The 55,739-nt window shown below is 67.5% G+C and carries 55 protein-coding genes and 3 tRNA genes; 33 read left to right on the forward strand and 25 right to left on the reverse strand.

Annotation, left to right across the window (positions count from 1 at the left end; genetic code table 11):
* The first annotated feature begins 368 nt into the window (after positions 1-368).
* The 3 genes from ABZ195_RS26570 to ABZ195_RS26580 all read left to right on the forward strand — a co-directional run bounded on the left by ABZ195_RS26570 (position 369) and on the right by ABZ195_RS26580 (position 3,477).
* Positions 369-1,391 (forward strand): hypothetical protein, encoded by a 1,023-nt coding sequence (locus ABZ195_RS26570; protein ID WP_355222889.1) that lies wholly within the window; start codon positions 369-371, stop codon positions 1,389-1,391.
* 209 nt (positions 1,392-1,600) lie between these two features.
* Entirely contained in the window at positions 1,601-2,584 is a 984-nt protein-coding gene (locus ABZ195_RS26575) for a TetR family transcriptional regulator C-terminal domain-containing protein (protein ID WP_355222890.1), read from the forward strand.
* A 215-nt stretch (positions 2,585-2,799) separates the two neighbouring features.
* The gene (locus tag ABZ195_RS26580; RefSeq protein WP_355222891.1) at positions 2,800-3,477 is read left to right on the forward strand and encodes a chitin-binding protein; all 678 of its coding nucleotides are present in this window, start codon (positions 2,800-2,802) and stop codon (positions 3,475-3,477) included.
* A gap of 110 nt (positions 3,478-3,587) precedes the next feature.
* Here the strand turns inward: ABZ195_RS26580 and ABZ195_RS26585 are convergent, their stop codons facing one another.
* The 4 genes from ABZ195_RS26585 to ABZ195_RS26600 all read right to left on the reverse strand — a co-directional run bounded on the left by ABZ195_RS26585 (position 3,588) and on the right by ABZ195_RS26600 (position 5,843).
* The gene (locus ABZ195_RS26585) at positions 3,588-4,016 is read right to left on the reverse strand and encodes a hypothetical protein (protein ID WP_355222892.1); all 429 of its coding nucleotides are present in this window, start codon (positions 4,014-4,016) and stop codon (positions 3,588-3,590) included.
* 101 nt (positions 4,017-4,117) lie between these two features.
* On the reverse strand, positions 4,118-5,113 hold the full coding sequence (locus ABZ195_RS26590) for a metallophosphoesterase (RefSeq protein WP_355222893.1): 996 nt from the start codon (positions 5,111-5,113) through the stop codon (positions 4,118-4,120).
* A gap of 157 nt (positions 5,114-5,270) precedes the next feature.
* Positions 5,271-5,561, reverse strand: coding sequence for a hypothetical protein (locus ABZ195_RS26595; RefSeq protein ID WP_355222894.1), 291 nt, complete (start codon positions 5,559-5,561; stop codon positions 5,271-5,273).
* A gap of 150 nt (positions 5,562-5,711) precedes the next feature.
* A complete protein-coding gene (locus tag ABZ195_RS26600; protein ID WP_355222895.1) occupies positions 5,712-5,843 on the reverse strand; it encodes a hypothetical protein in 132 nt (43 codons plus the stop codon).
* Between the two features lie 124 nt (positions 5,844-5,967).
* On the opposite strand from ABZ195_RS26600, the gene ABZ195_RS26605 reads away from it, so the two are divergent.
* On the forward strand, positions 5,968-7,005 hold the full coding sequence (locus ABZ195_RS26605) for an AraC family transcriptional regulator ligand-binding domain-containing protein (protein WP_355222896.1): 1,038 nt from the start codon (positions 5,968-5,970) through the stop codon (positions 7,003-7,005).
* Here ABZ195_RS26605 and ABZ195_RS26610 read toward each other — a convergent pair.
* Positions 6,998-7,993 carry a hypothetical protein gene (locus tag ABZ195_RS26610; RefSeq protein ID WP_355222897.1) on the reverse strand — a complete coding sequence of 332 codons (996 nt, stop codon included), beginning with the start codon at positions 7,991-7,993 and terminating at the stop codon, positions 6,998-7,000. The two genes, ABZ195_RS26605 and ABZ195_RS26610, sit on opposite strands and share 8 nt — an antisense overlap.
* A gap of 91 nt (positions 7,994-8,084) precedes the next feature.
* Between ABZ195_RS26610 and ABZ195_RS26615 the strand changes: the two genes are divergently transcribed.
* From ABZ195_RS26615 to ABZ195_RS26635, 5 genes are all read left to right on the forward strand, one after another.
* Positions 8,085-8,696: a dihydrofolate reductase family protein gene (locus ABZ195_RS26615; RefSeq protein WP_355222898.1), complete on the forward strand. Its 612-nt coding sequence runs from the start codon at positions 8,085-8,087 to the stop codon at positions 8,694-8,696.
* A gap of 58 nt (positions 8,697-8,754) precedes the next feature.
* A complete protein-coding gene (locus ABZ195_RS26620) occupies positions 8,755-9,000 on the forward strand; it encodes an antitoxin (protein ID WP_355222899.1) in 246 nt (81 codons plus the stop codon).
* On the forward strand, positions 8,987-9,388 hold the full coding sequence (locus ABZ195_RS26625; protein WP_355222900.1) for a type II toxin-antitoxin system VapC family toxin: 402 nt from the start codon (positions 8,987-8,989) through the stop codon (positions 9,386-9,388). The genes ABZ195_RS26620 and ABZ195_RS26625 overlap by 14 nt, the downstream gene beginning before the upstream one ends.
* A gap of 177 nt (positions 9,389-9,565) precedes the next feature.
* The gene (locus ABZ195_RS26630; RefSeq protein WP_355222939.1) at positions 9,566-10,147 is read left to right on the forward strand and encodes a helix-turn-helix domain-containing protein; all 582 of its coding nucleotides are present in this window, start codon (positions 9,566-9,568) and stop codon (positions 10,145-10,147) included.
* 128 nt (positions 10,148-10,275) lie between these two features.
* Positions 10,276-12,156 (forward strand): S9 family peptidase, encoded by a 1,881-nt coding sequence (locus ABZ195_RS26635; RefSeq protein ID WP_355222901.1) that lies wholly within the window; start codon positions 10,276-10,278, stop codon positions 12,154-12,156.
* A gap of 40 nt (positions 12,157-12,196) precedes the next feature.
* Here ABZ195_RS26635 and ABZ195_RS26640 read toward each other — a convergent pair whose 3' ends face one another.
* Positions 12,197-13,003 carry an MOSC N-terminal beta barrel domain-containing protein gene (locus tag ABZ195_RS26640; RefSeq protein ID WP_355222940.1) on the reverse strand — a complete coding sequence of 269 codons (807 nt, stop codon included), beginning with the start codon at positions 13,001-13,003 and terminating at the stop codon, positions 12,197-12,199.
* 23 nt (positions 13,004-13,026) lie between these two features.
* Positions 13,027-13,308 carry an ANTAR domain-containing protein gene (locus ABZ195_RS26645; RefSeq protein ID WP_355222902.1) on the reverse strand — a complete coding sequence of 94 codons (282 nt, stop codon included), beginning with the start codon at positions 13,306-13,308 and terminating at the stop codon, positions 13,027-13,029.
* A gap of 263 nt (positions 13,309-13,571) precedes the next feature.
* Here ABZ195_RS26645 and ABZ195_RS26650 point away from each other — a divergent pair, with 263 nt between their 5' ends.
* Positions 13,572-14,888: a TetR/AcrR family transcriptional regulator gene (locus tag ABZ195_RS26650; protein ID WP_355222903.1), complete on the forward strand. Its 1,317-nt coding sequence runs from the start codon at positions 13,572-13,574 to the stop codon at positions 14,886-14,888.
* Positions 14,889-14,953: 65 nt separating this feature from the next.
* On the opposite strand, the gene ABZ195_RS26655 is transcribed toward ABZ195_RS26650, so the two are convergent.
* The 4 genes from ABZ195_RS26655 to ABZ195_RS26670 all read right to left on the reverse strand — a co-directional run bounded on the left by ABZ195_RS26655 (position 14,954) and on the right by ABZ195_RS26670 (position 19,205).
* Complete coding sequence (locus ABZ195_RS26655) at positions 14,954-15,694, reverse strand: haloacid dehalogenase type II (protein ID WP_355222904.1); 741 nt, start codon at positions 15,692-15,694, stop codon at positions 14,954-14,956.
* Between the two features lie 5 nt (positions 15,695-15,699).
* Positions 15,700-17,286, reverse strand: a complete 1,587-nt coding sequence (locus ABZ195_RS26660; protein WP_355222905.1) for an MFS transporter — start codon at positions 17,284-17,286, stop codon at positions 15,700-15,702.
* An 8-nt stretch (positions 17,287-17,294) separates the two neighbouring features.
* Positions 17,295-18,191 (reverse strand): cyclopropane mycolic acid synthase family methyltransferase, encoded by an 897-nt coding sequence (locus ABZ195_RS26665; protein WP_355222906.1) that lies wholly within the window; start codon positions 18,189-18,191, stop codon positions 17,295-17,297.
* 81 nt (positions 18,192-18,272) lie between these two features.
* Positions 18,273-19,205 carry a cyclopropane mycolic acid synthase family methyltransferase gene (locus ABZ195_RS26670; protein ID WP_355222907.1) on the reverse strand — a complete coding sequence of 311 codons (933 nt, stop codon included), beginning with the start codon at positions 19,203-19,205 and terminating at the stop codon, positions 18,273-18,275.
* Between the two features lie 246 nt (positions 19,206-19,451).
* Between ABZ195_RS26670 and ABZ195_RS26675 the strand changes: the two genes are divergently transcribed.
* Positions 19,452-20,375: an NYN domain-containing protein gene (locus tag ABZ195_RS26675; RefSeq protein ID WP_355222908.1), complete on the forward strand. Its 924-nt coding sequence runs from the start codon at positions 19,452-19,454 to the stop codon at positions 20,373-20,375.
* An 87-nt stretch (positions 20,376-20,462) separates the two neighbouring features.
* Here ABZ195_RS26675 and ABZ195_RS26680 read toward each other — a convergent pair whose 3' ends face one another.
* Complete coding sequence (locus tag ABZ195_RS26680; RefSeq protein ID WP_355222909.1) at positions 20,463-21,425, reverse strand: alpha/beta hydrolase family protein; 963 nt, start codon at positions 21,423-21,425, stop codon at positions 20,463-20,465.
* Between the two features lie 101 nt (positions 21,426-21,526).
* Here ABZ195_RS26680 and ABZ195_RS26685 point away from each other — a divergent pair, with 101 nt between their 5' ends.
* The gene (locus ABZ195_RS26685; RefSeq protein WP_355222910.1) at positions 21,527-22,879 is read left to right on the forward strand and encodes an Ig-like domain-containing protein; all 1,353 of its coding nucleotides are present in this window, start codon (positions 21,527-21,529) and stop codon (positions 22,877-22,879) included.
* On the opposite strand, the gene dcm is transcribed toward ABZ195_RS26685, so the two are convergent.
* Together dcm and ABZ195_RS26695 are read right to left on the reverse strand one after the other, a co-directional pair.
* Positions 22,849-23,994, reverse strand: a complete 1,146-nt coding sequence (dcm, locus tag ABZ195_RS26690) for a DNA (cytosine-5-)-methyltransferase (RefSeq protein ID WP_355222911.1) — start codon at positions 23,992-23,994, stop codon at positions 22,849-22,851. The two genes, ABZ195_RS26685 and dcm, sit on opposite strands and share 31 nt — an antisense overlap.
* Positions 23,991-25,253, reverse strand: a complete 1,263-nt coding sequence (locus tag ABZ195_RS26695) for a DNA cytosine methyltransferase (RefSeq protein ID WP_355222912.1) — start codon at positions 25,251-25,253, stop codon at positions 23,991-23,993. The genes dcm and ABZ195_RS26695 overlap by 4 nt, the downstream gene beginning before the upstream one ends.
* Before the next feature lie 41 nt (positions 25,254-25,294).
* Here ABZ195_RS26695 and ABZ195_RS26700 point away from each other — a divergent pair, with 41 nt between their 5' ends.
* Entirely contained in the window at positions 25,295-25,711 is a 417-nt protein-coding gene (locus tag ABZ195_RS26700) for a very short patch repair endonuclease (protein WP_355222913.1), read from the forward strand.
* Between the two features lie 68 nt (positions 25,712-25,779).
* Positions 25,780-26,013, forward strand: a complete 234-nt coding sequence (locus ABZ195_RS26705) for a hypothetical protein (RefSeq protein ID WP_355222914.1) — start codon at positions 25,780-25,782, stop codon at positions 26,011-26,013.
* Here ABZ195_RS26705 and ABZ195_RS26710 read toward each other — a convergent pair.
* Complete coding sequence (locus tag ABZ195_RS26710) at positions 26,010-26,345, reverse strand: GNAT family N-acetyltransferase (RefSeq protein WP_355222915.1); 336 nt, start codon at positions 26,343-26,345, stop codon at positions 26,010-26,012. The two genes, ABZ195_RS26705 and ABZ195_RS26710, sit on opposite strands and share 4 nt — an antisense overlap.
* A gap of 59 nt (positions 26,346-26,404) precedes the next feature.
* On the opposite strand from ABZ195_RS26710, the gene ABZ195_RS26715 reads away from it, so the two are divergent.
* From ABZ195_RS26715 to ABZ195_RS26725, 3 genes are all read left to right on the forward strand, one after another.
* Positions 26,405-26,860, forward strand: a complete 456-nt coding sequence (locus ABZ195_RS26715; protein ID WP_355222916.1) for a carboxymuconolactone decarboxylase family protein — start codon at positions 26,405-26,407, stop codon at positions 26,858-26,860.
* A gap of 61 nt (positions 26,861-26,921) precedes the next feature.
* Positions 26,922-27,215, forward strand: coding sequence for a protein UsfY (usfY, locus tag ABZ195_RS26720; protein ID WP_355222917.1), 294 nt, complete (start codon positions 26,922-26,924; stop codon positions 27,213-27,215).
* Positions 27,216-27,330: 115 nt separating this feature from the next.
* On the forward strand, positions 27,331-29,025 hold the full coding sequence (locus tag ABZ195_RS26725) for a DUF222 domain-containing protein (RefSeq protein ID WP_355222918.1): 1,695 nt from the start codon (positions 27,331-27,333) through the stop codon (positions 29,023-29,025).
* Here the strand turns inward: ABZ195_RS26725 and recD are convergent.
* The 3 genes from recD to recC all read right to left on the reverse strand — a co-directional run bounded on the left by recD (position 29,022) and on the right by recC (position 37,347).
* On the reverse strand, positions 29,022-30,695 hold the full coding sequence (gene recD, locus ABZ195_RS26730; RefSeq protein WP_355222941.1) for an exodeoxyribonuclease V subunit alpha: 1,674 nt from the start codon (positions 30,693-30,695) through the stop codon (positions 29,022-29,024). The genes ABZ195_RS26725 and recD overlap by 4 nt on opposite strands.
* A gap of 62 nt (positions 30,696-30,757) precedes the next feature.
* Positions 30,758-34,057, reverse strand: a complete 3,300-nt coding sequence (gene recB / locus ABZ195_RS26735; protein WP_355222919.1) for an exodeoxyribonuclease V subunit beta — start codon at positions 34,055-34,057, stop codon at positions 30,758-30,760.
* A complete protein-coding gene (recC, locus tag ABZ195_RS26740; RefSeq protein ID WP_355222920.1) occupies positions 34,057-37,347 on the reverse strand; it encodes an exodeoxyribonuclease V subunit gamma in 3,291 nt (1,096 codons plus the stop codon). Before recC ends, recB begins: the two co-directional genes overlap by 1 nt.
* 199 nt (positions 37,348-37,546) lie before the next feature.
* Between recC and ABZ195_RS26745 the strand changes: the two genes are divergently transcribed.
* Positions 37,547-38,281: a hypothetical protein gene (locus tag ABZ195_RS26745; RefSeq protein WP_355222921.1), complete on the forward strand. Its 735-nt coding sequence runs from the start codon at positions 37,547-37,549 to the stop codon at positions 38,279-38,281.
* On the opposite strand, the gene ABZ195_RS26750 is transcribed toward ABZ195_RS26745, so the two are convergent.
* The 4 genes from ABZ195_RS26750 to ABZ195_RS26765 form a co-directional block, all read right to left on the reverse strand.
* Complete coding sequence (locus tag ABZ195_RS26750) at positions 38,278-38,991, reverse strand: crotonase/enoyl-CoA hydratase family protein (protein ID WP_355222922.1); 714 nt, start codon at positions 38,989-38,991, stop codon at positions 38,278-38,280. The genes ABZ195_RS26745 and ABZ195_RS26750 overlap by 4 nt on opposite strands.
* Positions 38,992-39,005: 14 nt before the next feature.
* The gene (locus tag ABZ195_RS26755; protein ID WP_355222923.1) at positions 39,006-39,833 is read right to left on the reverse strand and encodes a hypothetical protein; all 828 of its coding nucleotides are present in this window, start codon (positions 39,831-39,833) and stop codon (positions 39,006-39,008) included.
* Between the two features lie 640 nt (positions 39,834-40,473).
* Positions 40,474-41,475 carry a DUF2510 domain-containing protein gene (locus ABZ195_RS26760; protein ID WP_355222924.1) on the reverse strand — a complete coding sequence of 334 codons (1,002 nt, stop codon included), beginning with the start codon at positions 41,473-41,475 and terminating at the stop codon, positions 40,474-40,476.
* Positions 41,476-41,564: 89 nt separating this feature from the next.
* The gene (locus ABZ195_RS26765; protein ID WP_355222925.1) at positions 41,565-42,287 is read right to left on the reverse strand and encodes an MBL fold metallo-hydrolase; all 723 of its coding nucleotides are present in this window, start codon (positions 42,285-42,287) and stop codon (positions 41,565-41,567) included.
* 144 nt (positions 42,288-42,431) lie between these two features.
* On the opposite strand from ABZ195_RS26765, the gene ABZ195_RS26770 reads away from it, so the two are divergent.
* The 13 genes from ABZ195_RS26770 to ABZ195_RS26830 all read left to right on the forward strand — a co-directional run bounded on the left by ABZ195_RS26770 (position 42,432) and on the right by ABZ195_RS26830 (position 49,825).
* Positions 42,432-42,504 (forward strand) — tRNA-Thr (locus ABZ195_RS26770).
* Between the two features lie 14 nt (positions 42,505-42,518).
* Positions 42,519-42,592: transfer RNA gene (locus ABZ195_RS26775), tRNA-Met, on the forward strand.
* 36 nt (positions 42,593-42,628) lie between these two features.
* Positions 42,629-42,796, forward strand: a complete 168-nt coding sequence (gene rpmG / locus ABZ195_RS26780; protein ID WP_056550495.1) for a 50S ribosomal protein L33 — start codon at positions 42,629-42,631, stop codon at positions 42,794-42,796.
* Positions 42,797-42,847: 51 nt separating this feature from the next.
* Entirely contained in the window at positions 42,848-43,324 is a 477-nt protein-coding gene (gene hadA / locus ABZ195_RS26785; RefSeq protein ID WP_355222926.1) for a (3R)-hydroxyacyl-ACP dehydratase subunit HadA, read from the forward strand.
* Positions 43,311-43,739: a (3R)-hydroxyacyl-ACP dehydratase subunit HadB gene (gene hadB, locus ABZ195_RS26790; protein WP_263996247.1), complete on the forward strand. Its 429-nt coding sequence runs from the start codon at positions 43,311-43,313 to the stop codon at positions 43,737-43,739. The genes hadA and hadB overlap by 14 nt, the downstream gene beginning before the upstream one ends.
* Before the next feature lie 2 nt (positions 43,740-43,741).
* The gene (hadC, locus tag ABZ195_RS26795; RefSeq protein ID WP_355222927.1) at positions 43,742-44,251 is read left to right on the forward strand and encodes a (3R)-hydroxyacyl-ACP dehydratase subunit HadC; all 510 of its coding nucleotides are present in this window, start codon (positions 43,742-43,744) and stop codon (positions 44,249-44,251) included.
* 151 nt (positions 44,252-44,402) lie between these two features.
* Positions 44,403-44,475, forward strand: a tRNA-Trp gene (locus tag ABZ195_RS26800).
* A gap of 66 nt (positions 44,476-44,541) precedes the next feature.
* Positions 44,542-45,027: a preprotein translocase subunit SecE gene (secE, locus tag ABZ195_RS26805; protein ID WP_355222942.1), complete on the forward strand. Its 486-nt coding sequence runs from the start codon at positions 44,542-44,544 to the stop codon at positions 45,025-45,027.
* Between the two features lie 185 nt (positions 45,028-45,212).
* The gene (gene nusG, locus ABZ195_RS26810; protein ID WP_355222943.1) at positions 45,213-45,920 is read left to right on the forward strand and encodes a transcription termination/antitermination protein NusG; all 708 of its coding nucleotides are present in this window, start codon (positions 45,213-45,215) and stop codon (positions 45,918-45,920) included.
* A 27-nt stretch (positions 45,921-45,947) separates the two neighbouring features.
* Positions 45,948-46,379, forward strand: a complete 432-nt coding sequence (gene rplK, locus ABZ195_RS26815) for a 50S ribosomal protein L11 (protein ID WP_263996250.1) — start codon at positions 45,948-45,950, stop codon at positions 46,377-46,379.
* Positions 46,380-46,457: 78 nt separating this feature from the next.
* Positions 46,458-47,165, forward strand: a complete 708-nt coding sequence (gene rplA / locus ABZ195_RS26820) for a 50S ribosomal protein L1 (RefSeq protein ID WP_355222928.1) — start codon at positions 46,458-46,460, stop codon at positions 47,163-47,165.
* A gap of 159 nt (positions 47,166-47,324) precedes the next feature.
* Positions 47,325-48,632, forward strand: a complete 1,308-nt coding sequence (locus ABZ195_RS26825; RefSeq protein WP_355222929.1) for a DUF1800 domain-containing protein — start codon at positions 47,325-47,327, stop codon at positions 48,630-48,632.
* A gap of 11 nt (positions 48,633-48,643) precedes the next feature.
* Positions 48,644-49,825, forward strand: a complete 1,182-nt coding sequence (locus tag ABZ195_RS26830; protein WP_355222930.1) for a DUF1501 domain-containing protein — start codon at positions 48,644-48,646, stop codon at positions 49,823-49,825.
* A 9-nt stretch (positions 49,826-49,834) separates the two neighbouring features.
* On the opposite strand, the gene ABZ195_RS26835 is transcribed toward ABZ195_RS26830, so the two are convergent.
* The gene (locus ABZ195_RS26835; RefSeq protein WP_355222931.1) at positions 49,835-50,851 is read right to left on the reverse strand and encodes an endonuclease/exonuclease/phosphatase family protein; all 1,017 of its coding nucleotides are present in this window, start codon (positions 50,849-50,851) and stop codon (positions 49,835-49,837) included.
* A gap of 87 nt (positions 50,852-50,938) precedes the next feature.
* Here ABZ195_RS26835 and ABZ195_RS26840 point away from each other — a divergent pair, with 87 nt between their 5' ends.
* Both ABZ195_RS26840 and ABZ195_RS26845 read left to right on the forward strand, forming a co-directional pair.
* A complete protein-coding gene (locus ABZ195_RS26840) occupies positions 50,939-51,562 on the forward strand; it encodes a M15 family metallopeptidase (RefSeq protein ID WP_355222944.1) in 624 nt (207 codons plus the stop codon).
* A 245-nt stretch (positions 51,563-51,807) separates the two neighbouring features.
* Positions 51,808-53,610 (forward strand): PE-PPE domain-containing protein, encoded by a 1,803-nt coding sequence (locus ABZ195_RS26845; RefSeq protein WP_355222932.1) that lies wholly within the window; start codon positions 51,808-51,810, stop codon positions 53,608-53,610.
* Positions 53,611-53,671: 61 nt separating this feature from the next.
* On the opposite strand, the gene ABZ195_RS26850 is transcribed toward ABZ195_RS26845, so the two are convergent.
* The gene (locus ABZ195_RS26850) at positions 53,672-54,571 is read right to left on the reverse strand and encodes a cyclopropane mycolic acid synthase family methyltransferase (RefSeq protein ID WP_355222933.1); all 900 of its coding nucleotides are present in this window, start codon (positions 54,569-54,571) and stop codon (positions 53,672-53,674) included.
* Between the two features lie 177 nt (positions 54,572-54,748).
* On the reverse strand, positions 54,749-55,627 hold the full coding sequence (locus ABZ195_RS26855) for a cyclopropane mycolic acid synthase family methyltransferase (RefSeq protein WP_355222934.1): 879 nt from the start codon (positions 55,625-55,627) through the stop codon (positions 54,749-54,751).
* Between the last annotated feature and the right edge of the window lie 112 nt (positions 55,628-55,739).

Here is a 55,739-nt window from a genome sequence, read left to right on the forward strand (position 1 = left end):
CGATCGAATACGAGGCCATCTACTACGCTAGGAAACCAGCCCAGTCAGAGGCTGCACACCAGTAACCAGGAGTGCATCGAACCCGGGGCGGTTCAACTGAATAACGCATCATCGATAGACAGGGTGAGGAATGCCCGCGAGTGTCGTAGACGGCACGTGAAAACCCACTAAGGAATGGCATAACGGAAGGGGGCAATTCAGGTGCCGTAGACGCGTGTGCCTGACGGCGGATGAGACACAAGACGTGGGCGAGTCCTCATGCGTGAGAAGAAGGTTCTCATGACAACGTGGTGAGGCCAGCAGCGCGCCGCTCGGAGCCTTCTGGCCCCTACCCGTGCATGAGAGCCGCGTCCTGCCATTCTTAGCGAATGGAATACCTCCTGCTGGTGATCGCCCGCGCGCGCATCGAAGTTCCGCCCGACATCCTGCGGTGGTGCCTCGGTACCGCCACTCCGATGTTCCGATCGTGGACACAGCTTCTGGGCCGGTTGGATGTGACCGACGAGCAGGCATGGACGATGCTGTGGCGGGACGGGAAGCTGGAGAAGTCCGCCGAGAAGGTGCCCGTGGGCTCGCAAGGCTACTGGACGAGCAATGCATCGTCGGAGCGGCTGGCCGAGTATGTCGCGTCGTACCTGGCACGACCAAACGTCCCATCGGGGCGGGTAGAAGAGCTACGGGAACGCCTCGACGAGACTGTTCTGACCCGACTGGACCTCTTGCGTGAGGTGACTCAGCGTGGGGGCAGCGACGATGTCTGTCACGAATTGGCGGCGGAACCACCGGTCGGCTCCCACCGTGTCCGCCAGGTGGGCGGGCGAGAGCTGGCACTGGTCGAGCGGCACCGGAGCAACGCTCGGAACGAGGCGCGCGGAAGAGCCGAAATGATTGCGTCGCAGGTTTCCGCAATCCTCGAGGAAGGTGACCTGCTTGCCCGCGTGGGGTGCGCACGATCCCAGGGAGCATTCGGCATCGACGTTCTCAACGCATGCCTCTTCGGCCACGGATCCGTCGCCCCGCCACCCGAGTTCGCCGATGCAACGAGCGCTGAGTGGCTCGAGGAAATCGCCGCAAGTGAACTGGTCTACGCAGACGATTCGTTCCGCCTAGGTCCAATCATGTCTGGACTTCGCCCGATCGTTCGCATGCACAGAGATCCCACCGATCGGTCTGCACGAAAGTGGGGACCTCGCCGCATTCGTGATTTCGGTCCTGCCGGCATGGTTCCTCTGACGTTCTCCATCCCGGCCGAGGAAGGCGAATACATCCTCCGCAGCCTGGGCAGCGACGTGCGCCGCTACGAAACACTTGCCGGCTTGCTGGAGGAGCAGTCTTCCGCACCACTAGGTGAGTTGTGCCGTGCCACCGATCCGGTGCACCGCTTGTCTTAGGTCAGCTCCCATTCCTTGGCCAGCATGGCGGTGAGCTCCTGCTGACGCTTCTCGATGATCGAGGGGGTCCAAGAGGGCAGTTCCAGAACCTGGGTAGTCAATGCGAATACCCCTGATCCGGTCGATGTTTTGAAGTACTTGTCCCTCATCGCTGACGGCGGCTCAGGGCGATGAGTAAAAGGGCGGCGCTACATCGAAACCAAGACGTCTTGGCAACCGCATTACAGCTCTCGGGCCTGAAGGGGTATCACCTCACAAACCAAAGGATCGGGCGAGACCGCACAGGGCTGAACTACTCGGAGAACTACTGGGGCGAGTGGACAAACTACGTCGATCCGGATCACTCGACGTGGGAGTCGCTGACCAAAAACAAGGTCATGGCACTCCCGATCGACTTCACAACGATCGAACCCGGCATCGATCTGGTCCGCTTCAGAACCGTTCTGCAGTACTACAGCGACATCATCAGCGGGTTTTCGAACAAGGAGCACCTCGGCCCTCTGATCAAGCGACTTGAGTCACGCGTGCCCGACATCAAGAAGCTCATCGTCGCCGCGGACGACGATTACTTCGGCGAGCCACTGGTGGTCGTTTCACTCCGAGACGTGAACCTCGCGATGCGCAAAGTCATCCCTTTGCTGCTTTGCAAACATCTCTATGACCTTAGGAAGCAGACGGACCCGGAGAACGCGAAGTTTCTCAACCTCATCATTGACGAGGCCCACAACATCCTGTCAACCGAGTCGTCTCGTGAGACCGAGGCGTGGCGAGACTACCGACTGGAGACGTTCGAGGAACTGATCAAGGAGGGGCGTGTTTGGGGTCTTTCTGAGTATCGCGAGCCAGCGTCCGCACGACACGATCTCGTGGACTCGTACCTGCCCAGCAACGACCTCTCGGTGCGCGCGTGGAAGGTGTGGCTCGCACTTTGGGCGGAGGGCAGTCGCGATCCCGTTCTGCAGGAGATCAACGACCGGCTCTACGGCCAGTGGCGCGACGTCGTAGCCGGGGTGATCGCTGCCGCGCAAGCCGAGGGCACCGTCGGCGACGGCGATCCAGTGTTGTTGGCCAACATGCTGATTGGCATGCTCGACGGGTTGGCGGTGCAGGTGCTGCTGGGGTCGTCGAGCATGACCCTGGGGCAGATGCGTGAGACGTGCCAGGCGTTCGTGAGCGGTGTGATCGAGGGATAGCGGCCCCCGCGCCCCGGTCGGGCGGAGCGACGGCGTGTAACGAAACTCGCCCCAAGGCCGATGCCTATTCATGTGGTGCGTGCCCTCCCAGGGCCGCGTCGGCGCCCCGAGTCGACCCACAGCTGGCACAGGAATAAATCATAGATTGACTATGTAGTGTCTATTTGGGTCGGGGTGACTCGGAGCAACCACTCCGGACGAAGGAGCACATGACGATGAACCTCAAGAAAGCGGTCGCGGGAGCGGCCTTCGCAGGCGGGATCGGGCTGAGCCTCATCGCCGGCAGTTCAGGGGTCGCACTCGCGGCTCCAGGTGGCGGTGGCGGCGCTTGCCAGCCGCCGTTCTGCGCGGGTGGACCAGGCCCGGGTGGGCCAGGCGGACCGGGTGGACCGCAGGGCCGTGGACCCGGTGGACCGGGCGGACCCGGCGGACCAGCTGACTTCCGCGGGCCGGGTGGCCCAGGCGGCGATCGCGGCCCCGGTGGGCCCGGCGGGCCTGGCGGTCCCGGCGACTTCCGTGGCCCCGGTGGCGACCGTGGACCGGGTGGGCCTGGCGGTCCCGGTGACGATCGTGGCCCCGGTGGTCCAGGCGGGCCTGGCGGTCCAGGTGACAACCGTGGCCCCGGTGATTTCCGCGGGCCCGACGGTCATGACTGGGGGCCACCGCCGCCGGACGCGTTCCGCGGTTGGCGCGACGCGCCGTGGGGCGGCGGACCGGCGCCGTGGGGATGGGGCGCACCGCCGCGGGCCGGCTGGGACCGGCCGCTGCCGCCTCCCGGTGGGTTCTGGAACTACGGTCCCATCAACTACTGGGGTTACAACGAGACTCCGATCTGGGAGCCGAACTTCAACGCGTGGGGCTTCTACTTCTTCGGAATCTGGATCCCGCTGTAAATCGACGTGATTGAAGGGACGGCCGCCTCGCGACTCCGCGAGGCGGCCGTTTCGCGTTCGAATGCCTCGCCGGTGCGAGTCTCCCTCGACGTGAATCAACCTGGTCCGTCCTAGGGCTTTACGAGGAGCTGCCCCGCGTAGTCGGTATCGGGGAAGTGGACCGTGCCGCGGGTTGGCTGGCCGTCGAACGAGTATGTCCGACAGAGGAAGTGCGCCGTCGACGACGAACCAGACGCTCCCGGCGATTCGACCTCACCGCCGACCGCCCACACCTCCTTGACGCGCTTGGCGTCTGCGCCGAGACCGACGTTGTCGCCCTCCGACATGCGATCTTGCTTGGTGTCGACGTCTCGGAAGGATACGTTCGACGGAGCCAACAGGTCGTGCTTCACGGCATCTTCACAGATGGATTGTGCTGCAGCGGCATTCGTCACCGGACGGGTGAGGCCGAACCAGTACGTCATGCTGCCGCTCACGACGACGATCACCGCTGCCACCGACAATCCGACGACAGCGAATACGATGACCCGTCGACTCATGCTCCCTCTCCCGGCTGACGGCGATGATCAGTTCGCCATGCTGTCCGACCGTGTGATCACAGTCAGCGTCACGTCCCGCCGGGAGTGCGCCCGCTCTGCGGTCACCCCGACACGTTGACGTAATGATCCTCCCGAATCTCGTCCTCGCCGCTCCAGCGGTAGGCGACCAACGCACCGGACTTGACCGCGCTGAAGCCGACGCAGGCGGTGCGGTCGGTGAAGTCGAATCCGCGCCGCGGTCGACCCTCGCGCCAGTAGTGGCCGTAGAACACCGGCACGTCCCCGGCGTAGGCGAAGGACTGCTCGCCAGCCTTCACCACGTCGTCCGGAAGTGGCGGATATGGTTGTCCGTCATCGGTCGTGAAGTTCGTGCCCATGACGGCCAACGCACGCAGTGTCGTGGCGTCGTCGTCCCACCACGCCACCCGCGCCTTCCGTCGACCGTTGCCGTCCTTGTCGTAATAGGGCGGCTGCCCGTGGCCGACGAGGTCGATCTCCGGTCCCTTCAGCAGCACCTCGATGGCCTCGTAGAGGGGGTCGCCCTTCGTCGTTGCGTCGACGAACTGCTCGCGGGAGGAGAAGCGGTTCGACCCCAGCACGCCCTCGACGACGCGCATGGACGGTTCATGCCAGCAGGCATGCACCACCCGCAGACCGCCCAGATCAAGCCACAGCGGCAGCGTGAGGAACCAATCGAGGTACTCGGCGCGGTCGGCGCCCTCGACCTGCTCGAGGAACGCCTCGTGCTGACCCACGTTCTTGTCCGTGTGCTGGCGCAGGTGCCTGCCGTCAGTCGACGGGGTGTCGAACGCAATCGCGTTGAACTCGTGATTGCCCATCACGATCCGGGCGGTGCCGGCGTCGACCATGCCCTTGACGATCCGCAGGACTTCCAGCTGGCCCGGTCCTCGGTCGACGAGGTCGCCGACGAAGATCGCTTGCCGGGTCGGATGCTCGTACGCACCGCTCGACGGGTTCACCCGATAGCGCAGCCGATCCAGCAGCTCCGTCAGCTCGGCCGCGCAGCCGTGGACGTCGCCGATGACGTCATAGCCTCTCTCGTCAGTGTCGGCGGTTGACTTCGTGGACGCGGGCATGGCGTCTCCTTCTCTAGGGGTCTGCGTCTCCGTTCTCGGAGCGGTCGATTGGCAAGGGTGGCAACGGGATCAGGAGATCCCGAGGGGCAGAGACGAATCTCGAATGCCGCGGTGGCCAACCCTTCACCTCGAATGTAACGCAGCGGTCTGACACCCCTCAGTCGTGGGCCCCACTCGCGTCGCACGGTTGCCGGTCCTCCCCGGCGGCCGTGCGCTTGCGGTAACGCTGATAGGCGTTGCCGCTCGCGATTCCGAGGGTGTCACCGATCTTCGTCCAGCCGACCCCGACGTCTCGGGCGTCGTCGACCGCTGATCTGAGGTGCTGCTGGGAGGCGGCGGTGTCGGCCCGTTCGACCTCGCGTACGGCGTCTGCCAGTCGGCTCAGGGCGGTGTCGTGCTCGGCGGTCCATCCGCTGCGCGACGTGTTCTTTCGGCGTGGGGTAGTCATGTCTGCTCCTGCAAGGTCCCAGGCACGTGCCAGGGATGACGTGGGCACACCGCGTTGACGGTGTCCGCGAGTGGTGAGTGGGCGCCGCTCAGGACGAAGTCGACTGAGCGTGAGCGAGTTCCGCCGACGGCGGTGTACGCGTGGAAGGGGTTAGACGACCGGCCGGGTGAGCGCCGGAGGGTCCTGGATGTAGGGCCAGAAGCGGCGGCCGATGCGATTCGCCTGCGTCTCGAGGGTCACCGGACGAGCGGTGGCACGTGCATCGGGACGGAGTGCGGTCATGGCCTTCCTTGGATCAACCCTGCCGTGCAGCAGGAGTTCTACCTCAAGGATGGTCTGTCGGGCACTGGCGCGTCTTGACGTTCTGCGACACACTTTTACCATTTCCCGACAAGGAGCGACGGGCATGGGCAGTCTCATCCGGGCGACCGCGCTGTGGGGATATCGCGAGCTGGTCCACCAACTCGGGGGCGACGCCAACCAGTTCCTGTCGAGATTTGGCATTCCGCGCGGTGCCGACGCGGAGGAGGGCGCATTCATCGGCTTCGACGCCTACATCCACATGCTGGCGGCCAGTGCCGACGAACTGCAGTGCCCGGATTTCGGTTTGCGCCTGTCGAAGTGGCGCGGGTTGGACGTCCTCGGCCCGATTACCGTGATCGCCCGCAACGCGCGCACCGTGCTCGACGGCGCGGATGCGATTGCGCACTACCTCTACGTGCACTCACCTGCGCTCCGGTTGGCGAGGGCGCCGTGGTCCACGGAGGCCGGTGTCGCCTTTACCCTCGAGGCGACCGAATGCAGGCTGCCGGAGTTGGCGCAGGGCTATGAGGTGGGCATGGCCGTCGCCGTACGCATCATCGAGACGCTGGGCGGCCCGGGTGCCGTGCCCGCCGCGGTGTCCTTCCTGCACGAGCAGATGGGTTCCGACGCGGCGTATCGGGAAGCGCTGGGGTGTCCGGTGCGATTTGGTCAAACCCGGTGTGGTCTGGAGCTTTCCGCCGAGCTGGCCGCAACGAAGATCGAGGGTGCGGACGCGGCGACCCGGCGCATCGCCAGGAAGTACCTCGACTCTCGTTACCTGCCGCCGACGGCGCCGTTGTCCCAGCGAGTGGCGGATCTCGCCGGCAACCTACTTCCGACGGGGCAGTGCAACGTCGATGTGATCGCCGGCGAGCTGGCGATGCACCCGCGGACACTGCAGCGTCGCCTCGCCGAGGAGGGCACGTCGTGCCAAGAGGTGATCGACCGGGAGCGCCGCGCCAATGCGGGCCGGTATCTCGCCGAACCCGACCTTGCGCTGGGACAGGTCGCCGGCCTGCTTGGCTACACCGAGCAGAGCGCGCTGAACCGCTCCTGTCGACGGTGGTTCGCGATGACGCCGCGACAGTATCGGATGCAGTTGGGATCTCGACGGCTGCGAGAAGACCTGTTCCTCAGGTGAATTGCTCCTCGATCGCCCGGAACGAGTCGTGCACGCGGCCGTGACTGACCAGCCGAACGTCCAACCCGGCGTTGGCGACGATCTCCAGGGCCCGCATGATCGCGTCGTCGATCCAGGAGTCGGCGTTGCCGAACACCCCGCCGCCGATCCGCGTCAGCAGCACGACGTTCGACTCGGCGCCGACGGCGGCCAACAGCGTCGCCTCGTAGGCCGCCTCCAGCACGAGGCGGGCGAACGCCTCCCACTCGCCCGGCCGTCCGTCGCCGTAGGCGACCGGCAGGGCAGAGCAGAAGGCCTGCGACACGAGACGAGGTTCGGCCACGTCGGTCACCTGGACGTGACGGTGCAGACCGATCGCCAGACGACCGCGGAGGTCGTCGCGGTCCGCCTCGGTGCACTCCTGGAGAAGCCGGGTGATCGCCCGCAGTCCGTCGCGGGTGCACAGCGCGTATCCGTTGCGCATCGTCCACAGCTCCGACACCGGCCGGCCCAGCGCCGCCGAGAGGGCCTCACCCACGCCGGCCAGCGCGTCGAGCTGACGATCACGGGTCTGGCCGTGCTGATCGCCGACCGGTACGAAGTAGTTGCGGTAGATGGTGGCGGCACCCGCGGCGACGGCGCAGGCCGGTCCCTGCGTGCGGTCGGTGACGTAGCGGGTGACGCCGTCCTCGGGGGTGACGCTCGGGCTCGTCATCTCCAGCAGGTTGAATTGTGACGCCACCTGGAACAACGCGCCCTCGAATTCGGGATCGGCGTGCATCGCGCGGGCCTCACCCACCATGCTACGCACCGTAGACCTTTGTGCCGCAGGGAGATTGGTGTCAGCGCGTAGCTGGGCCAGTGTCGGCAGCTCCAGGGTTCCGATGCCGTAACGCGATCCGTTGACCGTCGACGTCAAGAAGTCGCCCTCGACCGTCAACGACGTGCGGGTCGTGTCGTAGGCGCCCTCGGGGAAGCCGGTGAGGGCCGCGAACCAATCCTCGCTCATGATCTCGATGGTGGCACGCGACCGACGATGAGTTTCGGCGACCGCGCGAGTCTGCTCCACGTCACCCCTTACGCTCGCCACCGGAGGACTCATGCCGCGCACCAATCTCTCGATGTCGATCTCGGCCGACGGGTACGTCGCAGGCCCCGCCCAGAGCCAGGAGCATCCGCTCGGTGTCGGTGGCCAGCTGCTGCACGGCTGGCACATGGGGCCCGAGGCAGATCACCCCGTCAACCGGCAGGTGGTCTCGGAGATGCTCGACGGCATGGGCGCGACCATCATGGGCCGCAACATGTTCGGGCCGGTGCGCGGTGCGTGGGGTGACTCGGACTGGACCGGCTGGTGGGGTGACGAGCCGCCCTATCACTGCCCGGTGTTCGTGCTGACCCACCACGCCCACGACCCGATCGCACTGACGGGGACGACGTTCCACTTCGTCACCGACGGCGTCGAGTCGGCCTACGAGCAGGCGCTCGAGGTGGCGGGGGACCGGCCCATCAGCATCGCGGGCGGCGCGTCGTGTGCCCGACAGGCGATCCGCGCGGGCATCGTCACCGAGATCGACCTTCAGGTCAGCCCCGTGATCCTCGGAGGCGGGGAGCGGCTGTTCGACGACTTCGACGCGGGCAGCCCGCAGTTGGAACTCGAACGCGTCCTCGAGGCGCCCGGGGTGGCACACCTGCGCTACCGGGTGCTGGGGTAGTAGGCAAGTGCCACTCGATCGCATCGCGTCATGCAAACTTGCATGTTATCGTGCATATATGCCCAAGACCGTGCAGATTCGTGACATCGATGATGATGTCTACGCCGGCTTGGTGCGACGTGCTGCTGAGGACGGGATCACGGTCCCGGAGTTGCTACGCCGCGAAGCCACACGCCTTGCCTCTCGGCCGTCCATTGGCGAGTGGCTTCGTCGTACGGGACGTCGGCCATCGCAGGTCACCACCGCGGATGTCTTGGCTGATCTGGACGATTGGCGCGGCGAGTGGCCCGATGCTCGTCGTTGATGCGTCGTGTCTCTTCGAGGTGGTGGCTGACACCCCACGGGCATCCGAGATTGCAGCTCGGCTTGCGGCCGAACCCGATCAAGCGGCGCCCGAGGTCGTCGATGTCGAAGTCCTCGGATTAATTCGAGCCCAGTACATGCGTGGCGGTCTCGACGGGACCGCAGCCGCACAGGCAGTGGCCGATCTACGCGAGTGGCCGGGCGAGCGGCATTCGCATCGGTGGATGCTTGACCGTGTGTGGCAGTTGCGGGACTCGGTCCGAGGCTGGGACGCCTTCTACGTCACACTCGCCGAGGCACTCGACGCCACGTTGGTGACGTTGGACGGCAGGCTGGCTCGCGCCCACGGACCCACGTGCCGTATCGAGGTGCTCGGCGGCACGAGCTAACCGTTGATGCGCAACGCTCTTCGTGCCAGAGCGACGCCACCGGTCTGACGTCCGCTTGACCGCAATGTCACTTAGTGACACAGTGGATGCTGTCATTAAGTGACAGGAGGTTTGGACATCGACACCGCCGCGGCACCGAGCACGGCCGAGGACAAGCAGTCCCAGGCGCGCCTGCGCGTGTCTCGACATGCCTGCGAGCTGTTCTGGGAGCGGGGCGTCGCCGCCACCACCGGTGACGACATCGCCGCTGCGGCAGGGCTTTCCACCCGAACGATCTGGCGCTACTTCCGCAGCAAGGAAAGTTGCGTCGAGCCGGTGCTCGCCCTGTCGGCGAAGCGCTTCATCGCGTTGGCGAGTCGCTGGCCCGACGACCTGTCCCTGGCCGACCACATGGCAGCGGACATGGTCGACAACCCCCTGACCGAGCAGGAACTCGCCGACGAGATCGCGTCACTGCGGATCGCCACCATGTCGGCGACGGAACCGGCCCTGCGCACCGCGTACCTGATGGTGCACGACGAGATGGAGCGCGGTTTCGCCCCCGTGATCGCCAGGCGGTTGCGGCTTCCAGAGGGCGACCTCACCGCACGCCTGTTCGCGGCGGCCGTCACGGCGGCGTTCCGCGTGGTCGACGAGGACGTGGGGCGCCGCGCCATCGTCGAGAAGGAACGGGTCAGCCAGCAGGAGGCCCTGGCCTTGGTCGACCGGGCCATCCGCGACGCCACCAACGGCCGACTGGGTGGGCCGGTGGAGCCGTGACGTAACCGAATTGGCCCTGCCCACAACCAGATAGCACTATCACCGCCATCGCCAGGAGATCGACACCTGGCGGCGCGTTCAACCCTGCCCTCTCAACCCTGCCCTCTCAACCCTTCGAAAGGACCGTCATGGCACTGCCCGATCCGATCTCCGTCGAGGACTTCTTCCGCCCGCCGACCCGTGCCGCCGCGACGATCTCGCCGGACGGCACCAAGATCGCCTTCCTCGCACCCTGGAAGGAACGCCTCAACGTCTGGGTTCAGGGTCTCGAACCCGACGCCGAGGACGCCCGGTGCGTGACCGCCGACGAGAACCGCAGTGTCCTGCACTTCGAGTGGACCGACGACCCACGATGGCTGATCTACCTCCAAGACACCAACGGCGACGAGAACTGGCACGTCCACCGCGTCGACCTCGACGACCCCGACGCCCCCGCCGTCGACCTCACACCGTTCCCCGGGGCGATGGCCTTACCGTTGCGCGAGGTCAGGAACGGCACGACGAACGTGATGCTGAACAACCGGGAGGCCACCCTGCTCGACGTGCATCAACTCGACGTCGCCACGGGCGATCTCACCCTGCGAGCCGTCAATCCCGGACACGTCAACGGCTGGTTGTGCGGCGAGGGTGGAGACCTGTTCGCCACTTCGCTCACCCCGAACGGGAACCTCGAGCTGTCGCGCTGGGACGACGTCACCGGCACCCTGCAGCTCATCGCGACGTTCGACGGCAGCGACTACCCGGTGGGCATTCACCCATTGGTCGTCACACCCGACGGCACCGGAGTGTGGATGGGGTCCAACCGTGGCACCGACCGCACCCGCATCGTGCGCGTCGACGTGACCACCGGCGAAGAGACCGACGTCGATGCCCACCCGGAGCTCGACGTCGACCCGCGTGCGGTCGTCAGCCCCATGCTACCGGCCCCACTCATTCAGGACCGCCGCACCGGAAAGTTGCTCGGCGTGCGCTATTTCGGCGAGCGTCAGGTCATTCGGGCCCTCGACCCCGAATTCGGCGACGTACTGGCCAACCTGGAGGGGCTGTCCGACGGCGACATCGGTCGCCTCTCCTCGGACGAGTCAGGTCGACGGTGGGTCGTCGGGTTCAACCACGACCGCGATCCCGGCGCCACCTACCTCTACGACCACCAGACCGGGGAGAGCCGACTGCTGTACCGGCCCCTACCGCATCTCGACCCCGAGACGTTGGCGCCCATGCGGCCGGTGACCATCACCTCGCGCGACGGGTTGAAGCTGCATTCCTATCTCACGCTGCCGGTCGGGGTCGAGCCGCGGAATCTGCCGTTGGTGCTCGTCGTCCACGGCGGGCCGTGGTACCGCGACGGCTGGGGTTTCGACGCCGGCGTGCAGCTGCTGGCCAATCGCGGACATGCGGTGCTGCAGGTCAACTTTCGCGGATCACTGGGCTACGGCAAGGCCTTCCTCAAGGCGGCGATCGGCGAGTTCGCCGGCAAGATGCATGACGACCTGATCGACGGCGTGAACTGGGCAGTGGAGCAGGGTTACGCCGACCCCGACCGCGTGGCGATCTTCGGCGGCTCCTACGGCGGATACGCCGCGCTGGTCGGCGTCACCTTCACTCCCGACGTCTTCGCCGCCGCCGTCGACTACGTCGGGATATCGGATCTGGCGAACTTCATGCGGACGCTGCCGCCGATCGCGCGGCCGCACCTGGCGAACAACTGGCACAGGTACGTCGGCGATCCCGAGGATCCCCGGCAGTTGGCGGACATGATGGCCCGTTCACCGATCACCAAGGTGGACCAGATTCGTACCCCGCTTCTGGTAATCCAGGGGGCCAACGACGTCCGCGTGGTGCAGGCCGAGTCCGACAACCTGGTCACCGCGCTGCGGGCGCGCGGCGTCGAGGTGGACTACCTCGTCCAAGCCGACGAGGGACACGGGGCGGTCAACTCGGAGAACGTGTTTCAGATGTGGCATGCCGTCGCGGGGTTCCTCGCCCGGCACCTGGGCAGTCGCTCGTGATGTCCGTGATGTCCGTGATGTCCTCGGTGGCCGACGCGGCCTACCGTGGCTCGAACTCGACGCGATCACCGCTGCGCATCGTGCCCGCGGCGACGACCTCCAAATACGCACCTGCGCAGGGCAATTCGCCCATGTCCAATGCGGCGACCCGGTTTTCGGCCGCGGGGGTACGAAGCGCCGCGGGATCCCTTGGCAGAGCGCCGTGTTCCAGGGTGGGGACGACGCATCGCGGCGTCGGGCCCATGACGCGGAGTCGTACCTCTCCGACGGAGATAATGCGTCCGGTCCAGTCGTTTTCGGCGTACGCCGGATAGCCCGGTGGGGTCTGAAGGACGAGGTTGGGCCGGTAGCGATCGGCCTCGGTGCCGATGTGCTCCAGGGTGGCGGTGGTGATGACGTGCACCGGGGCGTAGTCGACGAACGAGGTTCCCGGGGTGGCCTCCGCCAGTTCCAGTAGGGGTGCGTCGACGTCGGCGTCCAGGCCGAATTCGAGAACTTGCTCGGGGTCGGCCCGCTCGAGCGAGGCGCCTGCCGTTCGACTGTGCGCCAGCCGAACGGGTCGGTCGAGTAGCTCGGAGAGCCGTGCTTCGACCTCGTCGGCGTCGGCCGACAGTCGTGCTCCGTCGGGCAGCTGAATGCTCACCTGGCCGGATTCAACTGTTGCGCTGCATGTTAGGAGGTCACGCCACAGTCGCGCCTGTTTGGCACTGGCGACGCGGCCGGTCGCCGTGTCGATCAGGGCCAGGCTCCGGTCGTTCTCGACGCCTCCCTCGTCGACGTAGAGCGCGTCGACGGTTTCGCCGAGCATCGACTTCACCGGGTAGCGGTAGAGCATGCCCACCTGCATGTGCACGTCCACCGCGGGGGCTGTCACGGCGACACGGTGGTGGCGTCGAGCAACTCACCCCACTCCTCAGCCACCACGGCCGCCGCGGCGGTGTCGGCCGCGGGGGTGCGGCTCGCGATCGCCACCAGCGCCCGACCGAGGGCAAACGGCGACAGGCCCCGGTCGGTGCTCACCTGCACCAGTTCCGCGAACGCAGCTCCCGCGCCGCAGCGCCGCAGACCGACCAGCACGCCAAGGGCCAGGTCGAGGGTCCGAGTTCCAGAATGCTCGTCGGTCCACGGGTCGGCGATACGGCTGCCATTCACTTGCGGTCTCCTTCATGCGACGCCGGCCCGCGCTCCGCTCGCGAATGGGGCCGTTCCCCCAAACCATAGTCGCGGTCACCGGCGCGTCGAAGGATTTCCGCCTTGGAGATCGCTGTCCACTCGGTGCGGTCGGGGCGGGGACACGAGAGCCTGAGCGGCGTCAACGAAAGTTGACGATCGTCAACGAATGATGACGATCCCGGGCGCATGCCTACTCCGGACCTGCGACGCCTACGAGACCGACGAGTATCTTCAGGTGCACGATGACCACCGCAGATGCGTCGGAGAACCGGAGCTTCACCGCGAAGGGCCTCGCGACGCGTGAACGGATTCTGCGCGCGGCTGCCGAAGTTCTGCTCGCCGAGGGACTGACGGCATTCAACCTCGACAAGGTGCGGCAGGCGGCGTCGGTCAGCGGATCGCAGCTCAACCACTACTTCGTCGACCGGCAGGACCTCGTTCGTGCCGTCGTCGCGCGCCAGGTCGAGATCGTCCTGCAGTTTCACCGGCAACCACGGCTGGGTGGACTCGACACGTTCGAGGACTGGGAGCAGTGGGCGGCACTCAACCTGCGCTATCTGCGCAGGGTCGGCTATCGCGGCAACGCGACCTATCACGCGCTGGCCGCGCAGCTGGCGAAGTCGGACGCCGCCACCCGGGAGACGTTCGCAGACGGCTACTGGCGCTGGGTCACTCTGCTCGAGGACTCCTTCGCCCGCATGAAGAGCCACGGGCTGCTCACCCGCTCCGCTGACCCCCGCCAGATGGCCCTCGTGGTCGTCGGCCTGCACCAGGGCGCGGGACTGCTCGCCTTCACCTTTCGCCAAGAGTGGCCGCTGGCCGACGTAACCCGGTTCGTCGTGAATTACGTTCGCCTGCAGGCCAAGGACCCCGGTGAGCATTCGCCGCGGCCCCCGCGAAAGTCCCGACCCCGACGTCGTCCTCGACGTGACGAACCGGGCGAGGTGCCGCGCTTCACCGCCAAGGGCATGGCCACCCGCGAACGCATCATCGAGGGAGCGGGCGAGCTCGTGTTCGACCACGGCGTGAACGGCACCAGCCTGGACGACGTGCGTCGCGCCGTCGGTGTCAGTGGATCGCAGATCTCGCACTACTTCACGGACAAGCTGGATCTCGTGCGTCGCGTGATCGAAGCGCGCACCAACGTCGTCGTCGCGTTCCACACCCAGGATGCGCTGGGCGGGCTGGACACCTTCGACTCGATCAGGGCCTGGGCCGACCTGTGCTGCGCCCAGGCTGCTGGCCAATACCTGCGCGGGGGCTGCGTCTACGGTTCCCTGACCGGTGAACTGCTCGAGGCCGACGACGTCGTGCTCGACGATCTCGCCGACGGTTACGAACGGTGGTTGCGGATCTTCGAGGGTGGCTTGACGGCGATGTCCGAGCGCGGCGACGTGGGAACCGACGCCGATCCTCGCCACCTCGCTGTCGCGTTTGTCGCCGCCCACCAGGGTGGGGCATTGCTGACGCACGTCACCGGCAGCGTCGAACCGTTTCGCACGGCCGTGACCGCCGCCCTCGACTACGTGGCCAGCTTTCGCACTCGCCGCAGATCCTAGAATGGGTGAAGTGACCATAATGCCGGGCAGTCACCCAGTAGGTGGACGGCTCGTCTCTCCGACGATCAGCGAGGTGTGGCTACGGCCGCTGGAGGCCCACCGGGATTCGGCGCCAGCCGATCTGCCAGTTCGATGAGATCGCTTGCCATGACGGAGGGTTGAGGCACTCCCTCGGCCAACAACGGCGCGTTGCCGGGCCGGGTGATCAAGGCGCTGCGCATCCCCGCGCCCTGCGCCCCAATCGTGTCCCAGGTGTGCGCAGCCACCATCATGCACTCCGACACGTCGACGCGTAGCTGCGCAGCAACCCTGCGGTAGAGGTGAATCGACGGTTTGAACACGCCCAGGGTGTCCACGGTGAACTGCTGCTCGAAATAACCGCCGAGACCGGCTTCGTCGAGCGGTGAGGCGACATCGGGCTGATGGGGTGAGTTGGTCAGGGTGACCAGGCGATAGCCGTTCGACCGCAGCCGTGCCAGACCCGCGTCGACGTCGGGGTGCGCCGGCATCCTGCGCATCCCCTCGGCCAGAGCCCGAAGGTCGTCCTCGGTTGGCGTCACGTTCTGGATCGTCGCGACCATCTGAAGAACCGCTCGGCCCAGGGTGAAGAAGTCGGCGTAATAGCCGGCCAGCGTCAGGGTCATCGAGTAGGTGACGAGCTGTCCGAACCACGTGCGAAGGACGTCCGCGTCACCGAACATCCGCTCGAAGTGTGGTCCCAACGATTCGATGTCGAGCAAGGTTTCGTTGACGTCGAAGATCAACACCGACGGCGGGCCGGCAGGGGAGTTCGATTCGAGTGTCATAGTCTTCACCGCCCGCCACGCACCGCCAGGTAGTGCTCCGAGACGGGCACGCCGTCGGTGTAGCGCTCGACGGCCTCCTCGATGAGCCGGTCCTGCCCGGTGAGCCGGGTGTAGTGCTGGTGCATGTGCTCACCCCAGGAGCGCACCAGGAAGGTCTCCACGAACGTCGACTCGTGCTCGACGCTGCGGAAGACGCGCCACTGGGACGCTCCGGTGCGTTGGCGGGAGCGGCCGAGCACCGTCATCGCCGCCAGGAACGCGTCCTCGTCGGTCACGGCGACGCGGTAGGACGTCAGGACGAGTACCGGACCGTCGAGGGGTTCGGGCTCGAAGATCAGCGTCGGCTCGGGCCAGTGGGAGGACGGCGTGAGGTCGAGGCTGCTGGTCTTGGCATGCAACGGCCACCACAGCGACGACATCGCGCACACCACCAGCAGTCCCGAACTCACCAGCAGGCTGGTCGAACTCGACGCGGCACCGGCGACCAGACCCCACACCACCGAACCGAGCGCTTGGCCGCCCATGAAGATCAACTGGTACACCGACAGCCCCCGGGCGCGTACCCACGCGGGCAGGCTCAGCTGCATCGAGGCGTTCAGCGTCGACAGCGACAACAACCACGAGGCGCCGCCGACGATCAACGCCGCCAACACGATTCCGAACACCGGCACCAGCGCCAGCACGGCGGTGGCGACCGCGAATCCCGCGGCCCCCACCGTCAGCAACACGTTCTGCCCGAAGCGGGACCGCAACCGCCCCAGCAAGAACGCACCGATGACGGCACCGAGGCCGATCGCACCCAGCAGCAGGCCGTAGCCCGATGACGACAACCCCAGATTGTTGGCAGCCACCACCGGCAGCAGGCCCCACAGCGCACTGGCGGGAGCGATGAACAACCCCGCTCGCAACAGAATTCGCCGTACGATCGGCGAACTGCGGATGAACCGTCCGCCCGCGCTGAGCGCGGCCAGCGCGCGTTCCGGCGGATAGTCGCGTTCGACGGCCGGTCGGCGCCACCACACCAGCACGACGACGATGCCGACGAAGGACACCGCGTTCAGTGCGAACACCGACGTCGGCCCGGCGACCGAGACCAGCACCCCGGCGATGGCCGGACCGATCGCCCGCGCCCCGTTGAGGCTCATGCTGCCTAGTGCTGCCGCGGCCGGAATCTGTTGGGCGGGAACCAGATCGGGCTGAATGGCCTGCCACGCCGGAGCGGTCAGCGCCTGTCCGCAGCCGATTACGAACAACAGCGTCAGCAGCACTGCGGGCGTGGTCAACCCCGCACCGGTCAGCGTGGCGAGCAGACCCACCCCGGCGGCCATGGCCCCCTGCGTCGCGATGAGCAGGCGGCGCCGGTCGACCAGATCGGCCAGCACCCCGGATGGAAGTGCCAGCAGCACCACTGGGAGCGTGGTCGCGGTCTGCACCAGGGGCACCAGCACCGCCGCGCGGGGGTCGGCGACTAGCATCCACTGCGCCCCGACGGTCTGCATCCACGTGCCGAGGTTGGAGACCAACTGGGCGATCCACAGCGCGCGGTAGACCGGTGACCGCAGCGGCGCCCATGTCGAGACGGGCGCCGTCAAGGTCTGGCTCAGCCCTTCACCAGGGTGAACTGGCCCAGCTCGCTGATGCCGCGTTGGAAGAAGTCGCTGCAGCCCACCAGGTACTTCATGTACCGCTGGTAGACCTCCTCGGAGGTGGCGGCGACCGCTTCGTCGTGATGCGCCTCGAGCGCTGTGGCCCACAGATCCAGCGTGCGGACGTAGTGCTCGTCGAGCAGCTGCTTGTCCGCGACGGTGAAGCCGGCGGCCTGGGACAGGTTGACGATGTCCTCGTCGCACGGAACCGAACCGCCGGGGAAGATCTCCTTGGCGATGAACCGCATGAAGCGAAGGTCGGTCATGACGATGGGAATGCCCATCTCGGGCCATCGCTTGAGCGGGTGACCGAGGATCGCCTGCAACACCATTCGGCCGTCCGACGGGAGGAACCCGCTGCACGCCTCGAAGAACGGTGCGTACCGATCCGGCGGAAATGCCTCGATGGCCTCCAGGCTGATGATGCGGTCGACGGGCTCGTCGAACTGCTCCCAGCCGCGGAGCATCACCCGGCGGCTGCGGTCGGTGTCGAGGCCGTCGAGCAGCTGCTGGCCAAAGGCCCGCTGGTTCTTGCTCAAGGTCAGCCCGACGACGTTGACGTCGAACTTCTCTATCGCGCGCCGCATCACCGAACCCCAGCCGCAGCCGATGTCCAGCAACGTCATCCCCGGCTCGAGTCGCAGCTTGCCCAGCGCGAGGTCGATCTTGGCCATTTGCGCCTCTTCGAGCGTCATGCCGTCACGCTCGAAGTAGGCGCAGCTGTAGGTGCGCGACGGATCCTGGAACAGCCCGAAGAAGTCGTCGGACAGGTCGTAGTGCGCCTGCACCTCCTCGAAGTGTGGCTCCATCTCCGTGCGCGCCGCTGGCGGCTTCACCGTGCTCTCAACCATTTCCCCGACCAACCTCCGCGTCCGATCAATTCGGACTCTTCGTTTCCTGCGTCTTCGTGCAACCTGTTGTCCCGGAAGGGTTTAAGCCTTCTCGAGCGTGAACTGTGCGACGTCGGTGTAGCCCTCCCGGAACAGATCCGCGCACCCCTCGAGATACTTGACGAAGCGCTCGTAGATCTCCTCGCCTGCGATCTCGACCGCCTCGTCCTTCTTGGCCTTGAGGTTGTCGGCCCACGTGTCGAGGGTCTTGACGTAATGCGGCTGCAGGTGCTGCTCGCGGGTCACGGTGTAGCCGGCGTCGACCGCGTGCTGCCTGACCATCGACGCCAGCGGCAGGCGGCCACCGGGATAGATGTAATCCATGATGAACTTGATGAACCGCACCCGCGACATGGTCAGCGGCAAACCCTTGGCCTTGATCTCCTCATCCTCGGGGATGATGATCGTGTGCAGCATCTGCACACCGTCGTCGGGAAGCCATTCGTAGGTCTTCTTGAAGTAGTCGTCGTACTTGTTGAAGCCGAAGTGCTCGAAGGCGCCGATCGAGACGATCCGGTCGACCTTGCCGCTGAAGTCCTCCCACGGCTGCAGGCGCACATCCATCGTGCGGTCGCCCTTGTAATTGGCGACCCAGTGCTGCTCGATGTGCTGCTTCTGGTTCTCCGAGAGCGTCAGACCGATGACGTTGACGTCGTACTTCTCGACCGCGCGGTTGATCGTGGCGCCCCAGCCGCAGCCAATGTCGAGCAACGTCATGCCCGGTTCGAGGCCGAGCTTGCCGAGAGACAGGTCGATCTTCGCCAGCTGCGCCTGCTCGAGGGTGTAGTCGTCCTTCTCGAAGTACGCGCAGCTGTAGACCTGATTGGGGTCCTGCCACAGCTTGAAGAACTCGTTGCTGATGTCGTAGTGGAACTGGACTTCCTTCTTGTCCGACCCTCGCGTCTGCGACGCGGACTTGGACAGCCACTTCGACTGTGCAGGTGACGGGCTTCGTGTCTCACTCGAGGAATTCATGAACCAACCTGTCGGCTATCGATTGTGGCTTTCACGGCCGTGCCGCCGAGCGTCTTCTTCACCTTGCCGGCTCATCGACTCTATCCCCGCTCAGCGGTGAGTTCGGCGCCGACGCGGCGGTGCGGGTGACGTTTCCCACGGCCCGGCTCGGGTCGTCGTTTGCCGGCGCGCGGCTGGCGAGTTGCTGGAATCGGGTTCGTCGGACCCGGCGTGACAGGTCTCGCCGGTGCGGCTCAGACTGTGCCCATGACAGAACGTGAGGACACCCGCGTCGCGGTCTACCTGGACTTCGACAACATCGTGATCTCGCGATACGACCAGGTGAACGGTCGCAACTCGTTTCAGCGCGACAAGACCAAGGGGTTGGAGGTCGACCGGCTGGCCCGTGCGACCGTCGACGTCGGCGCGATCATCGACTTTGCCTCGTCATTCGGCACACTGGTGCTCACCAGGGCGTATGCCGATTGGTCGGCCGACGTCAACGCCGGATACCGAGGTCAGCTCGTCGGTCGCGCAGTCGACCTGGTCCAGCTCTTCCCGGCCGCCGCGTACGGCAAGAACGGTGCCGACATCCGGCTCGCGGTCGACGCGGTGGAGGACATGTTCCGGCTGCCCGACCTGACCCACGTGGTGATCGTCGCGGGGGACTCCGACTACATCGCGCTGGCCCAGCGGTGCAAGCGACTCGGCCGTTACGTCGTGGGCATCGGGGTGGCGGGTTCGTCGAGCCGGTCGCTTGCCGCGGCGTGCGACGACTTCGTCATCTACGACGCGCTGCCCGGCGTGCCGGTGTTCGAACCGGACGCGATACCGGCCAAGGAGGAGCCCGCCGACGAGGGCGAGCCTGCACCGGAACCCAAGAAGCGTGCGCCCCGACGCCGTGCCACCCGGCCGCAGGCCGTTGAGGAGGAGCCCGAGGCGTCGGACCCGCAGGCCGACGCGACGGGCCTGCTGCTGCGGGCCCTGCGGATCGGGCTGGAGAAGGACGACGTCGAGTGGTTGCACAACTCCGCGGTCAAGGCGCAGATGAAGCGGATGGACCCGTCGTTCAGCGAGAAGTCGCTGGGCTTTCGGTCCTTCAGCGACTTCCTGCGCTCACGATCCGACGTCGTGGAGCTCGACGAGAGCTCCACGACGCGGATGGTGACGCTGCGCGACAGTGACTCCTAGCCGCCGAGTGTGGAGTTGGTGCACGCCGAACCGGGCCGGCGCGTACCCCAACCCCACACTCGGCGGAGGGGAATCAGGCGAAGAGGGTCAGGCGATGGTCTTGATGATGTCGGGCTTCATGATGTCGAGCTGCTGGCTCCAGTAGGGCCACGCGTGGCTGCCGTTGGGCGGGAAGTTGAACGTCGCGTTGCCGCCACCGGCGCCGGTGTAGGCGTTCTGGAAGGCGATGTTGCTGTCGCGGGTCAGGCCCTCCAGCGTGGTGGCCGGCAGGTCGGCGCCGCCCAGCTCGTTGGGCGTGCCGTTGCCGGTATAGACGTAGATGCGCGTGCCGTTGGCCGCGATGCGCTGGGCCTGCAGGGTGGGGTCGTTGCGCACCCAGTCCGGACCGCCGCCGGGTCCCCACATGGCGCCCGCGTCGAAGCCACCCGCATCTCGCATGGCGAAGCCGACCAGGGTCGGCCAGATGCCCTGTGACAGGTTCAGGAAGCCCGACTCGGAGCCGGCGTAGCGGAACGTGCCGGGGTGGTAGGCCGCCAGGATGAGCGCGGCGCTGCCGGACATGGACAATCCGACGACGGCGTTGCCGCTCGGCGAGATGTTCTTGTTGGCCGACAGGTAGGCGGGGAGCTCCGAGGTCAGGAAGGTCTCCCACTGGTAGTTCTGGGTCTGGCCGTTGCCGACGGCCGGCTGCTCCCAGTTGGTGTAGAAGCTCGACATGCCACCGACGGGCATGACCACCGACACGCCCGAGTTGTGGAACTTCTCGAAGGCGTTGGTCTCGATGTCCCAGCCGCTGTTGTCGTCACGGGCGCGAAGGCCGTCGAGCAGGTACACCGCGTGCGAACCGCCGGGCTGGAATCGCACCAGCACGTCACGCCCCATGGCGGCCGACGGAACCATCAGGTCCTCGACGGGCAGTCCCGGGGGGGAGTACGCATTTGCGGTCGCCGAAACGCCGGTGAGGCCGATCAGGCCGGGCAGGGAGGCGCCGACGACCGCGGCGACCGCCGCGCGTCGGCCCCAGCCGCGAAGTCTCTGAACCATCTTCATCTGATGCTCATCCGTTCTCGTGTTGCCATCGTCACCTGTTTACTCGGCGTGTCTTCCCCGTTCGTTACTCGTTGACACGTGACCTGATCGTGCCGTCACACATGTTGCGAAGACTGGCTGTCGACCACCTACCATTGGGTCTCGTCTTCCAGTCAGCGCTGAAAATCAATGGAGTTTCGTTGACGTCTATTCGTCGTGCCCGTGGATCGTGGCTGGCCGCATCGTTCGCGGTGCTGGCCGTGCTCGGTGGTGTCGTGGTCAGCGGGTCCGAGCGGTGTGTGCACGGATGCCAGGTGCTGGCCGCGCCGAAGGATCTGGCCGAGGCGCAGCCCGCCGCCGTCCCCACTTCGACACCCGCCGAGCTGTCCGTCGTCCCCGCCCCGGCGGCCGACAAGGTCAACCCCGCGAGCCCGGTGATGGTCACCGCGACCTCGGGCACCATCACCGACGTCACGATGACCAGCGACAGCGGCAAGGTCATCCCCGGCGTCCTCACTCCGGACCACACCACGTGGAAGCCGACGATCCAGCTCGGTTACGGCCGCGCGTACACGATGACGGTGTCGGCCCGCGGCCCGAACGGGATGCCGTCGCGGCAGGAGTCGACCTTCAGCACGGTGTCCCCGAGCAATCAGACGCAGGTGTACTTCGAGACCACCGACGGCGGGCTGCTGCAGGACGGTGCGACGTACGGCATCGGCGAGGTCGTCGTCGCACACTTCGACGAGTCGATCGCCGACAAGGCCAACGCCGAACGGCATCTCGCCGTGACCACCAACCCGCCGGTCGCCGGCTCCTGGTACTGGGTCGACGATCAGACCGCCCACTGGCGGCCCGCGAAGTACTACGCACCGGGTACGACGGTCACGGTGGCCGGCAACGTCTACGGCACCACGCTCGGCAGCGGTCTGTACGGCCAGGAGGACGAGCACGTCTCGTTCAAGATCGGTGACGCCCACGTCTCGATCGCCGACGACAACACCCACATGGTCAGCGTGTACGACAACGGCAAGCTGGTTCGCACGATGCCCACGTCGATGGGGATGGGCGGCATTCAGACCATCGCGGGCACCACCTTCTCGTTCTTCACCCCGCCCGGGGTGTACACGGTGCTCAGCAAGGCCAACCCGGTGATCATGGACTCCTCGACGTTCGGGCTGCCCACCAATTCCCGGCTCGGCTACAAGGAGTCGATCTCGTATGCCACCAAGATCAGCACCGACGGCATCTACCTGCACCAGCTGAACTCGACGGTTTGGGCCCAGGGCAACACCGACACCTCCCACGGTTGCCTGAACCTCAACGGCGACAACGCCGCATGGTTCTTCGACTTCTCGGTGCCCGGCGACGTCGTCGAGGTCCGCAACACCGGCGGCAAGCCGCTGCAGATCTCGCAGAACGGCGACTGGACGGTGCCGTGGGATCAGTGGCTCAAGGGCAGCAAGCTCACGTAGGCCTGCAGCTCGTCGACTAACCCCTCAGGGAACCGCAGTGACCCCTTCTGCGTTCGACGGATGAATCCGGTTGCCGCCCTTGCCGACAACGGCTTGCCGGGGAACCGGAGGAAGTCCGCCAACGGCAATCGGGGCTGCCACACCGGCCACGGACCCGCGTCGGAGACGTGCACGACGCCGTCGACGTCAGCCCAGGCCGACCGCCGTGGCCACGTGGCGCCCTCCCACCTCTGGTCGGCCGACGCGTCGTAGCGGCCGGGGTCGGCGAGGCGGCCGCCGATCCATGTCGCCACGGGCACGCTCACCGAGTTGCCGACCATCCGCCACCGCTCACCGGTGCGGGCGACCTCCTCGGCAGGTGCGGTCCAGTCGACGGGAAAGCCTTGCAGCCGTTCGGTGTCCCGGAGATCGGGGGTGACGTAGGCGCCCGACGGCAGCCGGATGGCCGGGGGAGACGGCACCCCGATCGACGACCCGCACTTGATCGGCGGTACCGCGTCGACCGCCCAGCCGAAGGAGCGCATGCCCTCGGTCCAGTAGAAGCCGCACGCAACGTCCGGATACCCGCACGCGTCAGGCGGTTTCGCGCAGTCGTCGGCCAGCAGGACCTCACGGGGGTCGCCCACCCGGGAGCCCACCAGATACCAGCGGTTGCGGCGCTGGGGAAGGCCGAAGGCCTGGGTGTCGACGACCCGGTAGGCCCAGCGGTATCCCAGTTCGGTCAGCGCGGACGTCACCACCCGCAGCGCGGCGCCTCGGCTCAGCGATATGAGGAACGGCACGTTCTCCAACACCACCCAGGGCGCGTCCGCACCGTCGAGTAGGCGCAGCACCTCACCGACCAGACTGCTTCTGGCGCCCGCGATTCCGGCCTTGCGACCGACGCTGCTGAGGTCTTGGCACGGGAATCCCGCGACGACGACGTCGGTGCCCCTCGGCAGCGCGGTCACGCCGCGGACGTCACCCTCGAGTTTGGTGTCGGGGAACCGGCGGCGGAGCACGTGCATGGCGGGCGGGGAGTTCTCGACGAGCAGATGAGCGTGGTGCCCGGCGGCCGACATGCCGACCTCGAGGCCGCCGATGCCCGCGAACAGACCGGCAACCCGCAGGCTCACCGGAGCCATTCCAGCGCGACGGCATAGCTCAGCCGCGACGGCACCGCGTTGCCGATCATCCGTGCCAGCGCCGTGCGGCGGGTCACGCCGTCGAAGGAGAACCAATCCGGAATGTATTGCAGCCGAGCGGCTTCATGGGCGGTGATGGTGCGTCGGCGGCTCGGATGGACGTAGCGGCCCATGCACATGCTGTAGAAGCCGGTGGTGACGGTCTGCGAGGGCCGCTCCCACGCCAGGCGGCCGTAGATCGCCTTGTAGCTGTGACCGCCGGACGCGTGGCACGCCGGGCGCTGCCGGTCCGGCAGGTCGAAGTCGCCGTTGTCGAAGAGGTAGTCGATGCGCTGCCGGGTCGCCGGTGCTGAGCGGGCGGGTTCGTCGACCAGGCGGCCGGAGTCCGGCGCCGACTCCAGATCCTGGAACGCCCACGCCACCGAGCGGCCGTTGCGGCGGTGCCGATCGGTGACCTCGGTGACGGTGACGGAGTGCGTCAGGCTCGCCATCAAGACCAGACGTCGCCGGCGCTGCGGGACGCCGATCTGGCTGAGGTCGACCACCCCGACGGACACCCGGTACCCGAGTGCGTCGAGCGCGTCGGCGGTGCGTTGGACGACGGCCCTGCGGTCGTTGACTGCTCCCGGCACGTTCTCGATCAGGATGTGCTGGGGAGCAAGCACTTCGGCGGCCCTGACCATGGTGCGGTACAGCTCGTTCTTGTCGTCGTGGTGTCGCGTGCGGTTGTTGAAGTCGCTGTGTCCTTGGCAGGGCGGACCGCCGACCAACACGTCGACGTCGGCGTGCTGCTTGGCGAGTCGGCGCTCGTTCGAGTTCAGGCGGGTGCCGACCTGTCCCGGGAACACGTCCTCCACGTCCTGGGTGAGGGTGAGCGCGGACGGGAAGTTGTCGGCGTAGGTCTTGGCGGCGACCGCGTCGACGTCGACCGCGAGCACCGGGTCGAACGACCGGTTCAGGGCGCGCGCCGCCTCCGCCAGTCCGATGGACAGCCCACCGCACCCGCTGAACAGGTCGACCACCCGCAGAGCCGTGCCGGCGGCGCCGGTCGGGGGAGCCACCCGGCTCTGCAGCCAGGCGCGTTCGGCTTCGTCGGCGCACGTCGGTCTGGCGTCGGTGCCGCGGTAGCCGGCCATCGCGCTGGCGGTCTGCTTGCCGTCGCGTCGAGACAGGATTCGTTCGTAGCTGCCGGTGCGGGTGCGGAAGCGCTCGAGCGCGACGTCGCGGGCGACGTCGGCGATGGTGCTCACCTGCCGATGGTATGCAGCAGGTTCACCAATAGTGTGGAGGCATGGCCGAGTCCTGGGCGTCCTCACCCGAGGCGCGGACGCGCATGCAGTCCAACAAGAGCCGCGACACCAAGCCGGAGCTCGCGTTGCGTTCGGCGGTGCACGCGCGGGGGCTGCGCTACCGGGTGTCGGCGAAACCCCTCGCCGGGGTGCGGCGGACGGCCGATCTGGTGTTCCCACGGGCCAAGGTCGCGGTGTTCCTCGACGGGTGCTTCTGGCATGGCTGCCCTGCGCACCACACCGTCGCCACGGCCAACGCCAAGTTCTGGGCCGACAAGGTCGAGGCCAATCGCGACCGCGACCGCGACACCGACGGCAAGCTGGCCGACGCCGGCTGGGTGAGCGTGCGGGTGTGGGAGCACGAGGACGCCGCAGAGGCCGCGCGCCGCGTCGAGGAGGTCGTCCGCGGCCGGGTATGACGATCCGCGGAATGAATCCCGCACTCGTTTAGTTGTGCTCACTAGTTCTTCGAGCAACGGGGTGCAACATGATCGATCTCAAGGCCGTCGCAGCTGGTGTCGCCATTTCCGGTGCACTGACGCTCGGATCCCTCGGTGCCGGCGTGGCGAATGCCGCACCCGCCGACCCGAGCGCGCCGACGGTGCAGGGCACCAGCAGCCAGACCGACGACCACGCGGTCGTGCCGTCGCCGTATGCCGCCTACGGCGGGTCCGGCATGTGCGCCACCCCCGGGCTGTACTTCGTGAACATCTGCGCCTAACCGCGCAGCGAGTCGATGATCTCGCGCGTCGGGCGGTCGAGGATGTCGTCGAAGTCGTGGTGCTTCTTGACGTAGGCGGCGACCATCGGACACAGTGCGACGATGCGCCGGCCCTCGGCCCGGGTCGTGGCGAGCGCGTGGGCGATCACAGCGGTGGCAAGCCCTCTGCCGCCGAAGGCCGGTTCGACCTCGGTGTGCACGAACACCCGATGGTCGGCGCGGTCGACGAAACGCGCCAAGCCCACCGTCTGACCCTCGACCTGCACGGTGAACGCATCACCCTCGCGGGTCACCTGGATCGGTGCGCCGGTGTCGTCCGTCAGCTCGGTCATCGCGCTCCCTTGGCTCCGTACGATCGATCCGACACTAACTCCCGAGGACAGGGCGCGCGATGGACACTCCGCACGTACACATCGACAAGCAGACGCCTGACGCCTACCGCGCGATGGTGACGGTCGCGACCGCGGTGACCAAGTCGGCGCGGGAGGCCGGACTGTCCCGCAGCCTCACCGAATTGGTCAACGTCCGCGTCTCGCAGATCAACGGCTGCGCATCGTGTCTCGAGGTGCACCACGCCCGTGCCACGGCGGCCGGAGTCACCGACCGGCAACTCGCCTGCCTGTCGGTGTGGCGCGACACCGAGCTGTTCGACGACCGCGAGCAGGCCGCCCTTCGGCTGGCCGAGATCACCACGACCCTGCCCGACCACGACACCGCCGAGCGTGAATACGGCCGTGCGCGAGCAGTTCTCACCGACGACGAGATGTCGGCGGTGATCTGGGTGGCGACGGCGATCAACGCCTTCAACCGAGTGTCGATTCTGAGTCGGCACCCGGTGCGGCCCTAGCTCTGTGACATGGATCACAATCGGCGTACGATGGCGGCATCTCTCCTGAAAGGAGATGTTCGTGAAGGGTGCTCATCGAGATCCCGTCGACCACTGTCGCACGACCCAGCCGCACGCCGGTGAGTCGTTCATCGACACGCTGTGGCTCCCCGGGCTCATACTCATCATGCTCGGTACCGCCACCATCGCCGGGTTCTTGGCCGCGACCGCCTATCACCGCCCCGAATGGCAACTGCCCCTTGGCTTCATCGCCGGAGCGCTCGTCACCGCGGGCGCCGTCCTGATCACCCTGGAGCATCAACGCGTCAAACGCGTCGAACAGCGCTGGATGCTGGACCATCGGTTGCCCCGCTAGCACGCTGCTCTGACATTTCGGGTGCCCTGGGTGGGGTTGTCCACAGGCTCAGAGTTATCCACAGAACGCTTGTAGCAGAACGCTTTTCGTCACACCTGCGCCGTAGACTGAACTCATGTTCGATCAGTTGGTGGACGCGACGACCGGCACCCGCGGTGCCGGGGCGCTGTGGTCGTGGGCCCGGGTGGAGAACGCCGCGTGCGCCCGTCGGGTCGCTGCGATGGCCGCCATGCTCGACGAGGCCCATGCCTTGTCCGGATCGGCGGATCGGGACCAGTGGTGTCTGGACAATTTCGACGCCGTCGCCGCCCACATCGGCGCGGCGCAAAACATCACCCCCGGCGCGGCCTCCCACCAATTGCTGATTGCGGTCGCACTGCACGAACGCTTCCCCCGCGTGGCCGCGGTGTTCGCCGAGGGGCACATCACCTATGCATTGGTGAAGACCGTGGTGACGCGGGCCGCCCTGGTCATCGACCCCAACGCCCTGAGGACCCTGGATGCACTCCTGGCCGAGGCGTTCGGCGACTGGGAGCCGATGTCGGTGGACAAGACCGAGAAGACCATCGACGCCCATGTCGCCCAAGTCGACCCGCAAGCCGTGCGGCGGACCGAGACGAAGGCGCGGAGTCGATCGGTGGAGATCTCCATCGACGAGGACGGCAGCGGTATGGCCACCCTGTACGCCACCCTCTTCGCCCACGACGCCAAGACGCTGCAGACCCGACTGCGAGCCCTGGCCAACACCGTCTGCCCAGCCGACCCGCGAACCGCCGACCAACTCCGCGCCGACGCCTTCGGCGCTGGCGGGAACGACCGCATGGCCTGCCTCTGCGGCACCGACGACTGCCCCGCCGCCCAAAACCCACCCGCCACCGGAGTGGTGGTCTACATCATCGCCAGTGAAGAGACGCTAGATGGACCGAAGAGTCCACCGGAGTCGCCTGCGCCGAGGCCCGAGACGCCCGCTCAGCCACCGGCAGTCTCCACCGACAAGCGCGACGCCGCCGACGCCGCGGCTGAGGCCGAACCTGATGCCGCATTCGAGCCCGACCCCGCTGCGCGGCAACGCGAGTCACGGCCGACCATGCCCACTACCCCCACCAACGAGTGCGCCGCCCTCGACGGCGACCACCCACCGCTATTCGACAAGCCGCTTCGCGACCTCACCCTGACCGAAGCGATGACCCCCACCCCCGGGAAGCTGGCCAACCTGCGCCCCGCGGCGTTGATGGGTGGACAGTTCCTGCCCGGGGCGATCGCCTGCCGCGCCACCATCGGAGCCACCATCACCCCGATCGTGCACCCCGGCCAAGCGCCGCCGGAGAACCGGTACCGACCGTCGAAGAAGCTGGCCGACTTCGTCCGCTGCCGCGACATGACCTGCCGCTTCCCCGGCTGCCGTGCGCCCGCCACGAATTGCGATGTGGATCATACGATCCCGTGGCCGAACGGACCGACCGCGGCATCCAACCTCAAATGCCTATGCCGTCGACACCACCTGCTGAAAACCTTCTGGGGTGGTGAGAATGGTTGGCGCGACAAGCAACTCGACGACGGCACGATTTTGTGGACTGCTCCGGATGGCCAGGAATTCATCACCACACCCGGCAGCCGACTGCTCTTCCCGGAACTCAGCGCACCTACGGCGACGATTGCGACGACGGGAAGACCCACGCCGCACACCGACGGACTATCCATGCCGCGGCGCAGAATCACCCGCGCCCAAGACCACGCCGCGCGGATCGCAGCCGAACGACGTCTCAACGGCACCGATGGCCCGCGCGTCGAAGGGACGTCCGGACTCTAGCTTGAATTGCGTAGACGCAACGCCAGTCCCGTCGCCCTGACCGCACGCTTGTCGATCGCAGCCCGCACCTCGTCGGCCGACCCCACGACCCGCACCTTGGTCTTGGCCCGTGTGACGGCGGTGTAGAACAGCTCGCGGGTCAGCAAGCGTGAGTCGACCGGGGGCATCAACACCGTCACCTCCGCGGCCTGCGAGCCCTGGCTCTTGTGGATCGTCATGGCGTACATCGTGTCCAGATCGGGCAACCGGCTGGTGGCGAAGGCCTTCGGTTCGCCGCCGCCGGCGATCGCGGCGCGCAGGCCGTCCGGCCCGTTGACCGTCACCCCGGTGTCGCCGTTGTACAGGCTCAGCCCATAGTCGTTGGCCGTGACCAAGACCGGACGCCCCACGTACCAGTCCGACCAGATCGGCTCGCCCGTCGCCTCGGTCAGCCAACGCTCCACCTGCCGGTTCCAGTGCTGCACGCCATGGGGCCCGCGTCGGTGGGCGCACAGCAGGCGGTGCTCGTCGAGCGTGTGCAACGCCGCCCGGGCGTCACCCAGGATCGCGGCCTGCCGGAGTGAGAGTGCCTGTGGCAGAAGAACGTTGCGCAACGCGGCGGACGGGTCGTCGTCGACCATCCACTCGACGTGGTCACCACCTGCCTCGAGCACCGCGATCGCCGCGTCGGCGTCACCGTCGCGGATCGCGGCGGCCAGTGCGCCGATCGACTCCCCGAAGCGGTGCGACGTGCGGAGCGCGACCACCGGTGAACCGGTGTCCGGACCGAGGCCGTCGACCAGATCGGCCAGCACGGCCCCGGCGTCGACCGAGGCCAGCTGGTCGGGGTCGCCGACCAGCAGCAGCCGCGACTGAGGCCGCACGGCCTCGAGCAACCGCGCCATCATGGTCAGCGACACCATCGACGTCTCGTCGACCACGATCACGTCGTGCGGCAACCGGTTGCCACGGTGATGGCGAAAGCGCGACGAACTGTCGGGTCGGCTGCCCAGAAGGCGGTGCAACGTGGTGGCCTGCAACCCCGACAGGCGTCGCTGGTCGACCAGGTCGAGCTTCTCGATCTCTTGGCCGACCGCCTGCTGCAACCTGGCGGCGGCCTTGCCGGTGGGTGCGGCCAGGGCGATGCGCAGCCGCCGTCCTGACGCGGCCTGCCCGGCGAACAGCGCCAGCAATCGTGCGACAGTAGTCGTCTTGCCGGTGCCAGGGCCGCCGGTGAGGACGGTGACCCGTTGCGCGAGGGCGATTTCGGCGGCTTCGCGCTGCTCCTCGTAGCCCGTGGGGAAGAGTCGTTCGACGTCGGCCGTCGGCATGACCGCGCCGCGCGACACCATCGCCCGCAGGTCCTCGGCGACCTGCACCTCCTCGCGCCAGTACCGGTCGAGGTAGAGCAGGTGCTCCTGGCGCCGCAGAACATGGGGCGCCTCCAGCAGCGGGCTGGCCCACACCGCCGCGAGCCAGTCCTCGACCGCGGGCCAGGGCAGGTCGGAGACGTCCACCTGCGACTGCACCGACCGCAGATCCAGACACACCGAGCCGGCGCGCAACCCGCGCACCACCAGCGCCAGCGCCAGTGACACCCGCTCGTCGTCCTCCTTGGCCAGAGCGCACAGTCGTCGAGCGACCAGCACGTCCGCGGCGTCGAGGACCGCGGCGTCGTTGAACACCGCCAGCAGCCCGGTAGCCCCGACCGCTCGACGCCAGCTCGCGGCGTCCTCGGTCTGCTCGGCCGCGGTCACGAGCTCACCGTCCCCGCGTCGAGCAGCGCGGACATGGCCACCACGAGTGCCGCCGGTGGCTGCCAGTCGAAGACCCCCGCCGGATGCCCGTCGAGCACCGGGGTGTCGGCGCCGCACATGCCCCGGACGAACAGGTACAGCACCCCGCCGAGGTGTTCCTCCGGCACGTATCCCGGTAGCCGCCACCGCAGGAACCTGTGCAGCACCACGCTGTACAGCAGCGCCTGCAGCGGATAGTCCGAGTGCAGCATCGCCTCGACGAGGCGTTCGCGCTCGTAGTCCGCCGACGTCAGCGCACCGTCCCCGTCACCCAGCCAGTTCGACTTGTAGTCGACGACCACATAGCGGTGACCATTGCCCGAGGGGATGCGCAGCACCGCGTCCACCGATCCGTTGAGGTACCCGCGCAACGTCTGGCGGCCCAGAGCATCGCCGGTCAGCCGCTCGGCGTAACTCGCCAGCGGATCTCCCGGGGGCAGGTGCTCGGCGACCAGCCGCCCGACGTCGCAAAGCGTGATCCGCGGCGCCGTGGCACGCAGGTCACCACCGGCCAGTGGGAACTCGAAGTCCAACTCTCGCAGGCGGTCTGGCATACCAATCTGGCGCAGGGTGAGATCGCCGGCCAGTGGACCGAGCGGTGTGTCGTGCATGGGCACCAACGCAGCGGCGAGGTCGGCCGGGGGAACGTCGACCGGCCACCACACCGAGTGCTCCACGATCCGCGCCTCGAGTTCGGTGGCCAGGTCGGCGGCGAACGGGTCGGCGGTCTCGAGGACCGCGTGCACGAGGGTGCCGAACGTCGCGCCCTTCGGCAGGTCGGCCATCGGTGACGGCACCGCAGGCCCCGTCGGCGGCTTCAGCAGCGGAAGGTCGCCCACCTCGTCGTCGAGGGCGACGACCTCCGGTTCGCTGCTGACACCCGATGTCTCGGCTGCGCGGATCAAGCCCGAGTACGACGTGCGACGCCACGTGGTGTCGATGGAACGGTGAAAGTGCCTGGCGTTCAAACCCGTCGGCGGTGGATCGGTGGGCGGCCGCGGCGCCGGGGTGAGCACCGATTCCTCCAGCACCGGGCCGCCGACGGTCTCCCACTCGCGCAGCAGTGCGAGTGCGGCGTCGTCGGTGATCTTGCCGGGCACGCAGCGGTTGGGCACCACGGGCTGGCCGGGCTGGCGGCCGCGCAACAGTCGGGACAATCCACCGTTGGGCTCGTCGTTGGCCGGCGCCCACCACGCGACGACCTGGGACTGCGCCCGTGTCATCGCCACGTAGGTCAGGCGGCTGTCGTCACCGGCGGCCTCCTCGCGGCCGAGCCGTTCCACCTCGCGGTAGTCGGGGCTGTCCTTGCCGCCGACGTGCAGGCAACGAATGGGCCCGTCGTGGAACAGGATCAGGTCGCGCTCGGGCACCCAGCGGTTGAACGCGAACGGCAGGTACACGATGGGGTACTGCAACCCCTTGCTGACCCACACCGTCATGATCTGCACGGCGGCCGCGTCGCTGTCGAGCCGACGGTTGCGTTCGCCTGCCCCGCCGCGGTCGTCGCGCTCGGTGCGCAACCAGTCCCGCAGGGCCGGCAGCGAGTGGTGCTCGCGATGCGCCACGTCCTGCAGCAGTTGCGTCATGTGTGCCAGGTCGGTCATGTGTCGCTCGCCGTCGCGCCACCCCAGCACGCGCTCGAGCATGCCGTTGAGTTGGGCGGCCTCGAGGATCGCCGCGACGCCGCGTTCGCGGGCGTGACCGGCCCACTCCCGCAGCGTCTCCGCGATCTCGTCTGTCAGGTCGTCGCCGCCGCGCACCAGATCCTCGGCGGTCTTGCCGAAGAACATCGTCGCCGCGGCCGCGCGCACCAGGCCGGCGCGGTGTGGTTGGTCGAACGCCTCCAGCAGCGACAGCCAGTCGTCGGCGGCCTGCGAGGCGAAGATGTCCGAGTCGCCGGTGTAGACCGCCGGGATCCCGGCGCGGCCCAAGGCCTGCTGGCACACCCGGGCGTCCTTGTGGGTCTCGACGATGACGGCGACGTCGCCGGCCTGCACCGGTCGGCCGTCGAACGTCGCGCCGCTCGCAAGCAAGGCGCCGACGTCGTTGGCGAGGTCCCGGCCGATGTGCTGGCGCAGGTCGTTGATCGAGACGTTCTGAGTTCCGCGGCGCCCGAACGTCGTTCGGTTGACGACGCGGAGGCGGAACGGTTCGTCGTTCGGTGCGCCGAGCAGCCGGCACCCCCGGTTGGCGGCCTCGACGTCGTGGACCACGATCGCGGGGTCCCCGAGTTGGGCACCTCCGAGCACGGCCTGCAACCTCTTGACCAGGGCGCCGTCGCTACGCCAGTTGACGCCGAGGGTCTTCTTGGCACCCGCGGTCTCGGCGGCGCTGAGATAGGTGACGATGTCGCCACCGCGGAAGGCGTAGATGGCCTGCTTCGGGTCGCCGATGAGGATGACCGTCGACCGGCCGCTGAACGCGCGGTCGATCACCTGCCACTGCACGGGGTCGGTGTCCTGGAATTCGTCGACCATCACGATGGGCCACCGCCGGTGCATGCGAATCCTCGCGGGGGAGTCCTCCGCGTCCAGAGCCGCTGCCAGCCGGGTCAGCAGATCGTCGTAGCCGAGGATGCCCTGCCTGCGCTTGCGCGTCTCCAGTTCGGCCACGACGTGTGTGGCGAAGGTGACGCACACCGCGGCCCGCGATTCCGGTGCCGGGTCGAGCGGGCGAAGCTCGGTTGCCGGGTTGTTCACGACCTCGCGCGCCAGCTTGAGGGCATCGGGATAACTCAGGGCGGGGTCGTCACGCTGCTGACCGAAGTGCGCCAGGTAGAGGTCGTCGACGACCTCGGTGACGAGATCGGTCAGGCTCTCCACCAGCGTCACCCGGGAGTCCGAATCGCCGGCGACACCGAGCGACTTGAGTACCAGTTGGCAGAACTGGTGGGTGGTGGCGATCGTTGCGGCGTCGAAGTCGGCCAGCGCGTCCCGCAGCCGCTGCCTGCGGTCCTCGCGCTCGGCGTCGGTGCCCCTCAGCAGATGGGCGACCAGTTCGTTGTCGCCGACGGTCGACGGGTCGTCGAATGCCGTTGCGGACTCAGTGATTTGACGGCGAACCCGGTCGCGCAACTCCTGGCTGGCGGCCCGGCCGAAGGTGATCAGCAGCATCTGGTCGAGCGTGGCCACGCCCTCGGCGACGTAGCGCGTGACCAACCCGGCGAGGGCGAACGTCTTGCCGGTGCCGGCGCTGGCCTCCAGCACCGTGGTGGAGGCGGTGGCGGGCAGCTGCCCGGTGAGGTCGAAGCGGTCCATCAGATGCCAACTTCGGCGCGAAGCATCGGCAGCCACAGCCGCGCCGAGTAGGCACCGAGGCGATGGGTCTCCCCGTCGACCTCCTCACCCGGCCGCAGCGGTGCCATGAGCCGGGACAGCCAGGCGTTGGCTCCCCACGCCCGGACCTGTGCCGGGTCCTGGTCCTCGCCGGGGTAGTTGCCCGACCGCCACCGGAAGGACGCCTCACGTTCGGGGTCACCGCCCTCGTGCCGGGCGGCCGCCCACGCATAGGACGTCTTGACGGGCAGGGGTAGCGGCTCGAGACGCCCGGCGTCGTAGATCGCCACGAGATCGCCGAGGAGGTCGGTCGCCGGCTGGTCCGGTCGTGCGAGCGCACGCTCAATCGGTCGGCTCGAGCGGCGGGCCCGACCGATGCAGACCGCCGACCAGTCCCGCTCTGGATGCGCAGCGAACAACGCCAACAACGGAATCCAGGAGGCCAGCAGATGCTTGCCGTCGAGCTTGGAGTAGGTGACCGAGACCAGACGGTCGTCGAACACCGGCGACACCGTGCCCGTCAACCGTCGTCCCGCGCCCAGGTCGACGTCCACGTCGAAGGCCTCCCCGACGGTGTCGAGGCCGGCCTTCCGATGCCCCAGGGCCGTCGACGCGAGCATGGTCGCCTGCTCGCGCAGTTCTCCGGCCTTGCGCCACCCGAGTTGCCCCGGCGGCAGGGTGCCGCGGCGCCACTCGGCCTGACGCGCGTCGTCCGGGCTCATGCCGCGCATCATGTCGGTCAGCATGCGGTCGCCGACCGCCCACTGCTCCAGGGCGTCGATGTCGACCGAGATCTCGTCGGAGACGCCGTCGACGTCCCACGGCAGGGTGTATTCGAGGGCGCGGAAGAACCCCTTCACGGGATCCTTGAAGAAGGTGACCAGATCGGCCAGCGCGACGTCGTCGTGCGGCCGGGCGGGCAGCGGACCGGACACGAACGGCGGCTGCTCGGACCGCTCGCCGGTACTCGCCCGGGCGGCCTTGAGCACCGTCGCGTCGAAGGTGAACGGCACGTCGGGCACCAACCTGCCGGGCATGACGTTGCGAATATCGAAGGGCTGCAACGGATGATGGACCACGACCCGCTCGCGAACGGGATGCGGCGTGGTCGCGTCCACGGCGTCGAGCAGCTCGGCCAGCGGCACCGCCGGCGGCCGAGGTTGGCCGGAGTTGGCGTTGGCGCCGGTGTAGGTGACCACCAACTTCTCGGTGGCCGCGCCGATCGCGTCGAGCAACAGCTGCCGGTCCTCGGATCTGGTGTCGCGCTCACCGGTCAGCGGATTGCGGGCCAGCACGTCGTCCCCGTCGACGATTCCCTGCCGAGGGAACGTGCCGTCGTCGAGGCCGACCAGGCAGACCACCCGGTGCGGCACCGACCGCATGGGCACCATGGTGCACACCGTCAGGGTGCCGGTGCGGAAGTTGGCGCGAGTCGGACGTCCCGCGAGGTGACGCGCCAGCAGCGCCTTGACGTCGGGCAAGCGCAGCACCGTGGTCCGGCGGGCGCCGGAATCGCGTAGCACCTCACCGAATTCGCGTTGCATCTGACTGACCTGCCAGGCGTCGGCGTCGTCGACCCGCGTCATCATCTCGATGCCCGCGGCGAGTGCCCCCAGCCAATGCTCCAGCGGATGGTCGCCGGTGAGCGTCTCGACGGTGCGCTGCAACCGGTCGACGAACTCGGCGAGTCGACCGGCCAGTTCCACGCGGTTGCCGTCGACGTCGTCCAGCGGCAGGGTGGCGCCGACCCAGGCATGGGCGTCGTCGGACATGGCCACCCCTGCGAGCACCCTGTCGACGCCGAAACGCCATGTGTTGTGGACGAAGTCGACGCCGTAGGGCTGGCGGTGCTCCTGGTCGAACCCCCACCGGACGTTCGCCTGGCGGACCCAGCGGGTGACGTCCTCGAGAGCGTCGTCGGTGAAGCCGAAACGTGCCCGCACCGGCGCGGACTGGGCCAGGTCGAGCACCTCGCTGGCGGTGACCCGACTGCCGGCCAGCGCCAGCAGTTGCGATGCCACGCCCAGCAGCGGATTGGTCTGCACCAGTGAGCGGTCCGCGAGCCGCATCCGGAGTTGATGGGCCGGGTGCGCGCCGCGCAGGACGTCGCCGAGGCCGAAGTCGGCGTTGATCAAGGGGGCGTAGGCCTCGACGTCGGGGCACATCACCAGGATGTCGCGCGGCTCCAGGGTCGGATCATCGACGAGCAGACCCAGCAGCACCTCGCGCAGCACGTCGACCTGACGGGCCTGGCCGTGGCAGGCGTGCACCTGCACGGATCGGTCGTCGGCGGCGACCGTCCGGCCGGACGGTCGAACGGCATTGGCGGCGATGTCGGACTGCAGCCACCCCAGCAGCGTCGCGGGGTGGTCCCGGCCTTGCAGATACTCGTCGGTCGGCAACTCGGCGGGCAGCACGAGCTGCAGCTCACGCAGATCCCTGCCGAGGGTGGCGAGCAGAGGGTGGTGCACGGCGCGGTGGCTGGTGTCGTCGCGGCGGGGCACGGGGCCACGGGTACCGGCCAGCGCGCGCCACAGGTGGTCGCTGGGATGCGGCAACCACAGGTGTACGTCGTGGTGGGTGGACAACGCGGCGAGGAGTTCGATCTCGGTGACCGGCAGCCGGGTGTGGCCGAACAGCGACAGGCGCGGCGGCAGGTCGGACTGCGAGGCACGCAGGCGCGCAACGGTTTCGCGGTGGCGCACGTGGGGAGGGTCGGCGTCGACGCGGCTGACGAGGGCCTGCCACAGCGGAGGTTGCCACTCGAGGTCGGGGTCGAGGTCGACGATGCCGTCGCGCCACTCGGCGAGAAGCCGTGGCCGCTGCCTGGCGTAGGAGGCGAAGAGTCCCGCGAGCCGGCGGGCCACCGAGTAGCGCCGGCCCTGCCGCAGCTCCCGCTCCTCGCCGGTGGCGAAGTGGCCAAGGTGGGCGGCCAGCGGCCGGCACCACGGCTCGTCGAGGCTTTCGTCGATCACCTCGAGCAGCGGCCAGACCATGGCGTCCGGAGACCACGGATCCCGCTCGGCGGTGCCGGTGATCTCGGCGATCAGCGAATGCGGGTTCCTGAACTCGATCCCCGCGCAGACGCCGTCGGTGCCCGCGGCGCGGCCGAGGACGTGGGACAGGCGCTGGCTCAGCCACCGTTCGACCCCGCGGGCGGGCACCAGCACCAACTCCATCTTGAACGGGTCGTCGAGCGGGTGGCCCAGGAGAGCGCCCAGACCGTCGGCCAGGAGGTCGGTCCGCTCGGCACGGTGCAGGTGAAGCGACATTGGACGTCAGCCTAGGGGGCACCGCCGACAGGGAGGTCCGGAATTCCTACCGTGCTGGCCGCTCGCTCTCAGGGAACATCCAGGAAGGGCGCATACCGTTGTCGTCGAAGCTTCCCCCCAAGCTTCACCGATGACTCGGCCCCGTCACACCTCCCCCCCTGTGGTGACGGGGCCGAGATCGTCACTAGGGTCCAACACGATGGCCGACAACCAGCGCCGAGACCAGTGGGTCCAGATCCTGCGCCGTGCCGACGACGAACTCGACGACTCCGCGCGGCGGGCCATGGCCGCCGCGTGCCGCGACCTCCCGCCCGACGCACCGTCAGCCGAGGTGATTCGTCAGGTCGACCGCGCGGTGGAGGCGCTCGACGGACACCGCGTGGCCGCCGCGTCCGCACCCCGGACCGAGGACGTCGAAACTGCCTGCACGGCACTGCGTTCGGCGGCCGCCGCACAGGCCGAGGCGGAACGCGTCGCGGACAGCCTCGCCGCCGACCGCATCCAGTTCCTCGAAACCAGCCTGGAGTTCCACGACCGGCACGGAACGCAACCTTGCCCCGTGTGCGCCGCGAGCACCCTGGACGACGAATGGGTGGTGCGGGCGCGGGCGGCGCTGGCCGCGGAGAAGGACGCCGCCGCAGCACTGCGGGTCGCCCGGTCGGCGGCGCACCGAGCCCGCCAGGCGCTGACCGCACTGATTCGGACGGTGCAGGCGCCCCCGGATGACGACGCCGGACTGTCGGCGGTCCCCGAGGCGCGCGCGGCCCACCAGGGGTTCACCGCTGCGGCTGCCGACGACGACGTCGCCCAGGCCGAGCAGGTGGCCGCGGCATTGCCTCGGCTCCGGCAGGCCTATGCGACGCTCGGTCTTGCTGCCGAGGCCGAGCTGGTGACTGCTCGCCGGGCGCAGACGTGGCTGGCCGCCGGAGGCTAGCTGCGGGTGAATTCGTCGGGCAGTCCGTCGATGCCCGCCCGGATCGCGGTGATCGCGTCCATGCGGGCCTTGAGCTTGCTGGCTCGGTGCGCCTTGGCGTTGAGCCCCGCGGCGGCCTCGGCGGCGACGTCGTGGGCGCGCGCCAGCACGTTGCCGTCCTCGACCATCTCGTCGAGCCAGCCGGCACGGACGGCCTCGTCACCGACGAACACCGCTGCCATCGAGACTGCGCGCTGAAATGCCGAGCGGGTCAACCGGTTTCGCATGATCTCGATGGCCGAGATTGGCAGCACCATGCCGATCGCGACCTCGTTGGCCTGGCATCGCGAGCTGGGCGAACCAACCCGGTGATCGCCGCTGAGCATCAGGAACGACCCCATCGCGATGGCCGGACCGGTCGCGGCCATGATCACCGGCACCGGGAAGCTCAGCAACCGGATCGACAGCTCGAATCCGCCGGAGAGCATGCCTAGTGCCGCGGCGGCGTCCCCGGAGTTGAACACGCTGAGGTCGAACCCCGCGCTGAACACCCGCGAGTTGCCGGCGAGGACCAACGCCTTGACCTCGCCCTCGGCGGCGGCCGCCTCAGCGCGGTCGAGTGCTTCGTTCAGGTTCTGCTGCATCGTCGGGGACAGCACGTTGACCTTGCCGTCGTCGAGCGTGATCCTGGCGACGGACTCGGCCTGCGCGTAGGCAACGGTGCTTGTCATGCGCCCGATGGTACTTAGCGGGTCGGCGCGGAATGACGCCCAGCCGTCCCGTTCTGGATCCAGGGGAAGTCCAGTTCGGTGGTCTCGTCGAACTGACGCGTCCGCCAGCGGTCCTGAACCTCGGCCACCGCCTTGTTCATCCGGTCGATCTCTGCGCGGAACACGTCGGTCTGAGTTTCCTTGGACGCATAGTGGAAGTAGGACAGCACGCTGCGGAGCAGTTCGAGCTTCTGCTTCTCGCGCTTGGCCAGATCGTGGGTGGTCATCAACTCGATGCGCTGCACCGGTTGCAGCGTGCCCCAGTCCAAGCGGAACTTCGTCTCATAGGGCTGGCCCTTGGACTTCCTCGTTCGGGCGGCGGCCCGGGGCTTGTCGGAGTACGTCAGCGAGCCGTCGAACCGGTCCTGAATCGACCCCCCGAGTTCTGCGCGGCTGATCGCCGAATCCCACACCGTGCGCCATTCTTGCCCAGGCGCGAGGTACGGCAACTCGCCGGGCAGGTCCAGTTCGGCCACCTCGGGTGGGGCGTCGAGCTGGGCGTCCTCGTAGGCGGCGACGGTCGGATGGTGGACGAAGTCCAGCCGGATGTCGTGGGCGGCCGTCTGGCCGAAGTTGCGCACCACCAGTTCGATGACGTGCCAGTCCGAGGCGTGCGGTTCCATGTACATGGAGACCTGCGGACGCACCTGTTCGGTCTTGAGCTCCCGGCTACGCTTGAGCTGGCGGTTTGCCCAAAACAGCACCACGATCCCCAGGGCCAACGCCGCCCAGGCGGCAATCGCCAGCCAACCGCCGGATCCAAGGTTGCTCAGATGCTCGAGCCGTTCGTTGATCCAGTCCATACGCGCCTGCCTCGTCGACCTGCATTTGCCAGAGACCCTAGTGCGTCCTTGACGATGGCGTAAACCTCAGCAGGCATGGTTGTTAGCCAATTGGCAGGTTGGCCACATGTCGCGAACGGCCGGAAAGGCCCTTTGCCCGAGGGGCTGGTGATCCCTTGCCCGTGCGTGGGGAACCGGACGATCCGTGGAGCCACACTGCCTACGTTGTCGAAAAATAAAGCATCACAGTAGAATTCGCTTACCCTCGGTCAGGTGTCATCGGCTGCGAGTCCCTGGCTGCGAATTGCCCCCCGGCGCGGACGGCATTGCTGAGTGCATCACGGTCGGATGCGCTGGTCGGCTGCCCCTGCCGTCACGACCGCGACGCCGAAGATGTCCGGCTCGGTGTGAGTGCCCTGTGCTCCGAGCCTGAATTCGCGTTGCTGAACTATCCGCCAATTTCCGCTCGCACCTAGGAACTCTTAGCCTTCGCACAGCATCGCCATGGGCTGCGCACAGACCCGCGACCTATATTTCAGGACGAGCCGCCCCCCGGGCTCAGAATGATTCGGCCTCGCCACCACCCCCCCAAAGGTGGCGAGGCCGAGTTCATTGTGTGGCTTGTTGGCCCGCTCGATGCCGTTGCGCCTCGAGGACTAACTCAGGGGCAGCTCGACGCCGGGAGTCGAGGGATCGGCGTGCAACACGATGGTGCCGGGCTCGGTGCCCACGGGCACGTCGTAGACCAGGGGGTCTGCTTTTGCTCGCCCGGACCGATCTCGGCGACGGTGCCGCCGAGGAATGCGGTCGCCTCGTCGTCGAGGGGAAACGTCTGGCCCGCGGCGTTGAGTTGCTGAAATGTCGCCACGAAGGTCAGCGGCGCCGCGCCGGTGTTGGTGACGTTGAGGTAGACGACGTAGTACATGCCGTCGGCGGCGGACTGCACGGAGTCGCTGACCGTCGAGGTGATGGTGTCACCGGTCTCGGTGCCCGCGATCGCGAAGGCGTAGTCGCCGTCGTTGCCCTCGGCGCCGGGTGGCGGCGGTGTCAGGGATTCGGTGGGTGCGGCAGCGCTCGGCGAACTGGAGGGTGACGACGCCGACGTCGAGGTGGACGTCGAGGACGACGTCGTCGGCCCCGAGGCTGCGGTGGGCTTGTCGGTGCGCATCACGACGAGGGCGACGACGACGGCGATCACGACGAGCAGCACTGCGACCCCGGCCACGATGCCGATCACGAGCTTCGGATTCGACGTTCCGCCGCTGGGCGGGGGAGGCGGCGGGTAGTACCCGGGCGGCGGTCCCGCCGGTGGGGGCGCGAAGGCCGCCGGCGTTGAGTCCTCCGGTGGCGGGGCCGCCTCGACCTCGGCGGGTTCGGCGTCGGTCTTCGGCTCGGTCGAGAGCGAATCCCACGACGGCAGCGGTGGGTTCCACGACACGTCGTCGTCGATGGCGGGCGGTACGGCGCTCGGCGGGTGCGTGTCGTAGGGCTGGACGGGTTGTTGCTGAACGTCCTCGGCGGTGGTCTCGGGCTCGGCCGGGACGTCTGCCGCCCCCGGTGCCGGCGCCCGATGCTCGGTCCACGTCCAGCCGTCCCAGTACCGCAGGCGGGTGGCGTCGTCGGGGTCGGGATACCAGTTGGCCGGTGTCGGTGGTGTCGTCATCGCAGGCGTCTCCCCATCCGGCGCCCCGGTGGCGCTGCGCACCGAACCTAGCGCAGGTGGTGGGCCGTCGCGCCACTTCGAAGGGGGGCTCAGCCGCCCATCGCGGTGCGCCACTGGTCCAGGCTGCCGGCCCGGTAGACGTAGTTGGTGTCGCGCACCTCCGACAGCGAGGCACTCGGTTTGGTCGAGTACCAGTGCCCCGGGTAGACGGTCGGGTCGCCGGGCAGCTGTGACAACGCCTGCAGGCTGCGGTACATGTCGTCGACGTTGCCGCCCGGGAAGTCGGTGCGACCGCATCCCTCCAGGAACAGCGTGTCGCCGGCGACGAGTCGGCCGTCGAGCAGGAAGCACTGGCTGCCCGGGGTGTGGCCGGGGGTGTGCAGCAGCTCGATCTCGACGGCTCCCGCCGCCACCTTGTCGCCGTGGTCGTGGGCGGACAGGTCGCTCAGGGGGATGCCCGTGATCCGCGACACCCAGTCCGCCTCGTGGGTGTTGACGTGGACGGGGACGCTCACCCGCTCGAGGAGTTCGGCCAGGCCCTTGAGTTCGAAGCCCATCATCGACCCGCCGACGTGATCGGGATGGTGGTGGGTGACGAGCACGCCGGACAGGTGCATGCCGTCGGACTCGAGGGTGTCGAGCAGGTCGTTGGCCGCATAGGCCGGGTCGACGACGAGGCAGTCACCGGTCTCGCGGTCGCCGACGAGGTAGGCGAAGTTGCGCATCTGCTGGGCGATCGCGTCGTTGACGGCGAAGTCGGTGCCGGACAGCAGCTGCCTGAAGTAGAGGCGATCGGCGCCGGGGGAGGTCATCGGGTCAGCCTATTTCCCCATCGGCTCGTCATGTCGAATCGCCGGCCGAATTGGCCCCGACAAGCTGCGGTTTGGTCACGCCAGCACCCGGGTTGTACCCTCTCTAAGTCCGACGGCGCGGAATCTTCACCGCCGCGGGCAGTTGCCCCCTTAGCTCAGTCGGTAGAGCGCTTCCATGGTAAGGAAGAGGTCAACGGTTCGATTCCGTTAGGGGGCCCGGGTGGTGCCCATGGCGGTGTAGCTCAGCTGGTTAGAGCGCACGACTCATAATCGTGAGGTCGGGGGATCGAGCCCCCCCACCGCTACAAGACAACGCAAGTGAATGAAGAAGGACGACTGACGTGGCCTCGAGTACAGACGTACGGCCCAAGATCACCTTGGCGTGCGAGGTGTGCAAGCACCGCAACTACATCACCAAGAAGAACCGGCGCAACGATCCCGATCGCCTCGAGATCAAGAAGTTCTGCCCCAACTGCGGCACGCACCGTCCGCACAAGGAATCGCGCTAAGGACGACTCCCGGGCCATTGGCCCGAGGTTGACCGACAAGGAAATCAATACGTGCCGCTGTCTCCAGAGATCGTCGGGAAGCACTACCGTCATCCCGATTTCTACGAAGTCGGTCGCGAGAAGGTCCGTGAGTACGCCGGCGCGATCAAGAACGACGACGCGGTGTACCACCACGAGGCCGTTGCGTCGGAACTCGGATACGACACGCTGCTGGCACCTCTGACGTTCACCTCGGTGTTCGGATACACCGCTCAGCTGGCCTTCTTCGAGAATGCCGGCATCGGGATCACCGACGCGCAGATCGTCCAGGTCGACCAGGAATTCAAGTTCCTGCTGCCCACCAAGGTGGGCGACCGGCTGTACAGCGACGTGTACGCACATTCGTATCGGCGGGCCCACGGCACCGACATCATCGTGTTGAAGACCATCATCAGCAACGGCTCGGGTGAGGTCGTGCAGGAGACCTACACGACCCTGGCGGGACGTGCAGACGAGAGTGGAGAGGGCTTTTCCAATGGCGCTACGTGAGTTCAGCTCGGTCAAGGTTGGTGACGAGCTTCCGGAGCGTGTCATTCCCCTGACGCGGATGGACCTGGTCAACTACGCCGGTGTGTCCGGTGACCTCAACCCGATCCACTGGGACGACGACATCGCCAAGCAGGTCGGCCTCGACACCGCCATCGCGCACGGCATGCTGACCATGGGCCTCGGCGGCGGCTACGTCACCTCCTGGATCGGCGACCCGGCCGCGGTGACCGAGTACAACGTGCGCTTCACCGCCGTGGTCCCCGTGCCCAACGACGGCGTCGGCGCCGAGATCGTCTTCAACGGACGCGTGAAGTCGGTCGACCCGGAGGCCAAGTCGGTCGTCATCGCCCTGTCGGCCACCACGGGCGGCAAGAAGATCTTCGGTCGCGCGACCGCGACCGCGAAGCTGGCGTAGAGGTGCCACTCAAAGCCGACGTCCGTGGGATGGTGCACCACTATCCCGAGAGCTTCACCATCGGTCGCGAACAAGTGCGTCAGTTCGCCCGCGCCATCAAGGCAGACGACCCGGCGTCCTTCGACGAGGCCGCCGCCGCCGAACTCGGCCACGACGACATCGTCGCCTCGCCGACCTTTCCGTCGATCCTGGCGCTGCTGGTTCAGCAGGACTTCTTCCGCAAGGTCGACGTCGGGATGACGACCATGCAGATCGTCCAGGTCGACCAGAAGTTCGTCTTCCACAAGCCGCTGGTGGTCGGCACGACGCTGACGGCGTCGCTGGAGATCCAGTCGGTCGTCGAGCGGTTCGGTGCCGACATCGTGGTCACCCGCAGCGTGTGCGTCGACGCGAACGGCGACGTCGTGCTGGAGGCGTTCACCACGCTGATGGGCCACGAGGGCGACAATTCGATTCAGGTCCAGTGGGACGCGGAGAGCGGCCAGGTCGTCCGGACCGCCCACGCGGATTAGTAACTCGCAACAGGGCCGTTGTACACTCGGTCCTCGGGGTTCTTCCCAATTCTGCGCGCTGTCCGTCGGTTACTGATCGGCCGATCGGGGAGCGCGTAAATTGTGTGAAACCCCGAAACGCAGATGGTGCTGCCAACAGTTCCGTCTATGAAGGGGCGTAGCTCAACTGGCAGAGCAGCGGTCTCCAAAACCGCAGGTTGCAGGTTCAAGTCCTGTCGCCCCTGCTCCACTGAATTGAAGAGTGTGGACACTGGAAGGTGACCACCGAGGAAACCGACGAAAGGCATGCGGTGAGCGACGATCGCAACGGTGCCGACTCACCAGTCGACGACATCGATTCCGACGTCGACTCTCGGGTCGACGCCGTGGACGCAACCGACGATGCCGTCGACTCCGGCACGGCCGGCACCCGCAGCCGGACTGCCGTGGCCACTCGCCCGCAGCGTCCGACCGGCAAGCGCACCCGTCGTGAGGTCACCGGGACCGCCGCCGGTGACGCGCCGGCCACGAAGACGGACTCGGACGACACCAAGAACGGTGACGCCAAGAAGCCGAAGACGGACAAGAAGCAGTCGGGCCCGTCGCGAAATCCGTTCCTCTACGTCCTGAACTTCCTGAAGCAGGTCGTGGCCGAGCTCCGCAAGGTGATCTGGCCCAACCGCAAGCAGATGATCAGCTACACGACCGTGGTGCTGGTGTTCTTGGCGTTCATGGTCTCGCTGATCGGCGGCGTCGACCTGGGCCTGGCCAAACTCGTGACGTTGGTCTTCGGCTGACGAAGCCGCCACGTACGCGAGCGAAAGAATTTAGAGAGGACTGACACGTGACTTCCTTCGAGGGCGACACGCCTTCGGCATCGGCTGTGTCCGACGCACGCATCGAGGACGCCGATCCCACCACGGTGATCGCCAGCCGGACGGCGGAGTCGTTGGAGTCGTCGACCGCCGAGGCCGTCGCCGAGATCCCGGACGTCGAGGACGAGGTCGACGACGCACCTGCCGCCGAGGAGGCCCCGGCGGAGGACGCGGAACCCGACGAGGACGTCGACCCCGCCGTGGCGCTGAAGAAGGACCTGCGGTCCAAGCCGGGCAACTGGTACGTCATCCACTCCTACGCGGGCTACGAGAACAAGGTGAAGGCCAACCTCGAGACGCGCGTGCAGAACCTCGACGTCGGCGACTACATCTTCCAGGTCGAAGTGCCGACCGAAGAGGTCACCGAGATCAAGAACGGCCAGCGCAAGCAGGTCAACCGCAAGGTGCTGCCCGGTTACATCCTGGTGCGCATGGATCTGACCGACGAGTCGTGGAGCGCGGTGCGCAACACCCCGGGTGTCACCGGCTTCGTCGGTGCGACGTCCAAGCCGTCGGCCCTGACGCTCGACGACGTGGTCAAGTTCCTGCTTCCGCAGGGCGCGGCGAAGAAGCCCGCCAAGTCCACCTCGGGCGGGTCCACGGCGGCCGCGGAGTCCGGTGGTCTCGAGCGGCCGACCATCCTGGTCGACTTCGAGGTCGGCGAGTCGGTCACCGTCATGGACGGTCCGTTCGCCACGCTGCCCGCGTCGATCAGCGAGGTCAACGCCGAGCAGCAGAAGCTCAAGGTGCTGGTGTCGATCTTCGGTCGCGAGACGCCCGTCGAGTTGGCCTTCACCCAGGTCTCCAAGATCTAAGAACAACGAGAACAGAAAGAACACGTCATGCCCCCGAAGAAGAAGAAGGTCACCGGGCTGATCAAGCTGCAGGTCCAGGCTGGTGCGGCCAACCCCGCCCCGCCCATCGGCCCCGCGCTCGGTCAGCACGGCGTCAACATCATGGAGTTCTGCAAGGCGTACAACGCCGCGACGGAATCCCAGCGTGGCAACGTCATCCCCGTGGAGATCACGGTCTACGAAGACCGCAGCTTCACGTTCGTGCTGAAGACCCCGCCCGCCGCCAAACTGCTGCTCAAGGCTGCCGGCGTGCAGAAGGGCTCCGGCGAGCCGCACAAGACCAAGGTCGCCAAGGTGACCTGGGATCAGATCCGCGAGATCGCGGAGCAGAAGAAGGAAGACCTCAACGCCAACGACATCGACGCCGCGGCGAAGATCATCGCCGGCACCGCCCGTTCGATGGGCATCACGGTCTCCTAGGCAGTACCCCAGCTAGACGTGGGAGGGCCCGCTTCGGCCCGTGGAAACCACGACCCAACGCATGTGATTGGAAGACGAATGAGCAAGACGAGCAAGGCATACCGCGAGGCCGCCGAGAAGGTCGACCGCGACAATCTGTACACGCCGCTGGAGGCCGCCAAGCTGGCCAAGGAGACGTCGTCGAAGAAGCAGGACGCCACCGTCGAGGTCGCGATCCGCCTCGGCGTCGACCCCCGCAAGGCCGACCAGATGGTGCGTGGCACCGTCAACCTGCCGCACGGCACGGGCAAGACCGCCCGCGTCATCGTGTTCGCGGTCGGCGACAAGGCCGAGGCTGCCGTGGCCGCCGGTGCCGACGAGGTGGGCAGCGACGACCTGATCGAGCGCATCCAGGGCGGGTTCCTGGACTTCGACGCCGCCATCGCGACGCCCGACCAGATGGCCAAGGTTGGCAAGATCGCCCGTGTCCTCGGACCGCGTGGCCTGATGCCCAACCCGAAGACCGGCACCGTGACCCCCGACGTGGCCAAGGCCGTGCAGGACATCAAGGGCGGCAAGATCAACTTCCGCGTCGACAAGCAGGCCAACCTGCACTTCGTCATCGGCAAGGCGTCGTTCGACGAGAAGTCCCTCGCCGAGAACTACGGCGCCGCGATCGACGAGATCATGCGGGCCAAGCCGTCGTCGTCGAAGGGCCGGTACCTGAAGAAGGTCACCGTCTCGACCACGACCGGCCCCGGCATCCAGGTGGATCCGGCCATCACCCGCGGCTTCGCGGAGGCGTAGGCCCAAGGCCGCAGCCGACCATCAGGTCGGAGGCATAGGCAATCGCACGCGAACTCCCCGGCACCCTTGCGGTGCCGGGGAGTTCTGCGTTGCACGGTCTGCAGTGCATTCCCCAGCTGTGCGGGGCGAATTGTCAGCTGAGGTGCCGATAGTGGTGGCATGCAGTCACCGCAGTGGATCACCACGGCCCGCGTGCTGCGCCGCGCGGGATTCGGGGCCACTGGTCCGCAGATCGACGCGCTGACCGGCCAGGATCTCTCCGCTCATCTCGACGCAGCCCTGGCGGCGGATCCGGATCAGGATCCCGGCGCCCTGGCCACTCCGATGCCTCGGCTCTCGCCGCCGGCACCGCCGGGCAAGAACGCCAGCCAGACCGTGCGCACGGCATACAACCGTCAGCTCAGCGAGGACTCGGCGGCCCTGGCGGCGTGGTGGGTCAACCGCATGGTCGCGGTCCGGGAGCCGCTGCACGAGAAGCTGACCCTGTTGTGGCACAACCACTTCGCCACCTCGGCGACCAAGGTGCGCATCGCGTCGTTCATGGCGGCGCAGAACCAGAAGCTTCGCACGTTGAATCGAGGCGACTTCCGCACCTTGGCCTACGCGATGCTGACCGATGCGGCGATGTTGCGCTGGCTCGACGGGCAGAGCAACACGGCCAAGGCGGCCAACGAGAACCTCTCCCGGGAATTCATGGAGCTCTTCGCCCTCGGTCACGGAAATGGTTACACCGAAGACGACGTCCGCGAGGGTGCCCGGGCGTTGACGGGCTGGGTGATCCACGGTGGCGACACCCAACTCGTCGCCAAGCGCCACGACGGCGCGGAGAAGACGCTGCTGGGTGTGACGGGCGACCTGGGCGCTGCCGACTACTGCGACATCGTTCTGGCGCAACCCAATTCGGCGAAGTACGTCGTCGGGCGGCTGTGGCAGCAGCTGGCCGCCGACGCGGGGCCGTCGCCGGCGGCGCTGGACCGCGCGGTCGCCGCGTACGGCTCGCGCCGCGACCTGAGCGCGGTGACCAAGGCGATCCTCACCGACCCCGAATTCCTCGGCAGCACCAACACGGTGGTCAACACGCCCGTCGAGTGGCTCGTCGGGGTCGTGCGGTCGCTGACGGTGCCCGTCGACTCCGGCCGGCATGCCAAGACCGTCGCCACTGCACTGAAGAGCTTGGGGCAGCAGCCCTTCTACCCACCCGACGTCGGCGGCTGGCCGCACGGGCAGCCGTGGCTTTCCACGGCGACCGCCGGAGTACGGCTGCGCACCGCGGCCGAGCTCGCGAGGTCGGCCGACCTGTCCACCGTCGACCAGGCGCCGCTCGGTGACCGCCTCGACGCTACGGGCTACCTCATCGGGGTGGGTTCCTGGACCGACCAGTCCGCCAAGGCGCTGACACCGCTGGCGAAGAATCCGCCGCACCTGCTCGCCGCGGCGGTCAACACCCCCGAATACCTGACCTCCTGACGAGACTCGAGATGCCTGAACTCAACCGCCGCACCTTCCTCATCGCCAGCATCGGCACCGCCGGCCTGCTGTCGGGCGCCGCCGCCATCGGGTGGCCGGAACTGCAGAGGGCGGCCCACGACCGTCCGCTCGCCGACGGAAGTGGCATCCTCGTCCTCGTCACGCTCTACGGCGGCAATGACGGGCTCAACACCCTGATTCCATACGCGGACAACGCTTATCACGACAAGCGTCCCGAGCTGGCCTACGCGCCCGAACAGGTGCTGCATCTCGACGACCACCTGGGCCTGAACCCGGCCATGACGGGCATGGCCAAGGCGTGGGGTGACGGCACGCTCGCGATCGTGCGCGGCGTGAGCTACCCCAAGCCCGACCACAGCCACTTCCGGTCGATGGACATCTGGCAGACCGCCTCACCGACCGAGCCGGTGTCGACGGGCTGGATCGGCCGGTGGCTGGACGCCACCGGCGACGACCCGTTGCGTGCGGTCAACGTCGGCGGAGTGCTGCCCCCGATGGCCGTGGGTGCGAAGGCCACCGCGGCGGCGCTGTCACCGTCGGGTCTGGCGCCGACTCGGTTCGACGCGACGATGACGGCGCTGGGGTTCGACGACCCGAAGGACACCCCGGCCATGTCGATGGTGCGGACGGCCTACCGGGCGACGCAGACGGCCGACAAGACGTTCGGGGCGGTCGAGTCCGAGAAGGCCGCACAGCGCAACTCGCTGACCGAGCAACTCGGCATGGTCGCCAAGTGCGTCAAGGCGGGCGTGCCCACGCGCGTCTACATGGTGCAGCTCGGCGGGTTCGACACCCACGCCGACGAGCGCGGCACCCAGCAGCGGCAGTTGCAGACCCTCGACGAAGCGCTGACGCCGTTCCTGGCCGAGATGGCCGCCGACCCGCACGGCAAGGACGTGGTGGTGATGGCGTATTCGGAGTTTGGTCGTCGGGTGGCGGCCAACGCCTCGCAGGGCACCGACCACGGCACGGCTGGCCCGGTCTTCGTCGCCGGTGCCCCGGTCAAGGGCGGCTTCTACGGTGACGAGCCCAGCCTGACCGACCTCGACGACGGAGACCTCAAGACCACCAACGACTTTCGCGACGTCTACCACACGCTGCTGGTGCACGCCGTGGGCGCCGACCCCGTGCCGTCGGTAGGCGCCGGGCGCACCGACCTGGGCTTCCTCTGAACGAGTGCGCTATCCGGTTGGCACCATCACCGTGACCAGCAGCGCGCGGTGGTCGGTGCCAGGAATCTTCTCCGTCGCGGTGGAGACGGCGGTGGCGTTGCGAGTCAACACGTGGTCGATGCCGAGCACCGGCGGGTACGGCTTGTTCGCGGGGTAGGTGAAGTTGCGGCCCGAGCCGGACTGCGCGGTGGCGTCCTGATAGCCGTTGGTGAGCAATCGGCGATACGGCAGCATGTCGATCGTGGAGTTGAAGTCGCCTCCGACGATCGCCGCGCCGTCACCGGCTTCGGCGGCCATCTGGGCCAGCGTGCCCGGGAACTTCGCGATGTCGCCCTGCCAGCCGCTGATCGGCCGGGGCCAGGGGGCGTCGAGATGGACGGTGAGCAGCGAGACGTCGCGGGAGACGCGGGGGATCCGAATCTTCGCGCTGACCATCGCGAGCTGGTAGCCCGGGATGCGCGTCGAGAGCGTGATGGGATGCCGACTGTAGATGCCGACGCCCGCCGCCCCCGGTCGCGCGTCGGGGGACTGGTACGGGAAGGTGTCGCGAATGCCGGCATCGGCCAGTCCGCGGGCCGCATCCGGCGTCAGCTCCTGAACCATCAGGACGTCGGCGTCCCGGGCGGCGGCGCGGGCGAGGGCATCCGGATCGGCGAGACCGTAGAGCAGGTTGACCGTCATGGTCCGGACGGCGACCGAGGCCGGATCGGGGGCGGCGCCGAGGAACCAGGGCACCTGCACCGCCACCAGCGCGGCGGTCAGCAGAGCGGCCAGGGCGGTGAGCGCCCATCGCCGGCCCCACGCCAGCACCACGACGGCCACGGGGGCGGCGAACATCAGGTATGGCGCGGCGATCACCAGGTAGAGGACGGGATGGCTGGGGATCGGGGTGAAGCGCACCGCGAAGGACGCCGCGGCCACGAGGAGGAGACCGACGCCCAGGCAGGTGGCAGCGACGCGACGTGCGGTGCTCAGGCTTCCCCCTCGGATGGCGTCATGCCGCACGTCGGCGACGCGGCGTCCCAACCAGTATCCCTGCGTCCGGGTGGGCCGGCACTGCAGACTCGTACGGTGACCGTGCCCAGGAGGTGGCTAGCCGCCGTCGTCGGCGTAATGTGCGCCGCCATGATCAACGTCGAGCCCGCGGCCGCCGAACCGCCGCCGGTGTCCCCGCAGGCGCAGGCGGCGGGCCTGGTCGACGTGCGCACGGTGGTGCCCGACGCGACGATCGACCTGCGGTACGCGACGGCCGACAACTTCACCGGCGTGGCGCTCTACCCGCCGGACGCGCGGTGCCTGGTGCACCAGTCGTTGGCCGACGGCTTGGCGACGGCGGCGAATCAGCTTCGGGCACAGGGCAAGCGGTTGGTGTTCTGGGACTGCTACCGCCCGCACGACGTGCAGGTGCGGATGTTCCAGGAGGTGCCGAACCCCAATTGGGTGGCGCGCCCGAGTGACTATGCGCGCAGCCACGAGGCGGGGCGGTCCGTCGACGTGACCGTCGCCGACGGGCACTACGGGTGGCTGCTGGACATGGGCACGGGGTTCGACGACTTCACGCCGAAGAGCATGGCCTACGCCACCGATGGGCTCACCGCCGAGCAGCAGGCCAATCGGGCGCTACTGCGTGCGGCGATGCAGGCTGGTGGACTGTCCCCGTACGCGGGGGAGTGGTGGCACTTCGACGGGCCGGGCGCAAAGGATCCGCGGCCGATCTTGGTTGTGCCGGTGAACTGAGCTCAGCTGTCTTTTTGACGCTTCGTATCGCCATGGGCCCTCGAGCGACGGCCGACAGCCGAGGTTTGTCTGCGAGGAGACCGCTCGGTCGCCGTCACTCACGACGTCCGACCCGGGCATTGCTGACGCGGACGTCGAATGAACCATCTTCACGCCGCCTCTGTGCGAGCATTCTCGAGGGTCGGCACCCGCGACTCGAAGGCGCGGTGAGTGGAGGTCAACAGATGCGAAGAATTGCTCGTTCAATGGCGGTTGCCGTCGTCACGCTGATCGCCACGGTGGGACTTGCGGTCGCATCCGCCTTCACCGCGGCGTTCGCGTTTGGTGCAATCGGACTGTTCGTTCCTGGGACGGGCACCCCGGACGCGAACGGCGTCGCCGACTACCTTGCGAACGCCCGCGATCGCTACACGCTGAACACCCCGTGCAACGCCGTCGCGAATTGCACGCCACTTGGCATCGACTATCCCGCGTCGTTCTTTCCTCTGGTGATCTTTCCGGGTTGGTGCCGCTCGGGTCCCGACGGATGCGACAAGTGGAACGACTCCGTCGGGAAGGGAACCGACGCGTTGGATCTCGCCCTAACCCGCTATCTCGACAAGAACAGCCCGGAGCAAGTCACGCTGTTCGGCTACTCCCAAGGCGGGGCCGTGGTGTCCAACGAACTCCAACGCATCGCCGCGATGCGGGCCGCAGGAGCGATCGATCAGACGGTTCTGGACCGGCTACACGTCGTAACTATCGGTGGCATCGAGAACCCGGACGGCGGCCTGTGGCAGCGACTGGGCTTCCTGCCAACCATTCCCTTCCTCGACATCTCGTTCGGTCCCGCGATGAAGACCGACAACGGATTCGACACCACCGCAATCGGTTTCCAATACGATCCCGTGACGTATGCGCCTAGGTACTGGGGCAATCCGCTTGCCCTGCTGAACGCAGTCGCCGCGCTGGAAACCGTCCACGGTTACTACTTGTCGCCGAACGGGAACGGCCCCACCGACACGTTGCCCTACGGCTACACGCCCCCGACGGCGACCGACGAGGGGACCCTCCTCCCGCAACTCGACTGCAGCGCAACCGGTCATCCCGAGAATTGCCGCTACGGGAGTAGCCGCGAGACCACCTACATCATGATCCCGGCGACGTCGTTGCCCATCTTCGATCTGGTGATGGGTGCAGTGCCCGCACCTCTCAAGCCCCTTGTGCAACCGCTGGTGAATCTGCTGACGCCGGTGACGAAGCTGCTCATCGATCTTGGCTACGACTGGAGTGGAGATCCGGACAAGCCCACGCCGCTGTCGATCCTCCCGTTCAACCCACTCACGTTCAACCCGGTCGACTTCGCGGTCAAGTTCGTCCAAGCCATCGGCCAGGGCGTGCGGGACGCCGTCAACGGTGGACCGTCGACGGCCTTCGCGCCCGTGACCCCGTCGTCGCCGGTCATGTCGACGACACTTGCCTCGCGCAACGTAGCTCAGCTGAAGATCGCTACGACCGGCGACGAGAAAGTCGACCCCACCGCATCGAACACTGGCGTCGACGCGACCGAGACTCAACCTCTCGGCTCGAGCGAGCAGAACGGGTCGACGAGCGGGAACGCGGTCGACCCCAACGCGGCGGCCGCGGCCGACGCAAGGGCTGCAGCTGATCTGAAGGCCGCCGCCGTTCTGGAGGCCGCTGCTGACGCAAAGGCCGCTGCCGACGCGCAGGCCGCAACGGAGGCAGCGGCGAAGGCCGAGGCTGAGGCGCAAGCCCAGGCTGAGGCGAAGGCAAAGGCCGAGGCAGAAGCCCAAGCCGCTGCCGAGGCGAAGCTAAAGGCGGACGCGGACGCCCAGAAGGCAAAGGAAGCCAAGGAGGCCGAAGAGCAGCAGGACGCCACCGCACGAGCCGCGGCGGCGAAGGCGAAGGAAGCCGCCGAGAATGCCAAAGCCGCCGGCGCGGTGGGAGCCGGCGAGCCAAACGGCACCGGGACGACCAACGGCGCGGACACGGCAGCTCCCGCGACCGGCGACACCACGTCCCCGAGCGGGGAGAAGGCGGCAGCCTGATCCAACGAGAAGCCCGGCACTCGCGGGGAGTGCCGGGCTTCTTCGTCGGGCGAGTCAGACGTCAACTCGCGGTGACGGCGCCCGGCTTGAGGTAGGTGACCAGGCTGACGTCGATGGACTCGTCGACGAAGTAGTACTGGCAGCCGGTCAGGTACTTCATGTAGCGGTCGTAGTTCTCCACGCCCGCTGCGGCGATGGCCTGCTCCTTGTGGTTCTCCAAGGCGGCGGCCCAAATGCCGAGGGTCTTGATGTAGTGGTTGCGCAGCGACAGCGGCTCGGGAACGGTGAAGCCCGCCTTCTCGCCGCGCTCGACCATCATGTCCGTGCTTGGCAGGCGCCCGCCCGGGAAGATCTCGGTGATCATGAACTTGATGAATCGCGCCATCTCGAAGGTCAGCTTGCGGCCCCGGGCCTGCAGGTTGTCGGGGTGGTAGGCCACGCTGCTCTGGATCGTCATCCGGCCGTCGTCGGGCATCACGTCGTAACACATCTTGAAGAAGTCGTCGTAGCGCTCGAAGCCAAAGTGCTCGAAGGCCTCGATCGACACGATCCGGTCCACCGAGCTGCCGAACTGCTCCCAGCCCTCCAGCCGCACGTCGAACTTGCGCTCGGTGTCGACTCCGCTCAGCAGTTGCTGGCAGTAGGCCTGCTGGTTCTTGCTCAGCGTCAGGCCGATCACGTTGACGTCGTACTTCTGCATGGCGCGCAGCAACGTCAAACCCCAGCCGCAGCCCACCTCGAGCAGCGTCATGCCGGGCTTGAGGTCCAGCTTGTCGAGGTGCTGGTCGACGTTGGCGATCTGCGCCTCAGACAGTGTCTGGGTGGGGCTGGTGAAGTACGCACAGCTGTACTTGCGCGTCGGATCCTGGAACACCCCGAAGAAGTCGTCCGACAAGTCGTAGTGGGCCTGGATGTCCTCGAAGTGAGGCGTCATGTCCTTGATGCCGGTGTTGTCAGCCATGGTGTTCTGCTGGGCCTTTCTTATTCACTGCAGCGGGCGCGCAGAGTGTGCTCGGGTTTCGCGTTGTGACGGACCCTACCCGCGGGGGCAGGCCTGGACGTGCAAACCCGCCCCGTCGAGCGCAACGGAGTATCGGTTGCCCGGCGGCCGAATCCGCTCCGTCGGGCGTCGGACGGCCTACTTCTCCAGCGTGAACTGGCAGACGTCGATGTACCCCTCGTGGAAGCCCTTGGCGCACCCGGTGAGGTAATGCATGTAGCGGTCGTAGACCTCTTGGGACTGGATGGCGATGGCCTCGTCCTTATGCGCCTCCAAGGCCGCCGACCAGGTGTCCAGCGTCCTGGCGTAGTGCTTTTGCAGCGACTGCGTCCGGGTCAGGTTGAAGCCGCCCCGGGTGGCGTACTCCTGGGCCATCTCGGTGGTCGGCAGGTAACCGCCGGGGAAGATCTCGGTGAGGATGAACTTGACGAACTTGGCGATGCCGATCGTCAGCGGCAACCCGGCCGCGGTCATCTGCGGCAACGTCAGCGCGGTGATGGTGTGCAGCAGCATCACGCCGTCGTCGGGCAACGCCTTGTGCGCCATCGCGAAGAAGTCGTCCCAGCGGTCCTTGCCGAAGTGCTCGAAGGCGCCGATGGACACGATGCGGTCGACGGGCTCGTTGAACTGCTCCCAGCCGTTGAGCAGCACGCGCTTGGTGCGCGGGCTGTCATTCTTGGCGAATTCGGCCTCGACGTGCGCCTTCTGGTTCTCGCTGAGCGTCAGCCCGACTACGTTGACGTCGTACTTCTCGATGGCCCGCAGCATCGTCGAACCCCACCCGCAGCCCACGTCGAGCAGCGTCATGCCCGGCTGCAGGCCCAGCTTGCCCAGCGCCAGGTCGACCTTGGCGAGCTGAGCTTCCTCCAGCGTCATGTCATCGCGCTCGAAGTAGGCGCAGCTGTAGGTCTGGCTGGGGTCGAGGAACAGACTGAAGAATTCGTCGGACAGGTCGTAGTGGGCCTGGACGTCCTCGAAGTGCGGCTTGAGGCCACCCTTCTTGCGGGTAGTCGACATGGTGAAAAATGCCTCTCTTGGCTGATCAGTGACTCGGGAACGTCGCCGATGTCGCACCGAGCCGGCCGATGCGCTCCACGGGCACTCTACGCCGACCACTCAGTGGCGACCG

Origin of the sequence: Mycobacterium sp. NPDC006124 (genome assembly GCF_040614235.1) — a bacterium.
In the GTDB taxonomy this organism is placed as follows: domain Bacteria; phylum Actinomycetota; class Actinomycetes; order Mycobacteriales; family Mycobacteriaceae; genus Mycobacterium.

Excerpts from the sequence above, each read along its gene's own strand:
- ABZ195_RS26570 (WP_355222889.1), top strand. The coding sequence starts at position 369 with ATGGAATACCTCCTGCTGGTGATCGCCCGCGCGCGCATCGAAGTTCCG.
- ABZ195_RS26580 (WP_355222891.1), top strand. The coding sequence starts at position 2,800 with ATGAACCTCAAGAAAGCGGTCGCGGGAGCGGCCTTCGCAGGCGGGATC.
- ABZ195_RS26585 (WP_355222892.1), bottom strand. The coding sequence starts at position 4,016 with ATGAGTCGACGGGTCATCGTATTCGCTGTCGTCGGATTGTCGGTGGCA.
- ABZ195_RS26590 (WP_355222893.1), bottom strand. The coding sequence starts at position 5,113 with ATGCCCGCGTCCACGAAGTCAACCGCCGACACTGACGAGAGAGGCTAT.
- ABZ195_RS26595 (WP_355222894.1), bottom strand. The coding sequence starts at position 5,561 with ATGACTACCCCACGCCGAAAGAACACGTCGCGCAGCGGATGGACCGCC.
- ABZ195_RS26600 (WP_355222895.1), bottom strand. The coding sequence starts at position 5,843 with ATGACCGCACTCCGTCCCGATGCACGTGCCACCGCTCGTCCGGTGACC.
- ABZ195_RS26605 (WP_355222896.1), top strand. The coding sequence starts at position 5,968 with ATGGGCAGTCTCATCCGGGCGACCGCGCTGTGGGGATATCGCGAGCTG.
- ABZ195_RS26610 (WP_355222897.1), bottom strand. The coding sequence starts at position 7,993 with ATGAGCGAGGATTGGTTCGCGGCCCTCACCGGCTTCCCCGAGGGCGCC.
- ABZ195_RS26615 (WP_355222898.1), top strand. The coding sequence starts at position 8,085 with ATGCCGCGCACCAATCTCTCGATGTCGATCTCGGCCGACGGGTACGTC.
- ABZ195_RS26620 (WP_355222899.1), top strand. The coding sequence starts at position 8,755 with ATGCCCAAGACCGTGCAGATTCGTGACATCGATGATGATGTCTACGCC.
- ABZ195_RS26625 (WP_355222900.1), top strand. The coding sequence starts at position 8,987 with ATGCTCGTCGTTGATGCGTCGTGTCTCTTCGAGGTGGTGGCTGACACC.
- ABZ195_RS26635 (WP_355222901.1), top strand. The coding sequence starts at position 10,276 with ATGGCACTGCCCGATCCGATCTCCGTCGAGGACTTCTTCCGCCCGCCG.
- ABZ195_RS26640 (WP_355222940.1), bottom strand. The coding sequence starts at position 13,003 with ATGCAGGTGGGCATGCTCTACCGCTACCCGGTGAAGTCGATGCTCGGC.
- ABZ195_RS26650 (WP_355222903.1), top strand. The coding sequence starts at position 13,572 with ATGACCACCGCAGATGCGTCGGAGAACCGGAGCTTCACCGCGAAGGGC.
- ABZ195_RS26655 (WP_355222904.1), bottom strand. The coding sequence starts at position 15,694 with ATGACACTCGAATCGAACTCCCCTGCCGGCCCGCCGTCGGTGTTGATC.
- ABZ195_RS26665 (WP_355222906.1), bottom strand. The coding sequence starts at position 18,191 with ATGGTTGAGAGCACGGTGAAGCCGCCAGCGGCGCGCACGGAGATGGAG.
- ABZ195_RS26670 (WP_355222907.1), bottom strand. The coding sequence starts at position 19,205 with ATGAATTCCTCGAGTGAGACACGAAGCCCGTCACCTGCACAGTCGAAG.
- ABZ195_RS26675 (WP_355222908.1), top strand. The coding sequence starts at position 19,452 with ATGACAGAACGTGAGGACACCCGCGTCGCGGTCTACCTGGACTTCGAC.
- ABZ195_RS26680 (WP_355222909.1), bottom strand. The coding sequence starts at position 21,425 with ATGAAGATGGTTCAGAGACTTCGCGGCTGGGGCCGACGCGCGGCGGTC.
- ABZ195_RS26685 (WP_355222910.1), top strand. The coding sequence starts at position 21,527 with ATGTTGCGAAGACTGGCTGTCGACCACCTACCATTGGGTCTCGTCTTC.
- ABZ195_RS26700 (WP_355222913.1), top strand. The coding sequence starts at position 25,295 with ATGGCCGAGTCCTGGGCGTCCTCACCCGAGGCGCGGACGCGCATGCAG.
- ABZ195_RS26705 (WP_355222914.1), top strand. The coding sequence starts at position 25,780 with ATGATCGATCTCAAGGCCGTCGCAGCTGGTGTCGCCATTTCCGGTGCA.
- ABZ195_RS26710 (WP_355222915.1), bottom strand. The coding sequence starts at position 26,345 with ATGACCGAGCTGACGGACGACACCGGCGCACCGATCCAGGTGACCCGC.
- ABZ195_RS26715 (WP_355222916.1), top strand. The coding sequence starts at position 26,405 with ATGGACACTCCGCACGTACACATCGACAAGCAGACGCCTGACGCCTAC.
- ABZ195_RS26725 (WP_355222918.1), top strand. The coding sequence starts at position 27,331 with ATGTTCGATCAGTTGGTGGACGCGACGACCGGCACCCGCGGTGCCGGG.
- recB (WP_355222919.1), bottom strand. The coding sequence starts at position 34,057 with ATGGACCGCTTCGACCTCACCGGGCAGCTGCCCGCCACCGCCTCCACC.
- recC (WP_355222920.1), bottom strand. The coding sequence starts at position 37,347 with ATGTCGCTTCACCTGCACCGTGCCGAGCGGACCGACCTCCTGGCCGAC.
- ABZ195_RS26745 (WP_355222921.1), top strand. The coding sequence starts at position 37,547 with ATGGCCGACAACCAGCGCCGAGACCAGTGGGTCCAGATCCTGCGCCGT.
- ABZ195_RS26750 (WP_355222922.1), bottom strand. The coding sequence starts at position 38,991 with ATGACAAGCACCGTTGCCTACGCGCAGGCCGAGTCCGTCGCCAGGATC.
- ABZ195_RS26755 (WP_355222923.1), bottom strand. The coding sequence starts at position 39,833 with ATGGACTGGATCAACGAACGGCTCGAGCATCTGAGCAACCTTGGATCC.
- ABZ195_RS26760 (WP_355222924.1), bottom strand. The coding sequence starts at position 41,475 with ATGACGACACCACCGACACCGGCCAACTGGTATCCCGACCCCGACGAC.
- ABZ195_RS26765 (WP_355222925.1), bottom strand. The coding sequence starts at position 42,287 with ATGACCTCCCCCGGCGCCGATCGCCTCTACTTCAGGCAGCTGCTGTCC.
- hadB (WP_263996247.1), top strand. The coding sequence starts at position 43,311 with ATGGCGCTACGTGAGTTCAGCTCGGTCAAGGTTGGTGACGAGCTTCCG.
- rplK (WP_263996250.1), top strand. The coding sequence starts at position 45,948 with ATGCCCCCGAAGAAGAAGAAGGTCACCGGGCTGATCAAGCTGCAGGTC.
- rplA (WP_355222928.1), top strand. The coding sequence starts at position 46,458 with ATGAGCAAGACGAGCAAGGCATACCGCGAGGCCGCCGAGAAGGTCGAC.
- ABZ195_RS26825 (WP_355222929.1), top strand. The coding sequence starts at position 47,325 with ATGCAGTCACCGCAGTGGATCACCACGGCCCGCGTGCTGCGCCGCGCG.
- ABZ195_RS26830 (WP_355222930.1), top strand. The coding sequence starts at position 48,644 with ATGCCTGAACTCAACCGCCGCACCTTCCTCATCGCCAGCATCGGCACC.
- ABZ195_RS26840 (WP_355222944.1), top strand. The coding sequence starts at position 50,939 with ATGTGCGCCGCCATGATCAACGTCGAGCCCGCGGCCGCCGAACCGCCG.
- ABZ195_RS26845 (WP_355222932.1), top strand. The coding sequence starts at position 51,808 with ATGGCGGTTGCCGTCGTCACGCTGATCGCCACGGTGGGACTTGCGGTC.
- ABZ195_RS26850 (WP_355222933.1), bottom strand. The coding sequence starts at position 54,571 with ATGGCTGACAACACCGGCATCAAGGACATGACGCCTCACTTCGAGGAC.
- ABZ195_RS26855 (WP_355222934.1), bottom strand. The coding sequence starts at position 55,627 with ATGTCGACTACCCGCAAGAAGGGTGGCCTCAAGCCGCACTTCGAGGAC.